The organism is Bacillus velezensis, from assembly GCF_001461825.1.
GTDB lineage: Bacteria > Bacillota > Bacilli > Bacillales > Bacillaceae > Bacillus > Bacillus velezensis.
In genome coordinates this window covers 798,572-853,222 of the sequence record NZ_LLZC01000012.1, presented here as the reverse complement: position 1 = coordinate 853,222, position 54,651 = coordinate 798,572, and the positions used below count along the sequence as shown (strand labels likewise).

Below are 54,651 nucleotides of genomic sequence, written 5' to 3'. Positions count from 1 at the left end.
CATCTAAAATCGGCGGAATATAGTTCCACGCCCCGCTCGCATTGTGATCATAAATCCAAATTTTCGTGTCAATTACGTGTTTTTTCATTTCTTTTTTTAAGGCCAGTGCCAGTTTGCGCTGCTGAGACGGCGACATATACATGCTCGGATAGTCGATTTCCAGCAAAGGTTCATTTTGAAGGGTCATGGCATAAATCGGAATTCCTTGCTTTTCGTACGCCTCAATAAATTTGCGGAAGTAAACGGCCAGTTCGCCGATATATTTATCTTTCAGCTTTCCCCGCTTAAGGTTTTCATTCGTTTTCATCCAAGCCGGCGGGCTCCACGGTGAAGCAATGATTTTCAGTTCCGGATTTATCGCCAGCGCTTCCTTGATGGTTGCTGTAATGTGTAAATCAATATCCTTTTGGATCGAGAAATGACGGAGCTTAGGATCTGTTTGGCCTTCAGGCATATCATCATACGTATAAAATTCCTGTGCCGTAAAATCAGATGTCCCGATTGTTATGCGCATAACGTCCATGCCGATACCATCTTTGGGATCAACCAGTTTTTTCAGCACTTCTTTTCTTTTTGCGGGTGTCATTTTTGATAAATTATGGATTGTGGATTCTTCCAGGGACGATCCTACGCCTAACACACTTTGATAGCGGCGCGACGGATCAATATACACGGCGGCGGTGTCAGAAGCCTTCTTTTTTGTCAATGTAAGCGGTGTTTGTTCGTCTAAGGCGTATTTCACTTCCTGCGGCCCGTCATACCACGTACGGGAAGCCGGATCTTTTTCAGAACTGAACCACACCCTTACTTTGTTTTTGTCTGAAGCCTTCCGATCAGCCGCATACACTTCGGTCATGCTGCTTGATATGAAAAAGAAAAACATAAGAAAAACCAGCGTCATGTGCAGACCTTTTTTAAAAAACATGAGCCACCATCCCTTTCCTTATTTTTATAAGCGATCCTAAATGAAAAGCCGGACAGTCACCTCCTTCCCGCTTGAATGAATGCGCTTTCAAAAATACTGATAAAAAGCCGGCTTCACACAACGGTGAAGCCTTCCCTTTTTACACCTTTAGGATACATATGAGCCGTTTGTTTCAATCACTTTTTTATACCATTCAAATGAGTCTTTCTTAAGCCGCCTCATTGAACCGTTGCCTTCATTATCCCGATCAACATAAATCATGCCGTAGCGTTTTTTCATTTCTCCGGTTGTAAATGACACGATATCAATAATTCCCCATGGTGTATAGCCCATTACATCCACACCATCATATGTGATTGCTTTTTTCAAAGCTTTTATATGTGACGATAAATATTCAATTCTTGCTGCGTCATGAATTGAACCGTCCTCTTCTAATGTGTCGATGGCGCCGAATCCGTTTTCCACGATAAATAATGGAATCTGGTAGCGGTCGTATAAGTGGTTTAATGTGTACCGTAAACCGGTCGGGTCAATCGCCCAGCCCCAATCACTCGCTGTAATATAAGGATTGTCCACGCCGTTTGGCAATCCTCCGTTTACGACATCCCCGGTATTATCGTTTGATACATCACTTTTTACGGTTGTAGACATGTAATAGCTGAATCCGAGATAGTCCACCCGGCCGTTTTTCAAAATCTCTTCATCACCGTCTTCAAAGTGTATCTGATAGCCTTCTCTTTCAAATTCTTTTAACGCATAGCTTGGATAATATCCGCGAACCTGCACGTCCGGGAAGAAAAAACGCTGTCTCATCGTTTCTTCAGCCAGCATCACATCATCGGGGTGAGATGAGTACGGGTAAATCGGAACATGTGATACCATCGCGCCGATCCTGAACTCGGGATTGATTTCTCTTCCCTTCGAAACAGCCAATGCGCTTGCCAGCAGTTCGTGATGGCCGGCCTGATACATGACTTCTTTTGCGTTTTCGTTTTCTTTGACGGCGACGCCTGAGTTCGTCCATAAAAAGATCGGATTATTCACATCCATCTTATTATTGATTTCGTTAAACGTCATCCAATACTTCACCTTATGTTTATAGCGTTCAAAACACACTTCAGCGAATTTCACAAAAAATCCGACTGTTTTTCTGTTTCTGAAACCGCCGTATTCCCTCGCCAAATGCAGCGGCATCTCAAAATGTGACAGCGTGATTACCGGTTCAATCCCATGTTTCAGCAATTCATCAAACACCCGGTCGTAAAAAGCCAATCCTTCCTCATTGGGCTCCGCTTCATCACCTTTAGGAAAAATTCTGCTCCAGCCGATGGACGTTCTTAAACATTTCAGACCCAGCTCGCTGAATAATGCGATGTCCTCTTTATAACGATGATAAAAATCGATCGCTTCATGATTCGGATAAAATTCCCGCTCTTCAATTGTATCTGTTATTTTCCGGGGCACACCATGCGCGCCTGCCGTCATGACGTCCACTACACTCGGCCCCTTGCCGCCTTTATTCCATCCCCCTTCAAATTGGTGGGCGGCGAGAGCGCCTCCCCATAAAAAATCTTTTGGAAATGTCCCCATCGTTTATATCCTCCTTTATTTGACTGCCGCTTGCATGCCGAATAAATGCACTGCAGCCGCTTCAAGCATCCGCTTCGATAGTGTAGAAGAATTCCTGCCTTTATTTTCATATTATACGTTTACATTATAATTGTACCGGTATAATTTATCAATACATAAACAATTATAGTTAATTTACGAAATGGCTTTTAAAAACGATTATGCTATAATTCTGAAAGAAGCGGGACAATAAATGAATGAGGAATGTATATGTTAAAATACCAGCAAATCGCGATAGATATTGAAAAATACATAGAAGAACATCAGCTGCAGCAAGGGGATAAACTGCCTGTGCTGCAAACCTTAATGACCCGGTTTAACGTGAGCAAAAGCACGATCACCAAGTCCTTGGATTTATTAGAAAAAAAGGGGATTGTGTTTCAAGTGAGGGGAAGCGGCATTTTTGTCAGACGGAATAAAAGAAAAGGGTATATCAGTCTGCTTTCTAATCAGGGATTTAAAGAATCACTTGAAGATTTTAATGTCACTTCCAAATTATTAGCGCTGGAAGTGAGAAAACCCACGCCTGAGGCTGCCCAAAATCTGAATATGCCGCCTGACGGCGACGTGTATTATGTTAAGCGAATCAGATATATTGACGGGCTGACATTGTGTATCGAAGAGTCATTTTACAACAAATCGATTATTACGTATTTGAATAAAGAGATCGTGGCAGAATCAATATTTGATTATATTAGAGAAGGTCTCGGGTTAAAGCGCGGTTTTTCAGATTTATATCTGTACGCGGGGATGTTAAATGAGGAAGAAGCGGAGTACTTAGGTCTGTTTACAGGAGCGCCTAAGCTTTGCGTTGAAACGATTTTTCATTTAACCAACGGCCAGCCGTTTGACTACTCAAAAGTCACCTATCACTATGAGCAATCACAGTTTTTCATTCAGGCGAACAGCCACCTTTTTGAACAGGAAACGACATAAGACGGGCTTTTCGCAAACAAAAAACACCCAATGCGCGAGCGACGCATCGGGTGTTTTTTACTATTTCATATTCTTATTTAATGTTTCAACGGCTTTTTTCATTTGTGTATCGTTGTCCGCAAGCTGTTTTTGCAGATCCGTCATCAATTTTGCCGTTGTGTCTCCCGTTACAATGCCTGTTTGTTTCAGTTTCTCTTTTGCTTGGAATTGTTTAACGGCTTGTTCAAATGCTTTATCATACGTGCCGTTTACTTTCACGCTGTACCCCAGCGCTTTCATCATTTTTTGCGCATTGGTGACGGTGGTTCCGGAATCCCCGTATTTGTATGTTTTTTTCGCATCTAAATACGGCAGGTTCGCATATTCAGGAAGCTTAACCTGATATTGCGGTTTGATGCCTTTTTTATGAATCCACTCTCCGTCCGCTGTCAGCCATTTAGCGATTGTCAGTTTAACGGTAGAACCGTCGCTGTAATCTTTTGCCGTCTGTACGGTTCCTTTTCCGAACGTTTTCTCGCCGATCAGCGGAATGCCCGATGATTCATGCAGCGCAGCCGACATGATTTCCGCGGCGCTCGCGGTGCCGTCATTGACGAGGACGACTGTCGGTTTTGTCACTTTTCGCTCTTTCGTCGCTTTCATGACCTCTTTCGTGCCGTCTTTGTATTCGACCTGCATGATATTTTTCCCTTTATCGATAAACATGTTGCTCATTTTGATGGCTTCATCCATCAGTCCGCCCGGGTTGCCCCTTAAATCGAGAATGTATCCTTTCGCTCCTTGTTTTTCGAGGCTGTCAATGGCTGAATTCAGCTCTTTTGCCGTCGATTCGGAGAAGGATGTGATTTGGATTTCGCCGATGTCTCCTTTTTTCATTTCAGAGTACACCGTTTCAACCGGAATGGTGTCACGTTTGATCGACAGGTTCAGATCGCCGACACCCGCTCTGTGCAGCACAAGCTTGACGTTTGTTCCCTTTTTGCCGCGGATTAATGCGACGGCTTCGTTTACATTAAGGCCTTTAACGCTTTTGCCGTTGACCTTCAAGATCTGGTCATTCGGTTTAACCCCCGCTTTTTCCGCGGGTGACCCTTTAATCGGCGATACGATCAGGATGCTGCCGTCCTTTTCTTCCACTTGTGCGCCGATGCCTTCAAACGAAGCGGAAATTGTTTCTTCAAAAGACTTTCCTTCCTGCGGGTCCATATAAGAAGAATATGGATCATTCAGGGAACTGATCATGCCTTTTATCGCTCCGTCTACTAATTTGCTGTCATCTGTTTTTTGGTAGTAATCACTTTTAATCTGCTCGTAGGCTTTATTGAATTTCTCAAATTTGCTGTTCGTCAAAGCAGCCGAGCCTTGTCCGAAAATGGTCGTATTGCCCGTGATAAACAGCGTAAGCGCCGAGGCTGCGACCGCGGTGATCAATATAATAAAAAACAGTTTAAATTGCCGCTTCAAGAAAACACCACCTTTTTATTCTTACATTATTATCATAGACGAACGCTCATTCGTCAACTTCAAACGTGAGGCGCCCTTCTTTCCCGTTTACCCAAACCTATGCTTTTCTCTCAACATATGCTGAGGAAAAAAGGAGGATTCGGCCTTTGAGCAAATATTTAGATATGCTGTCCTTATTCGGAGTCGGAGGGGCTCACCCCGGCGGACTCGCTTTTTCCAAAACCGTTCTCACAAAAGCGGCTCCTCCTCCTGGCGAACCGATTCTTGACGCCGGCTGCGGAACGGGACAGACGGCCGCTTATCTCGGCCACCTGCTGTATCCCGTCACCTGTGTTGATAAGGACCCCCTTATGCTTGAAAAAGCAGCAAAACGATTTGCCGCTGAAGGCTTAACCATTCCGGGCTATTTGGCGGAGCTTGAGCGGCTTCCGTTTGCTGAAAATCAATTTTCCGCCGTTCTTTCCGAATCAGTTCTCACCTTTTCAAATCTTGATGCATCGCTGTCTGAAATCCTGCGGGTCCTTAAACCCGGGGGTATGCTGATCGGCATTGAAGCTGCTTTACAAAAGCCCATGCCGGAAAACGCCATCACGCAGATAAAAGACTTCTACGGTTTTACCGTATTGCAGGATGAAACGGCATGGAAACAGAGATTGCTTCAGCAAGGCTTTCAGAAAGCGGATTTCATTCCCGCTGTCTATGAAAACAATGCGCAGGAGCCGACTACAGAAATGGATTTATCGCCAGTTATTCAGCCGGTTCACTACGATACGCTGACGGCTCATTACGAGCTTATGCAGACGTACCGTGAATATATGGGACACTGCGCTTTTGTCGCTTACAAGTAAAACGGCGATTGTCCTCCTATTTTCGTCCAACCTTTTTACCGCACTCTATCATAAGCTGACATAGAAAGATAGGTTGGATAGGAGGAGAAAAGATGCAAAACTATTATCATCTTTGCCGGCAGCACCAGGGAAAAGTAGCAAGAATTACAGAACGAAACGGCAGAGTCCACGTCGGAAGAATCGTACGGGTGACTAATAGCAAAGTGTATATCGCCCCTGTCGGCGGCCGTCACAGAGGATACGGGTTCGGCTATTGGGGAGGCTGGGGAGGCTGGGGAGCAGCCTACGGTATCGGCCTTGGTTTAATTACCGGATTTGCGCTTGGAGGTTTACTCTTCTGGTAATAAAGAAAGCCCGCTTTCTATTTTTCAAGCGGGCTTCTTCTCATTACACTTTCTTTACTTCATTAAAATATTCTTCAAGCGTTAATTGATGGTCATGGATGGCTTTTGCCGCTTTTTTGCCTACATAGCGTAAATGCCATGGTTCATACTCATACTTTGTGACATTTTCTTTGCCTTTAGGATAGCGGATGATAAAGCCGTATTCATACGCATGGTCTTTCACCCATTTGCCGTCCGCCGTGTTTCCGAACGCTTCATTCAGCTCATATCCGTTGCTTTTGCTGGAAATGTCCATGGCAAGCCCCGTCTGGTGTTCGCTTTGCCCCGGATATGCGACGGCTTCTTTGGCCTTTTTTTCACCTTTCAGACTGACTTCATTATCGAAAATAACTTTCTGTCTGTCATAAGAGCGGTATCCTGAAACGGCAACCAGGTCATAACCTTCTTTTTTCCCGGCGCTGAATAGTTCCGCCAAAGCATCGGCGGCAGGTTTGCGGATATATCGTTTCTCGATTTTCTCAGTAAAAGAAAATTCGACTTTCGGGATCACGAGATCATTCGGTTTATAATCTCCCGGCAGCGTGTATGTCTTATTCACGAGCGCAAGTGTATTTGTCGGGTTTTGAATGGTCTCAAGCCCGTTCACTTCTTTAATATCATTAAAATATTTGCTCTCCAATACAAAATCGCTGTTTTCTGTCTTCGTTGTTTTTTTGCTTGATGTGTCATCTGATTGTTTTGTTTCAGCTGCTGTTTTTGTGTCCTTGTGGCTGTCGCCGCCTGAAATGCTGCAGCCGGTTCCCACGATTGCGGTTACGCTGAGAGCGGCAGCGAGCGAGAACCATTTAGTGGATTTCTTCATTTTACACTTACCTTTCTTTTTTTGAATCAGGGCGATGCATAAAGAAGAGGGCTGCTTTAATCAGCATAACCCTCATCTCAAGTTTACGATACAGTATGCAGCGCCAGTTTAATCATATCATGAAAAGTCGTTTGACGCTCTTCTGCCGTTGTTTCTTCTCCCGTTAATACGTGATCGCTTACAGTCAGGATAGACAGCGCTTTTTTGCCGTATTTAGCGGCAAGCGTATATAAAGCAGTCGTTTCCATCTCTACGCCGAGCACGCCGTATCTGGCAAGCTTTTCGATTTGGGAGTCTTCATTGTAAAACTGATCGGCGGTGAATACGCTCCCGACCGCTACGGGAAGATTGTTTTTTTGCGCTTCCTGGTACGCTTTATGAAGCAGTTCGAAGTCTGCGCAAGGAGCATAATCTACACTGCCGAAGGCGACACGGTTCATCTGTGAATCCGTTGAAGACGTCATAGCCAAAATCACGTCACGGACCTTCACGTCATTACGGATGGCTCCGCATGAGCCGACTCTGATTAAGTTTTGAACATCATAGCTTTGAATCAGTTCATTCACATAAATAGAGATAGACGGAACACCCATGCCTGTGCCTTGGACTGATACTTTTTTGCCGTTATATGTACCCGTAAATCCGTACATTCCTCTGACTTCATTATAGCATTCCACATTTTCAAGATAAGTTTCCGCAATAAATTTCGCTCGGAGCGGATCTCCCGGCAAAAGCACTGTATCCGCAATTTGGCCTTTTTCTGCGTTTATATGTACACTCATTTCCTTTTCCTCCTGCCTATTCAAACTCCCACCCATTGTACACTGAATAACGGTAAGAGACAATCATCAGCATGATCAGGGCGATCTTGGGCAGAATATGCGGGATGACAAGCCTAAAGAAAAAGGAGTGAACATAATGGGCAAAAAACAGCGCAACCGGGTGACCGGCCAGAAAAAGAACAATCATGTGCCCGTTTCAGACGTCATTGCAGCTGATGAAGCGCATGGAAAAGAGCATTCCGCCGCTAAACGGAAGCCTTAACACTGTCTTTCCCAGACAATACGGAAGCCGGCTGAAGATTCAGCCGGCCCCGTCTTACCTCGGCTGGACGAGCAGCCGGTTAATTTTGCTCCATCCCGCAGGGTTAAGCCTGTAATAGGTCTTTCCTTTTCTTCCTTCGTCTATGAGTATGACATCTCCGGTCGCTATGAATCTGGCTTGATAGTCGTTTGGGACCGTATCAGGCACATTAAAAACAGAAAATGCCCTTTCCAGTGCGTCTTGATGATTGTCAGCGGCCAGCTCTGTCCGATAGACGACCCTGTATCCCTTTTTCTCGCCGTAGCGGGGTGTTTGAAAAATCGTCACATCATAGGCGCAAGTCTTTTTTTTAAACACGGGCAGCGATAACAGCATCAAGATCCCTCCCTCTTATTTCTTAATAGTATTAGCGTTTTTTCTCATTTTTCCTGTCTCTATTTTTGTCGAAACGGATGATACTTTTCGTCAAAGAGCGCAAAAAGCGAAACGAGGCAAAGTCCGAGACTGAATCCGGCAAGGACATCCGTCGGAAAATGCGCGCCTAAATAAATTCTGCTGAGTCCGATCAGAATGACGAGAACTCCGGTAAAGACGGTGACGGCCCGTTTTCTTTTCGTAAAAAACGGAACATGCTTAATCAAAAAGTAAGCGATGACGGGATACATCACTGCCGAATTCATGGAGTGGCCGCTCGGAAAACTGTATGAGGTTTCATGGACGAGCGGTTCAAAAGCGGGTCTGGCTCTTTCAATCAATTCTTTTATTTTTATGTTTACAATCCGTTCAATGAGAAAGAGAAGCGGCAAAAAAACAACATCCGGCGTTTTTTTGTACATATACAGAGCCGCGCCTGTCAAAAGAAGAAGCGGTAAAAGCACCGCGGTCGTGCCGAGCTCCGTTATCCATAACATCAATTCATTCAGCCAGGCAGCCCTGATCCTGACAGCCGCTTCTATCACACGCTCATCAAAAGCCCGGACGGCTTCTATCCGGATCGCTGCTGCGAGCAGAATAAACAATGCGAAAAGACTTGCTGGCTTGTACAACGTTTTCCCCCCATGTTTCATTCTCCCGAGCCGATTGAAAAAACCGAAGCTTTTTCACTTCGGTTCCGCAGTTTCAGTCTTCATCAAGCTCTTCGTCTATCATACATTTTTCTAATAAATAATCAAAGGTGATGTCGGCTATTTCGAAGATTTCCTCTTCACTCGGTATGTACCCGCGCATAGCAAGCTGACTGTAAAAATAATCAGCTATTTCTTCTGTGTCAATCACAAGATCTATTTCTTTCATGCAAACACCGCCTCCTTTTTTATGTTTTATGAAAAAACCGTTCAAATTATACCCGAAAGTTCTAAACGTTTTGTCCGCTCATATACTTTTAAAAAACAAGCCCCGGAGGGAGAAAAGATGATGACGAAAATGATGGCTTTTTTGGACGGAGATGGATTTGATATCGTATTGGAAAAAGTACTGAAAGGAATGTCGTTTGTAATCTTTGCCGGCTGTCTGCCCTGGTTTTTATATGTCACCGTCCGTTTTTTTGCCGGCTAGCTGAAATGCTCCCGCAGGCTTTCCAGCACAAAATTCATCATATCTTTATATTCTTCGTCACCGAACAAATGATAAAGAATCTTATAATCGTTATAAATATCAAGCAGCTCATCTACAATCGATACCGCCAGCACATGCAGGGTATCGGGATCATCAGCATCGCCTTCAAACTGAAGAAGAGCAGACGCGACGGTATCCTCGCCGATCTCATGAGATGCTTCCCCAACATAGTGGACAAACAGCAGCTGATGCACAAACTGATCCATTTCATATTTTCTCAGAACCAGCGTGAGATCCTCTTCCTCCGTTTCAAGCCACTCTCCGTCTTTCAGCCGAGTCAGCTCATAAATAATATCCTCCCAGCCATCCTCTAAATATCTCCATATTTCAGTTCTGTGGCCGATGACACGGAATAATTCCTTTCCGTAGTCCTTTACATATACGACGTCGCCGATCAGAAATTCATATTCAATATCCAATTTCTCCATATCGACGATCACGCCCTCATAATCTTTATAAAGCTGGATGGACGATTCAAAATAAAGCACTTCATTATGATTGACTTCGTAAAGATAATGTTTATCAATTTGATGAACCTTCGTAATGGTGCCGACGGTTCCGTACATCACGACGACCACGATGTCTCCCACTTGAAATTTCGGTTTATCTGGCTTCATGCTGTCTCCCCCTTGCCGCGGACTGTCATACGCTATCGTATGCCGGCCGCCATAATTTCGCATGGGCATGAAAACCACAGGAAATATCTATTTCTGCACCTGTTCAAAATGTCAAAAACCGCAACATGCTTGTGCGTTTTTTCACTTATCGTAAACAGAAGCGTCCGATGACATTCCGCTCTCGATCGAATGAGCAGTAACAATGCTGAGACAAAAAGCTTCTATTTTTTATGAGTTTTTGTTTTTTTCTCTATGACGCAAAGGAAAATACCCGGCCCGAAGGCATGTTGACACACCGCCGTGATGTTCAAGATTCGTAGGAGTATGGAACTCCCATTCCGGCTGCATATTTGCAATGGCTTGTGTATCATGAAGAACCAAACTCATTTCGGCTTTCAATGAAGGCACAACTTCAATCCGCTTCAACCTTGTCACATAAAATCCCTTTTCCGTCCAAACGTCAGTGGCTCATCAGTCTTACCTAATCACTTCATTTAAATGTTTGATTATTTCTCCGTGAAAAGAGGCTCCTTACACGGGACCCCACCGGCAGCAGGCCTGATCCGGTGAACTCTGCAGCTATACATTCTACTGCCTTAAGATACGTGCCGTCAGGAAGATTTGTTTACGTGCTGATCAAAACGGACGGCGTTGCGGGATTTGATCATACGGCACCTCATAAGCGAGTGATTTCAACAGAAAAAAACCGCACAATGTGCGGTTTTTCGTCAGGCGTGATGCACCTCGGTCTCATATTTTTCCCAAGCTTCATCAAATGTCGCCATCGTTTCTAAATAGTCGGCGCTCAGTTCTAAATAAGAACTGAGCTCGTGATAATCGCTTGACGTTTTCGGAAAGCCGTGATCTTCGTATGCCTGATTCGCAAACCGGCTGATTGCGTCCTGCGGTTTGGGATGCCTGTATTTCATCAAATAGTGATAAAAGGATTTCATGGGTTTCCCCTCCTGATGACTGTCTTTTGTTGTACTATTATACAATTCAAGTGTGAAATTACAACAAAAGAAGACTAGGAGAAGTCAAAATAATTCCGTTTCAAGATCCGTTCTGTCTCCATCAGCTCTTGATATGTGAGTGTTTCCGGTAATTTTTTTGCATTGACTAAAAAGAGCTGATTTTCGATTTCTGCTATGACCGCTTCCTCCTGATAAGTCATACCGCAGGAGGAACAGGCGAATGCAGGTGTTTCTGTAATTTCTATGGCCCTCGTACCGTCAGGAAGCTCCCAGTACACAGCCGCCTGACAAGCTGACGCCTTCTGATTGCCGCACCACTCGCATGGCTTCACGGCGATTCACCTCCGACTTCCGATCCTGCTTTTTGCTCTTTCTTTTGCTGTGCAATAAATTTCTTTTCTTTCAATTCATCTCTCTTTTCCCTGCGGTCTTTCAGCGTTTCATGATCAGGGTTTGATGTAAACGTTTTCCTCCTGTCGATCCTCGATACATTTTCCGGTGTGAACGAAACCTCTTTGTCCGCGAAAATGGCGCTCAGTCCGACCGGCTCTTGTTTAGCCATCGTTCCCGGAAAAACAGATTCAAAATAGTCGTCGGCTTGATTCGGGATATAGTTTTCCGGCTCGGGATAAGATGTAATCACCCCTTCGAAGTTTCTGATCACAACTTTCTCCGGACTTTGGGAGAGCAAGTAGTTCGGCTGCAGGGCGATTTTACCGCCTCCGCCCGGGGCGTCGACGACAAAGGTCGGCACGGCAAAGCCCGTTGTGTGGCCCCTCAGTCCTTCAATGATTTCCAGCCCTTTCGACACAGGCGCTCTGAAATGGCCGATTCCCTCTGACAAATCACATTGATAAATATAATACGGACGCACGCGGATTTTCACTAAATCATGCATGAGTTTTTTCATAATCGGCACCGAATCGTTAATGCCTGCTAAAATAACGGCCTGGTTACCGACCGGAACACCTGCGTTAACGAGCTTTTCACACGCCGCAACCGATTCTTCCGTCAGTTCGATGCTCGTATTAAAATGAGTGTTCAGCCAGACCGGATGATATTTTTTCAAAATCTGACAAAGGTTATCTGTTATCCGCTGCGGAAATACGACGGGTGCTCTCGTTCCGATCCGGATAATTTCAAGGTGGGGAATGTCACGCAGGTTTTTCAAAATATATTCCAGAATCTGATCGTTGATTAAAAGCCCGTCTCCGCCGGAAATCAGGCAGTCACGGATTTCCGGCGTTTCCCGGATGTAAGCGATTGCCGCATCAAGCTGTTTTTTCGGCACCCCCATTCCGATCTGTCCGGAAAAACGCCTTCTGGTGCAGTATCGGCAATACATCGAGCATTGATTTGTCACCAGAAAAAGAACGCGGTCGGGATAGCGGTGCGTAAGACCGGGAACCGGTGAATCTTCATCTTCAAACAGCGGATCTTCAAGGTCATATTTCGTTTTGTGCATTTCTTCTGACAGCGGCACGGACTGCATGCGGATCGGACATCTCGGGTTATCGGGATCCATTAAAGAAGCATAATAAGGCGTAATGTTCAGGGGAATAGTTTTTACAGATATCCTGACGCCTTCTTCTTCCTCTTCGGTCAAATGAATGACTTTTTTCAGGTCATCGACGGTTCTTACAGTATGGGTGAGCTGCCACAGCCAATCATTCCACTTTTCTTCCGGCACATCTTTCCACAATTCAATCTCCTTCCAATGACGCTTTGGCTGAAACCATTTGTTTGTCAAACGAATTCCTCCTTATGAATGGCCAAACGTAAAGTCTTGCACCATATATTCATATTTTCGAGCCCTTCTGAAATGCGGCAGTTGTTCACAAGCCTGCCTCTGTAGCCGTATCCCGCATGGTACAAAACGGCATTCATCCCGTAAGACGCTGCACGGGCCAAGGAAAAAAGATGAATGATTCCCCGGCCAGCGAGTTCCTGCTCCAACGCTTTAAACAAGTGTGCTGTTACGGAGTTCCCCCTGTAATCTGACAGAACCGCGCAATCGGTCATTTCAGCGTGCCCCAATACCGGATTGATATCTGCGCTTGCCGCCCCAATGAGACGATCCTGATCAAATGCGGCATAATAGATGGTGTTTTCTCTCATTGTTTTTTTAATATAAAGGGGATTAAAGACAGGAGTCGGATAGGTAAGAAAAACATGTTTATATAAGTGCGATAAGCGGTCTGCATCATCTTCGTCCGCTTTTCTGAACATCAGCGCGCTTTCAGTCTGAGTCAGTCCCCGCTGCGGTGTCTCATATAAACGGTCAACAGTCGAATCTTCTGATACATATGAATCTGACCGTCTCCGTTCCTCTGATAAATAGCGCACCATCACAACAGCCTCATGCCCGTTGTAATACCCGTCTATGACACCCTCAACAATAAAAAGATGCTTGACAAATTCCGGCTCATCGCCGCGCTTAGCAAAGAAAATTACCTTTTGGGCTCCTTCTTGCTTTGCTTCTGCCAAAACGGCCGGAATAAGCGCCGTAATCTGCCCGTCATAACGAATGACTCTGAGCCGCTCATTGAAACGGTCTGCATCAATCTCAGCCGCCCCCTTTTCAGCCCTCAGTTCCTTTATCAGCTCCGTCACCCCCATCTGCCACCCCGCACCATTCCATCATAAAAAGAGAAATGATTTTGACGGCATCGATTAACGCCCGGATTTCAATGTATTCATTCGCCTGATGCGCCGCCTTGACTTCTCCCGGACCGAAGACGATGACCGGCGTCTGTCCCGCGTGCTGCAAAAGCCCTCCGTCCGTTCCCCACGGGGACGCTTCACGAACCGGTTTTGCCCCTTTCATTTTCTCAAAAGAAGATTCCAGAGCGGAAATCAGCGGATGCTCATCCGGGAGATCATTCGGAAGCCACTGAGCCCCAAACCATTCTATTTCCGCCGGGTGGTGTTTAAACCATTCATCCCGGTACTCCAAATCTTTCAGCCAGCTTGCCAGTTCTTCTTTTACTGCTTCCGGCGTTTCATCCGGCGCTATTCCGCACCTGCCTTCTATCACCACACGGTCAGCTACCGATGATGGCCACGTTCCCCCTTGGACGGTGCCGATATTAATGGGAACCGGAATCGGAACGTCCCGATAAAGCGGGTCTGTGATACGGGCGTTGCGGACGTGTTCAAGCTCTTTAAGGGCTGTGATGACATGCAGGCTTTTTTCAATGGCACTCACCCCTTCATAGCGGGTGCCGCCGTGTGCGGACAATCCTCTTACCGTAATGCGGAACCACATAGACCCTTGCTGCTTAACAAACAGCTTTAAATTAGTCGGTTCGGGAATAAGCGCCCCGTCAGCCTTGTAGCCCCTCATAACAGCCGACAGCGTTCCCGCACCGCCGCACTCTTCATCTACGACACTTTGAAACAGGATATCTCCTTTTAACGTAATCCCGCAGGCTTCAAGCGCTTCTAACGCAAACAAGAGGGCTGTATTGCCGCCTTTCATATCCGTTGAACCGCGGCCGTAAACTTTGCCGTCCTTTTCAACAGCGGTAAACGGTTCATACGTCCATGCGGCGGGATTTCCTTCCGGGACAACATCAATATGTCCGTTCAGTATCAGTGATCTTCCGCCCCCGGCCCCTTTCTTTACGGCTGTGATATTCGGGCTTTCATGGAAATCTTCGCGTTCTGATACAAAATAAGGATGCTCTTTCAAATGTTTGACACTCGGCTCCCATACATCAATATCCATGTCAAACTGTCTCAGTTTTTCTAAAACGACTGCCTGTGCGTTAAATTCATGGCCGAACGTGCTTTTTTCCCCGATCAGCCGTTTCAGCAAGCTTACCGCTTTTGCTGTGTTTTCTTCCGCCCACTCAGTGACTTTCTTTTCTAATTGATCCATGGACAGACCCCCTTTTAAGAAAACATTCTCCCAATCTGATTTCGGCATCCGTTGTTTGAATGACATCGTCTATGGTCGTGCCATTCAGCAGTTCCTCAAGAACAAAAGCCCCATCATCTATGCTGATGACGGCTTTCTCTGTAATGATGAGATCTGCACAGCCCGCTGCTGTAAGCGGCAATGAACAGCTTTCGACCAGCTTCGGCCGGCCTTTCTGATCGGTGTGGCTCATGACGACAACCACTTTTTTCGCGCCTTGGGCAAGCTCCATCGCCCCGCCCATTCCGGGCACTTTTTTCCCCGGCACGAGCCAATTGGCGAGATCACCTGTCCTGCTGACTTGGAGCGCGCCTAAAATGGTAATATCTATCAGCCCTTTTCTGATCATGGCAAAAGACAGAGCTGAATCAAAATAGGAAGCACCCTTAACTGTACTGACAGGAAATCCGGCCGCATTGCATAAAAGCTCATCCTCCTCTCCGCGCTCCGGACTTCCGCCGATCCCCAGGACGCCGTTTTCCGCCTGCAGCATTACCTCCATGCCGTCCGGCAGAAAATTCGGCACTAAAGAAGGAATGCCGATCCCCAAGTTGACGATCATTCCTGAGGTAACTTCACTGGCGGCCCGCCTCGCGATACTCTCTCTTTCCTCTATTCCCAAGCCCATCTCCACTTCACTCCTTCACTTTGCACGACACCCTCCACGAAAACACCCGGCGTTACAATATGCTCGCTGTCAAGTTCGCCGGCAGGCACAATCTCTGCCGCCTCAGCAAATGTTCTTTCGGCCGCCGCAGCCATCAGAGGGTTCATGTTGCGCGCCGTTTTGTCAAACGTCAGATTCCCAAATTCATCAGCAGTATGTGCCGACACAAAAGCAAAATCAGCCGTCAGCGCTTTTTCAACTAAATAGGACTTTCCATCAATCGTTACGGTTTCTTTGTTTTCACAAACGGTTGCGTTATCAATGCCGATATCAGTTAAAATACCGCCTAGCCCCGCTCCGCCTGCGCGAATCCGTTCAGCAAGCGTCCCTTGCGGCGAAAATTCCACCTCAAGCGCTCCGTCAGTCATTTGCCTGCCCGCGACAGGATTTGAGCCGATATGGGAAGCGATCAGCCTTTTTACCCGTTTATGAACGATAAGCGGGCCGATGCCGATTTCCGGAAATCCGGCATCATTGCAGATGACGGTCAGCTCTTTAACGCCGCTTTCCAAAATCGCTTCGATTAATGACGGAGGTGAACCCACTCCCCCAAAACCGCCGAACATAATGACAGATTCGTCCTTGACATCGGCAATTGCTTCATGAATATCGATTTTTTTATGAAAAATAGACATATCAGCTCAATCCTTCTTCATCATTTTTTCAACTTCTTCTGCGGCCTGGGAAAATAGATCTGACAGCTCATCCAGCTCAGCATATGAAATCGTGAACGGCGGGGCGATGATGACGGCGTCTCCTTCTCCGCTGTCAATACCGGGCTTTGCAGGGTAAATAAGCAGGCCCCGTTTTTTTGCCGCTTTAATGATTTTTTCGGTGAAGGCCTGTTTTTTCGAAAAAACGTCCTTCGTCGTTTTATTCTTAACGAATTCAACCCCGATCAGGAGGCCTTTACCGCGGACATCCCCAATCACCCCGCTGCGCTCTTTGATTTCTTCTAATTTCCGCTTCAGCATTTCGCCTTTTTCCTCTGACTGCCGAAGCAGCTCGTGTTTCTTAACATAGCGAAGCACTTCAAGCGCCGCTCTTGCACAGTATGGGTTGGCACTGTACGTATGTCCGCTCATAATGACCCCGGAGCCCCGCTTGATCGTTTCAATGATGTCATCAGACGCAACAGCTGCCGCTATCGGAGCGTAACCGGCGCCTAACCCTTTTCCGAGCACCGCGATATCAGGTGCGATCCCCCAATGCTCAGAAGCAAGCATCCGCCCTGTTCTCCCGAGCCCCGTCATGACTTCATCCGCGATAAACAAAATACCGTGCCGGCGGCAGACATCCTCAAGCGCTTCATAATAACCTGCCGGCGGAGTGATGGCCGCCCCCGCTGCTCCGACAATCGGTTCTGCGACAAATCCCGCGATAAATGAGGAACCGACCCGCTGAACAGCCGTTTCCAGTTCAGCTGCCGCAGCCTTCACAAATTCCTCTCCCTGCAGCTCAGAACGATACATATTAGGTGCTGAAACGGCCGGAAACCGTTCAAGCAGTTGGGTGAAGCGGTATCTCCGTTCGTAGAATCCCGATAATGAAAGCGCTCCCAAAGTAATACCGTGGTAACTGCCCCATCTTGATAGAAAGACGGATTTTTGGTATTGCCCTTTTTCCTGCCAATATTGAACGGCTATTTTCATCGCTGTTTCGACTGCCTCTGAGCCGCTGTTTACAAAAAATGACCAATTCAGCCCGCCCGGCAGATGATCGGCCAGAAATAAAGCCAGTTCTTCTGCCGGAGTACTGGTGAATTGCGAGCGATACACAAACGAAACGGAGTCAAGCTGCTCTTTTAAAGCTTGTATAATATCCTCCGTGCCGTGGCCGATATTGCAAGTGACCGCCCCCGATGCTCCGTCAAGATACTTGTTCCCCTCCTGATCATACACATATGATCCCTTTCCATGACTGACTGACGGATAATTCCCGTCAAGCTCCGGTTTGATTAAATAGCTACCCATATCTTTCCACCTCGAAAACCCATTTGCTTCATTGTATGAACAGATGAATAACCGCATTCTTATCCTTCAGAAAGTTTTTTGCAGAAAATACCTTTCTGTAAAACAGGCTGCCGGAGATGTCCCGACAGCCTGAAGAGCGTTCTGGAAATTCTATTCCTATTGTTGATTTTATTCTTTGCTCAGCTCATCATCACATCATTTTTGATCTGAATCAGTATAAGCAGAAGGCGGAAAATTCCCGTCTTCTTTACTGTATGGGAATCAATATTTCACACAAATGATGATTCACCTTTTGTAAAGTATACCTTTCGATAATAGGCTGTTCTCTGATTGATAAATTATTTTTTTCGATCTCAGAAAAAACAGTGTTCCAAAATCCACTGACTGCCTCTTTTGTATGATCAAGCAAGAAAACAGCGTACTTCCCTCCGGAAAATGTACCGATCCGGGCTGGTTCAGGCACATGGTCTTGATTGATAACAAGACAAACATCATAGCGGCATTTCTCTTTAGGAGTACGATTCGGATGATCTTGCGGAATTCCTAAAATGACAGAATGATCAAGCAGACCATTCAATTGCGCCCAGTTTTTAAATGACTCCATCAGTTCTTTGTTTTGCTTTCCGCCATACTTTCCGACGTTTCGGAAATAAGCAATTCTTGATTCAGGTAATTCTTCAATCGTTATGTCCACATTTTCGCCCCCTTCTCCAGAAAGGTAATATGTATTAAAATGTTTTTCAAGCTGATTTTTCAGCATGGAAATAACAAAAAGCCTGCAGAAAGTGATGTTCTCTGCAGGCTGATTTTCATTATAGGATTTTTTTCAGTCTAACAAATAAAAGCCGCACCGACGATGATTAATAAAATAAACAATACCACAATCAGCACAAAAGTGCTGGTTCCGCCTCCGCAGCCGCCGTGCCCGTAACCATAGCCAAAACTGCCGCAGCCGTAGCCATATCCGTATCCGTACATACGCAAATCATCCTTTCTTCTTACGATATACGGCATTGTATGCGGGCCAACTCCCAATTGGTTTATGCGAATGCCCAACTATGTAAGAAAATAATGAAAAATTGTATGCACGCGCCGAAATCTTTTGAAGCCGAGTTTTTCATAAAAGCGGTTTACACCGTCCATCCCGGACGTCACAAGGTATACGGTTTCCATGCCGTTCAGCTTTGCCGCCGCCATCAGCTCATTCATCAATATCGATCCGTAGCCTTTTCGTTGGAATTGATCCAGAATTGCGACTTCTTCTATTTTTGCGGTTTTATCTGCTTTGTTGATGAAAAGCTCTCCGCAGCCGATCGGAATCGTTTGCGAGGCGTCGCTGTAGCACACGACAAGCATAACCGTTCCGTCCTTATACAAAGGATATTTCCGCTCAAGCTTTTGTTCGGCCGCCGCCTCGCCAATGTAAAGGGCATCATAGATGTTCATAATAGACGACCCGTCGGCGAGGCTTTTTTCCGTCCCCCAAGCAGTGAGCGGGTGTCCGGCCTGCAGGTCCCCATTTTCCAGTTTCCTTGCAAAAAACAGCTCATCTTCCACTACGCAGCCCTGTTTTACCAGAGTTTGTTTCAGAAGAAGCGGAAACGTGTGCTCCGGAGCCGCTTTCACATGAATATAATTGGCTTGAAGCATGCCCGGAACGGACGAAAAAAACGGCAGGAGTTTGTCTAACGGAAATGTATGGTGCAGCTGAATAAAGTTATGCGAAAAAATCTGCGGCAAAAAAGGGTCCGTATATACACTGAAATGCTCGAACCTCTGAATGCCGGAAGTAAGCTCTATATACTGCTTCTCGGTTTTATTAAATTGATCGGTCATAAAAGCTCTCCTTTTCCTTACACATCCAACTGCATCTCTCAACCTTTTGTTATATTGAGATTTCTCATAATTTCATCGTACACCGGATAGAACGGCATTCCAATTGGTAATTGTTTAATTTGCTGAAAGGAAATGGGTATCGCCTTCTGATTCGCAAAAAAGCGTTTCGCTACGTCATGACTGATCGGATGGAGAACCCCTCTCAAATAAACATAAAATTCCCGTTCAATGCGAAACAGCATTCTCCCGGGCAGATGTTGAATACAGCCCGATGCCCCCCGGCTGATCGGCGGACCGTCCGGAAGCGCTTGTATTTCGTCCCGTTCTAAAGCCGGGATGTCATGCCGTTTAAATCGGTAAAAGCGAAATGCGCTATGATCAACCAGCCTTTTCTCCCCGTCTTCTATAAAATAAACATGAAACTGATCCCTGACGAGCTGAAAATTCGGAATACTGACGGAGTTCTCTTCCTCATATTGAAATAAAAACGGATCCGGAATGACGACGGTTCGCCCTTCATATAACGTATGCCAGCGCTCGTTTACAGGCTTCCTTTTATTTCGGTCAAGCTGATATACTTTCTGATCCGTCCCCTTTACAAAGGACCCGTCGATCAGGACAGACGGAAGCGATTGATACGTGTTCTGAAATGAGTGGGGTGTTTTATAGGTCGTATCCAACACTTCTTTTATCGGCAGAAATGATGTAAATGTGTTGAGCCTGCTCCAAAAAACAGAGTCTCCGTGATTCCAATGCATAACATCTTCGTCCCAAAAGCTGCCAAACTTCTCTTTCACACGCTCAAGCAATGATCTCCGGTGCATCACCGAACAGTGATCAACGAGAAAAGCGGCCTGATCAAGCACCTCTTCAGCAAAACGATAGAAGTGGAATTGTTCTGTTCCGCGCCCGTTTACATGTATCACCTTCTGGCTGGAATAGACGGCATCAAACCCGCTGCATTGATTAAGCGCTTCCGCCATGCGGCTGAGCCTATCCGGATGAAATACGGTGTCGTCTGTCAAATAAGTGATGTATTCGCCTTTAGCCCGTGAAAGCGCATCATTAATCAAAACGGCATACCGGGTCGACTTCAGCCGTTCGGCAGGATTGATAAAACTGTTGTCATAATATATGCGAGGATCTTTTATATACGTACTGATGGCAGCCGAAGTTTCTTCATTTGAATGATCATCCATCACAAACAGCTCCCAATTGCTGTAGGTCTGATGCAAAACACTTTCAATCGCCTGTTTCACAAGATCCGGTTTGTTGTAACTCGTTAAGATAATTGAGATCTTCTTTTCCATCCCATCACCCCTTCTGTAAAACGTAAAAAACGGCTCCGAAAGAGACAGAGCCTGATATCCGTTATTAAAAAGCACCCCAGCTGACGATGCTTGAAATCGCGACGTTTGATCTCGTATTATTGAGCGGATTTTGAAAAACGGCCAAATCTGACAGCACTTCTTTGACAATTACGTTTTGCAGTGTGCTGCCGTTAATCAGATTGACGCGTGATACAGGAACCCCAAGCTCTTTTGCCATTACAAGCTGACGCCGCAAATCTGAATGATCTCCGGACGGCTGACGGGATAACAAAAGAAGAAGAAGCAGTACGAGCTGAAATTCCTCCTCAAAACCCCCGTGTTTTACAGTTTCTTCTGAATCCAAAGTATTCCTCTCCTTCATTTTTTAATCTATACAACGTATGTCATACTCTTACAATCCGCATAGGCAAACAAAGCCTGATTCGAAAATTCAGCTGTTTGATTAAATATTGAAAAAAACACAAGCAAAACGGCATTCGACTTATACCAATCTCTTCAATCAGGAATATGAATAAACGTGAGGTTGAAATTGTTAAAGGAGGTGTATGTTCGCATGAGCGAGGATCGTTTGGAGCTTAAAAAGGAGTTATTGAAAACTCTTTTAGCCCCTGTATTTGACAACAGCGCTTTATCTGGCGGCACAGATGGAGGAGATAATGTGGAAAACAAAGTAAAAGATTTATTGGAATCGGCAATTGATGCAAAAGTAGATGAAGCAGCGGCGAAAGACAGTCTCAGCGCACAATCTGTATTGGGAAGCGGTATTTCATTAGCGGCGAGATGGATTTTTGCAAGAATTCAGCCCGGCACTGTCATCAGCATTGTGATGGATTCAGGAGACATGATCGGCCCGGTTCAATTTGTTGCCTTTGACGAAATTCACGGAATCGTTTTTGTTACGCAGGAAAATTCCGTTACACCGGCAGGCTCTGCTACAACATTGCTTGACGTCGACAAAGTTGAAAGTGTCACGTTCACTTCGTAACAGCATATGAACGTTTTATATATCCGTTCAGGATATAAAGGCATATACACGTATTTTGACCGCTGGATCGAGGAAGGCTTTTTACAGTCTTCCGTCCGCTTTTTTTCTGTTTCTGAGTTTGAGGAGGATACCATCCGCAGTATACGGGCATTCAAACCAGACATCAGTCTGATGATGACGGGAGACCGTATTCCGTCTGAATGGCTTCAATGGCTGAAGACAGAACAGATTCCCGTTTATCTATGGATGACGGAGGATCCTTTTTATTTCGATGTGAGCATGACAATCGCCCCTTTCGCCGATGCCGTTTTGACGATAGAACAAAACGCGCTTGATGCTTACCGGCAAATGGGCTTACAGCACGTATATTATGTCCCGATCCCCGTTAATCAGCGGTTTTTTAAGAAACAACCTGCTGAAGCCTCTCTTCACACAAATCTGCTTCTGATCGGATACCCTTACCCGAACCGCGTTGAACTGGTGAAAGCAGCGGCGAAGCTTCCGTATACGCTTCGTATTATCGGGAAGGGATGGCGCAGACATCTGCCTAAAAAAATCGCCAGGCAGCAAAATGTGCTCGTAATGGATGAATGGATTGAACCCGAACATGCCGCATTATATTACAACAGCGCAGACGTGGTCTTAAACCCTCACCGTTCTTATCGGTTTGCGCTCAATCAGAACGGACGCGGCATCGAAAATATCAGTTTAAATACGAGGAGCTTAGACATTGCGGCTTGTCAGGCCTTTCAGCTGACAGACCTTTCTTCCGCGCCCCCGTTTTCATCCTTTGTTTCTTACAGCGGGCTTGCGGATTTTGCGGATAAGATCCATTTTTATATGACAAACCCGGGTGAACGTAAACAAATCGCGGCGCTTAATTACCAAGAGACAGTACCGGCGTACACGTATGACCGGCTGCCGGCTGTGCTTGCGGCTATCCGTTCCAGGACTTTCTCATGAAACGCTCTTCACATCAAAAAAAGCAGCTTTGATAAGCTGCTTTTTTCATGTTTATTTTCCGCTTCTGTCAGTCAGTTTTCTCGGGTCAACCTGTTTATTGACCTGCGGGTGAAAGCCGATTTTATCGGCGATTCTTTCCCAAGGCACCATTTTAAAATTTTGATTCACTTTTTGGCCGTGATCTATATTTTCTCCATCCTGTGCGACAAAAAGGCCGAACGGATATTCAGGCCCCAGCCCGAAACCCAGAACGTCAATTCCGTCTGTATCGCTTGTGCCGTCTGTTTCAGGCCCGTCTGTTATCTGAAAGTCCGCAACATATTTGTTCTGTCCCTGTCTTTCATAAATCGCGTAGCTGCTGTTACCCTGGCTTGATGCAAGCAGATAACCTTTCCCGTCAGCAGCGTAGTAAATCGTCAGTCCTTCAATATCAGGGGTTAAATGCCTGCCGTCGGCACGATCGATAACCGTTCCGTTACTGCCGCCGTCCGGCTCAGCGCTGAACTTCCAGATGGCCTCATCTTCTTCTGCGATATAAAGACTGCCGTATTCATCGTCTGCTGCCATCCCTTCTGTCTGAGAATTCATTTTAAACGCCCTTACCTTTTTGCCGGATATGTATCCATTTTTATCCGCATTTAATTCGTATTGTTCAAATTCGCCTTCTTTCCCTGTCACCATCGCGTAATATTTTCCTGTTTTTTGACTGTGGTACAAGCTGAAACCGTATACTTCATCAATTGCTGATGCAATCGGGCGGTCTGGATCTGTAATGCTTTGTAATGTGCCGTTTTTCCCGTCAATGGCGTAAATCTCAATGGTATTCTTTCCTTCAGACCGATTGGATGCCGCCGCAATATCGACTTTTTTTCCGTTCAACGGAAAATCATAGCGGATATCAACATTGTTCAGCTTCCCGGTATGATAGGAATGAAGCGTCTTTCCCTCTAGGCTGTACACGACTAAGCCTGATTTTTTATTGGTTGTGATCAATTTGCTGTTCTGAGGATTCTTGGGGTCCAGCCAAATCGCAGGATCATCAGCTGCATCACCGGCTGTATCAACCGGCTCCGTTTCCGCCGCCGCATTCACGGTAAAGTGATAAGGATCAGACAGCTTATGCTTGGCCTGGGAAGAAACCGCACCGCATGTGAGCATCAATCCGGCTGCCGCGGTTAACAAAAGTGTTTTTGAATGATTCATTTTCCTTCCTCCTTTTAATGAACGTTCACTTTAATTGTAAAATACATACAGGAAGTTCAGTGTTAAGTTTTTGTGAAGATTGTCCGCATGTGAGAATTTACGGAGAGAAAAAATTGACGTGAGCAAATATTTAAAATGAATATTTAGTACAATGTTTTATTTGTGATTTCTATTCTATTAATCGGATAAAGCGATATGAAAGCGCATCAGATTAATGTTTTTCTCTAATTTTTGATTTATTGGTTTCTTTCATTAACTCGCTGAAATTGTTCAACATATGATGCATGGTAGAGAAACGAGAGTTGGAGGATAAGCCATGCCTAAACAGCAAGCAGTAGAGCTACAACCGTTTTTTCACGATAAAACTGTTCTCGTCACAGGCGGGACAGGATCAATCGGAAGCCAAATAGTAAAACGCCTTTTGCTCTTAACCCCTAAAGAAGTCATTGTGTTCAGCAAAGATGACAGTAAACAATATGTAATGAAACAAAAATACGCGGATGAACAAAGACTGTCGTTTGTGCTCGGCGATGTTCGTGACTACAGAAGAGTCAACCAAGTGATGAAAGGTGTTGATATTGTCTTTCACACAGCTGCGCTGAAGCAGGTTCCGACATGTGAGGATAATCCCTTTGAAGCCATTCAAACCAACCTTATCGGCGGACAAAATGTCGCAGAAGCCGCTTTGCTGCAGGAAGTGACGCATGTGATTAATATCAGTACCGATAAAGCCGTTTCCCCGGTAAACACAATGGGAGCTACGAAATTGTTGTCCGAGAAGCTGTTTCATCAGGCAAATCATCATGTTCAAAACCGCGGTACGGTGTTTTGTTCGGTCCGCTTCGGCAATGTGCTCGGTTCACGCGGTTCCGTTATTCCTATTTTATTTGAGCAGTTGATGGCAGGCGGCCCGCTCACCATTACGGATAAAAACATGACGAGGTTTTTTATGTCGATTGATGACGCTGCAACGCTCACCCTGCAATCTGCGGCGATCACAAAGGGCGGAGAAACGTTTATTTTTAAAATGGAGTCCCTGAGGCTCGAAGAACTGCTTCACGGGTTTGAAGAATATGCGTTCCGGCACGGATTGCCGCGCCCCGCCGCTGTTGAAGTGGGAAAACGCCCCGGTGAGAAGCTTCATGAAGAACTGACCTCTCCTCATGAGACGGAATCTTTATATGAATGGGGCAATCTTTACGCAATATTGCCGGAACCCGCCAAACATCCGGAATTTCGGAAGGTCAATCTCCCCAGATATCAATCCGATCAGGCGCCGCTCATCACAAAAGACACAATCGTAAAGATTATTGAACGATTACATGAAGAAAAAAAAACATAGAAAAAAGGCCTGTCTGATAGGCAGGCCTCATTGCTGAGCTCTATTTTTCAAATAAATGCAGACAGGCTTCATAGCCCTCTTCCTTCAGCTTGTCTTTCGGAATAAACCGGAGTGCCGCAGAGTTAATGCAATAACGGAGACCGCTTGGCCCCGGACCGTCATTAAATACGTGGCCTAAGTGGGAATCAGCTGTTTTGCTTCTCACTTCCGTCCGGATCATCCCGTGGCTTGTGTCCAGTTTTTCGTCAACCTCTTCTTCCTCAATCGGTTTTGTAAAACTGGGCCAGCCGCAATGAGAATCGAATTTATCCAGAGAAGTAAACAAGGGCTTTCCCGATACGATATCAACATACAGCCCCTCTTCTTTGTGATCCCAGAATTCATTTTGAAACGGCGGCTCCGTTCCGTTATTTTGTGTGACTTCATATTGCATGCGGTTTAATGATTTGATTTTTTCTTCTTTATTAAAAGCCATCTATCTGTCCCTCCAATGCTCATCCAGAAAGCCTTGACGTCCGGAACCTACACGGTAGCGCCCGTAATGATCAGGATTTTTCTTATAAAAGTGCTGATGATAGCCTTCCGCTTCATAAAAAGGCTCAGCCTTTAAAATGTCTGTCACGATCGGCTTTTTAAATATGCCGCTTTCTTCAAGCTGTTTTTTTGAGGCTTCAGCGATTTGTTTTTGTTCATCGTTATGGTAATATATCGCCGCCCGATATGAACTTCCGCGGTCTGCAAACTGGCCGCCTGCATCAGTCGGGTCGATCTGCTGCCAAAACAGCTCGACAAGCTTTTCATACGGATAAATGTCAGGTTGGAATGTGATTTGAACGGCTTCTCTGTGTCCGGTCGTTTCACTGCACACTTCTTCGTAAGTCGGATTCTCAGTATGGCCTCCTGTATAGCCGGACACCACCTTTTCAATTCCGGGCTGTTCGTCAAACGGCTTCACCATGCACCAAAAACAGCCGCCTGCAAATGTGGCGATTTCTTTTTTTTCTGACATACGGGTGCCCTCCTTTGTTCATACGTGGTATTATTATATTATAGCATGTATAAACAGAATAAAAATAATTCTGCTTTCAGGGGAAGCTAAACGAATGCCACGCTGACTACATATTGGAGGTTCATGATTTGAAAGTAAGGACACAAATGATGTATGATATGGAAGCTTTGCTTCGAAAAGTGTTTAAACAAATCAGAAATGAAGTTAATGAAATTCTAGATAAAGAGCTGTCCAGGAACGAATTCACCATTTTGCGGATTCTCAGTGAACAAGGGCCTAAAAAAGTAACGGAATTCGCCCCCATTCTTGAGGTCTCCGCAAGCCACATTACCGCAGTGACCGACGCTTTAGTAGAAAAGGAATGGATCACCCGCATCCGTTCTAAAGAGGACAGGCGAATTATCAGAATCCATATTACGGAATCCGGGGAGAAAATTGTCGATCATTTCAACCAGAAAAAAACAGAATACTTTTTTAAACGGTTTGACTGCTACTCTGATGAAGAGCTTGCAACGTTAATCAAACTGTTCAGCAAGCTGGACAAAAAACGCTGACACGAAAAAACACAAATCCCTGAAAGGATCTGTGTTTTTTTTATGAAGACTTATTGTTTCGGATGATAATAGGAAAATTCAATTTCATCCGTGTCGAGATTGATTTTATCCGCTTTTACATACATGCCGTTGTCTAAAGGCATTTCTGACAGACGGATCTCGATGCTTTTATCCCCGGGATGAACGTGCACAAATGACGGGAGTTCATAAAAGCTGTCCATATAATTCAGCACAAAGCTGATCGGCAGGCTTAATTCGCCTAATGAAAATTTCGTCACTTTCAAAACCACATCTCCGTTCTCCTGTACGGACGGTTCAAAAGTGACGACCGCGTTAATGGAGGTTGAGAATGCTTTGATTTTACCTGCCACGTGCACATCGTTATTGATGTCCACTTTGTAGTCAAGCTGATTCGATGCCTTCTCTTTTAAGTACGCATTCACAAACCTGGCAAGAGATTCTTTCGAGCTCGTAATACGAAAGCCGTACTCACTTTTTGTCTGATCTTGTATTTTCGCCTGCTCTCCCGGCATAACCAATAATGTCACAATTACCGCGGCGGTAATCACATTGAGTGCGAGAAGAACAAAAAACAGCGATTTCCACTTTTTCATCATTTCACCCTATTCTGCTGGTAACCCTTGTTTTTCAATGATGCCGTACAATCGATCGGCGATGAGTGCATACCCTTTTGCGTTCGGATGAAAATCATCATCCTTTGAAATCCGTCTGCTGCCGCTTTCTTGACTGAACAAGTCTTCAACATTCACCGCGGCGGCGTGGGGATCTTTTTCCAGCTCTTTTGCGGCGATCTTGTTCCAATCCGTTACAACCCCATTAATTTCTTTTAATTCAGGCAGCGTAAACGTGAATGGGTTATACATGCTGACATACACCAGCTCTGCGTTTTCATTATATTTGCGGATTTTTGAAACGATCGCCTTGAATCGTTTTTCAAAAGGTTTCTCTTCCTTTTGGAACGGCTGAACCGTCAGCTGCATCATATTCTGGCGGAGCACCTTCATTAAGTCATTGCCGCCGATGGTAAAAAAGATATAGTCGGCGCTCTTTAATGATTTCTGAACTTTTTTATTATCAAGCTTTTCCAGCAGGTCCGACGTTTTGTCCCCCTGCACCGCATAATTTTTAATATCTACCGTTTTCACATGTCCCTTTTTCTTAAGAGACTCCGCTGCCCTGCCGACGTATCCTGAACCGTCAGGATCTCCTACTCCTTCAGTCAATGAATCACCGACCGCAGCTATGACAATATGATCTTTCGTTTTCGGTTCTTCAGCGTCAGAACCGGTGCGCTGGACAGAACAAGCTGATAAAAGCAAAGCCAGTCCGGCGATCAATGAGAACATTCGCAGCTTCAATCTGGTTGCTCCTTCCCCGTCTACTAGTGGAAAGTGTAACATGTTTTTTCAGATTTGAAAATGTCTAATCTGCCAGTTTACTTGAGCTCCTCAGCCGCTTTGACATCTGACAGGATATCATCATACGGAACTTTCTGCACACCGTCATAATCTTTAAGCACCTTGCCGTCAGGTCCGACTAAATAAAAAGAAGTTTGATGTATGACCTGATCCTCTCCCTCCGGCTTTTTGACGATTGCTTTAAAGCTGTTCAGCGCAAAATCTTCAATGTCCTTTTGGCTGTAACCGGTCAGAAAATCCCAGTTGCGAAGCGAAAGCGGATATTTGGAAGCAAATGCTTTCAGCTGTTTCGGCGTATCCTTTTCAGGATCTACACTGAACGACACAATCCGCACGTCCAGATTCTCAGCCTTCAGTTTTTTTTGCAGTTCGGTCATGTGGGCCGTCATCGGCGGACAGACTGTATTACAGTTTGTAAACATAAAATCGGCAATCCAGACATGCCCCTTCAGGCTTTTCAGTGACACTGTTTTTCCGTCTTGGTTCTGAAATGAAAACGGTTCAATCTGATAGTTCAGCGGGTCTTTTATCGTTTTCCCCCCGCAGGCGCACAAGAGCAGCAAACAAAAGACGGCAGCGAAGATTTTCATTTTTTTCATTTCCATTCCCCCCATGGATAAAACGCTTACAGCATTCATCATAAAAAAATTCCCGCACCCTCCCTTATCAAAAGGAAGGCGCTAAGGAATATGCACCGTTATGCGTTATGTTTTAAAATCTCTTGGTTGAAAACGGCCTCGTAATCTTTCCACTTCATACGGCGCTTGACATATTGTCGGAATGAATACACTGTTCTCACACTTTGTGAAGCAAAAACTTCTCTCAAATAAAGCTCGAGGTGCTGATGAATTTGAAAAAAATAATGTTCACCTTCCGTGACAACCGGTATTTCTGTCACTTTTACCTGAATCCCGTCCTGTCGTTTGAACTCTAGGCTTTTGAGTAACAAGATATCAATCCTTCTTTTTCGATTGTTTTCTTTTTATTATATACAATCTAAGAAAGCGTGTCTGTCATTTTGCGCGGCCGTTCTAAAAAAAGTCAGATTAACAGGTGGAACAGATCCTGATCTTTATTCACCTCTACGTAATGAAATCCTTTTTGATTCATCCGGGCAATGAGCGCGCCGTAATCTTCCCGATGCTTAAGCTCAATGCCGACCAATGCGGGGCCGCTGCTTTTGTTATTTTTTTTCGTATATTCAAACCGGGTGATGTCATCATCAGGCCCGAGCACTTCATCAAGGTATTCGCGAAGCGCTCCCGCCCTTTGCGGGAAATTAACGATAAAATAATGCTGCAGCCCCTCATAAATCATGGAGCGTTCCTTCATCTCCTGCATTCTGCCGATGTCGTTATTCCCTCCGCTGACCACGCAGATGACGTTTTTCCCTTTAATCTCTTCCTTGTACAGATCAAGTGCTGACACGGATAATGCACCCGCCGGCTCCGCTACGATGGCGCATTGATTATATAATTCGAGAATCGTGCTGCACACTTTTCCTTCCGGGACAAGCACAACGTCATCGACAACGGTTTCGAGCGTTTGAAAGGTTTCGGCGCCGATTTTTTTTACGGCCGCCCCATCGACAAATTTATCAATTTTCTCAAGTTCAACCACTTGTCCGGCTTTTTTCGATTCAAAATAGGAGGCTGCGCCCTTCGGCTCTACCGCTATGATTTTTGTATCCGGCGAGATGTTTTTCATGTACGTGCCGAGCCCGGACAGGAGTCCTCCTCCCCCTACGCTTGCAAAAAGAAAATGCGGTTCAACGTCAATGTCATTTAAAATTTCGATGGCAGCCGTTCCCTGTCCGGCCATGACATCGGGATCGTCAAACGGATGGATAAACGTGCGGTTTTCTTTTTCACAGCATTCCGCAGAACTCTTATACGCATCATCGAAAGTGTCACCCGTCAATATGATTTCAACAAATTCTTTTCCGAACAGTTCCACTTGGGATACTTTCTGTCTCGGTGTGGTTGACGGCATAAAAATCTTGCCGTGAATGCCGAGGTGTTTGCATGAAAACGCAACCCCCTGCGCATGGTTTCCCGCACTTGCGCATACAATTCCGTTTTCAGTCTGCTCTTTTGAGAGCTGCCTCATTTTATTATAAGCCCCTCTGAGCTTAAATGACCTGACCACCTGCAGGTCTTCTCTTTTCAAATAGATATTGCAGCCATACCTCTCAGAAAGTCTGTCATTCCTCTGCAAAGGCGTATGTATCACAACGTCCTTTACGTTTTGGTGCGCTTTTAAAATGTCTTTTACCTGGATGAGAGAGTCTTCTTTAAGCAACGGTTTCATTTACAGAGTCCTTTCTTATTTAAATCCCTATTTAATATGCCATTATAACATGAATATTCAAACAATAAGATAATTATTTTAATTTCGTAAATAAAAATAAATAAACCGATACAAGAGAAAAAGATATTTTCGATCGCACAAACGTGTTATACTTAAACCAATTATAACCAAAAGGAGCCAATTCATGAGTGTAATTGAACAAACTGATCCTTTTTATCAACTAGCCGGCGAACATCACACCTTTTCAGAAGCGAAACGATTGGCCTCGCAATTTGCCTTATCTGATTTGCCGGTCTTCATAACAGGTGAAGTCGGAACCGGAAAAAAACAAATGGCCAGAGCGATCCACCATAAATCCCGCAGAAACAGCGAACTATTTATTACCGTTCACTGCAGCCAAAGCGAAGAGCGGCTCGAGTATGAACTGTTCGGCGCTGAAGGCGCATTAAACAGGGCCCGCCGCGGAACATTATTCTTATATGAAATCGGAGACATGCCGCTCTCGGTACAGGCCCGCCTTCTTTCCGAGCTGGACGCCGGGCTTTCCGCCCGCATCATTGCAAGCAGCACGGCGGATCTTGGCGATACCGGCGCGGAAAATACGTTCAGCCAAGATTTATTTTACAGGCTTCACGTGTTATGCCTTCCGCTCCCTGCTTTATCTGAACGAAAAAGCGATATACAGCTTCTTCTGCAGCATATGCTGACAGCCACGGGGCAGCATGTTCATATCGATCCGTCCGTTTATCCGCTGTTTGAGCGGCACACCTTTAACGGCAACATCAGAGAACTTCAAAATGCGGCGTACTATATGGCCGCGGCAGCATCCGGCAGCACGATTTATCCCGATGATGTCCCGCAGTATATCAAAAACAGCCAGAAAGCGAAAACAGCTAAGAAAAAAGAAAAACGGCTGACATTGATGGAGAAAGAAGAGTTTTTGTTTATTTTGGAATCAATTAAAGACTTAAATACAAAGGGCGAACCCGCCAGCAGACGGAGCATATCCGAATTAAGCGAAAACAGCACAATGACATTATCGCCCCAGCAGGTCAGAAACAGGCTTGATTACTTAGAAAAGATGAACTATGTGACAAAAGGCCGAGGACGCGCAGGAACAAAAATTACATTAGAAGGGTTGAGCTTTTTGCAGTCACTGCAAAAACAAATCCTTTAAAAAGGAGGACATTTGATTGTTCACAATAAAAGAAGAAATCGCAAATGCCGTCACACACGGAATCGGTGTATTGCTGTCGATTCCGGCGCTTATTTTTCTCATTATCTTCGCGGTGAAATACGGCTCGCCGACAGACATCGTCAGCTTTTCAATCTTCGGCGCTTCAATGCTGCTGCTGTATCTCAGCTCGACTCTTTTGCACAGCATTCAGCACAAAAAAACGAAAGACATTCTTGAGATTGTGGATCATTCCGCGATATACGTATTAATAGCCGGAACATATACGCCATTTTTATTAGGACCACTTAAAGGGGCGCTCGGTCTGACCCTTTTAATTATTGTTTGGTCGCTTGCCATCGGAGGCATCGTGTTTAAAATCTTTTTCGTAAAGCGGTTTATCATTTTTTCAACGCTTGTCTATTTAATGATGGGCTGGCTGATCATCATCGCCATTAAACCGCTGTACGCTTCGCTGTCAGGCCCCGGTTTCGGCCTTCTTCTTTTCGGCGGCTTATTGTATTCAGCCGGCACAATATTTTATATTTGGAGAAAGGTTCCGTATCATCACGCCATTTGGCACAGTTTTGTTTTAGGCGGCAGCGCCTCGATGTTTTTCTGTATTTTGTTTTATTGCGTCAAAGTTCCCTTTATCTGAAATAAAAAAGCACAGCCTCTCGTATAGAGACTGTGCTTTTTTTATGCACGGAGCCGTTTCTGACCGGCCGGATAATAAGCGGGCTTTATATGTAATTCAATGTCAGCCGGTTTCAGCCGTTTCAGTAATCTGCCCCGCAGGAGCCGGTCTGTTCCCGAAGTGCTGACAGGCACAATCGGGAGATCGAAACGAAGAGCCAGTTCCTCCGGATTGATTTTGCCGTCTTCGGACAGAATCAGACTTTGCCCTTTTTGCAGACGGACTTCCGCCTCCTGAAACACGGCATCCTGGCTGTCTCCGTCACAAATGACACCCATCAGCCGCAGCCAATTTCCGAGAAACGGCATCCGGAAAGCTTTCTCGCCAGCGATAAAACCAGCCGGCTCTTCAAGATGTCCCGCAAGCAGCAGAAGATCAGCCGGGCGCAATCTGGGATGCACATACAATACGGGGCCGTCCGGTATCGGCTGATCATGATGAATGCCGATTGCCGATCCCGACACGTCAATGCAGCCTCTCATAAAGGCTTTCGGCCGCTCATACACCAGCCTCATCTGTTTTTGAAAAGAAAGCCGCGGGTCAAGCTCTTTTTGATTGATATATTCCTGAATATTTTTCATGAACATAAATACAACGTACATCACAAGGCAGCCGTAACGAATCAATTCTTGTCCCCCTGCTTAAACTCAATTCTTTTTCTCGTATACAAGGTACTCATAATCGTAAGGGTTTTTTTCATCTTTTACTCCCTGTTTGCGGGATGTCAATTCCCATTCAGCTTCATTAAATTCCGGAAAAAAACGGTCTCCTTCAAAGACATGGTGAATTTTTGTCATGTAGAGCCTGTCCGCATAAGGAAAGAGCGCACTGTACAGCTGGGCGCCGCCGATCACAAAGCATTCTTCATCGGGCGGGATCAGCTTGAGCACTTCCTCAGCCGAGTCGGCGGTAATACAGCCCGGGAATAAAGATTCGTCCCGTGAGGTTACAACGATGTTACGCCGGTTCGGAAGCGGGCGTCCGATTGATTCAAACGTTTTCCGCCCCATTACAATGGTGTGACCCGTCGTCACTTTTTTGAAATATGCGAGATCATCGGGAAGGTGCCAAGGCAGATCGTTATCTTTTCCGATCAGCCGGTTTTCATCCATCGCAAAAATAAACGAAATCATACGCTGACAGCTCCTTTGATGTGCGGATGCGGGTCATAATCCTCAATGATAAAGTCTTCAAACGTAAAATCAAAAATAGAATCAACATTTCGCGCAAACCGCAGTTTCGGCAGCGGACGGACATCCCTTGTCAGCTGCAAATTCACCTGCTCCACATGGTTTTGGTAAATGTGGACGTCTCCGAATGTATGAACAAACTCACCCGGTTCAAGCCCCGTCACATGCGCGATCATCATTGTTAAAAGCGCATAAGACGCAATATTAAACGGCACACCGAGAAAGACATCCGCTGAGCGCTGATAAAGCTGACACGACAGTTTTCCGTCCGCGACATAAAACTGAAACAGGCAGTGGCAAGGCGGAAGCGCCATATGATCAATTTCGCCGACATTCCAAGCGCTGACGATTAAACGTCTGGAATTCGGGTTTGTCTTGATGTCGTGAATCAGCCGGGAGATTTGATCAATGGTCTCGCCGTCCGCTCCGCGCCATGAACGCCATTGAGAACCGTAAACCGGTCCGAGTTCTCCGTTTTCATCCGCCCATTCGTTCCAGATGCGGACTCCGTTTTCCTGAAGGTAGCGGACATTCGTATCTCCTTTTAAAAACCAAAGCAGCTCATGCGCGATGGATTTAAAATGGAGCTTTTTCGTCGTAAGCATCGGGAAACCTTCCTGAAGGTTAAACCGCATTTGGTAGCCGAACGTGCTGATCGTCCCCGTTCCCGTACGGTCTCCTTTTTTTTCTCCGTTTTCTAACACATGACGGCACAAATCTTTATATTGTTTCATTTTTTTCATCCTTTTAAAGTAGTCTTTTAGTAGTGTAACACAATAAAAAATCATTTCTGCAAAATTTCTCAGAAATGATTTTTTTATTTCTTCTCGCTATTACACGCTCATCCAGTCAGGCGGCGTATTGCGGTCCCAGTAAATGCTGCCGAGCTCATGATGTGATTGAAATCCGTCTTCAGCGGTATGGTAATGAAAATTAAACCAGTAGCCGTCTTGCGGAGGATGGTCCCGGCGGACGTGAAACCTTAAAAGGTCTTCACCCGTCAGCCTGTTATACACATGAAAAATTTTTTCGGTTTTTCCGGCCGACGGTTTACTGGAAATAACCACATCCTGATACGCTTCATCATCTTGAAACTTGGCTAAATGTCCTGTGATCACATCTTCGATTTTCGGCAGAATTTCACTTCTGTAATCATCTTCAATGATCGGAGAGATTTTGCTGCCGAATTTTAAAAATGATTGATTTTCAGCATCACCGAGAAGCTGCTGCTGATACGATTGAAACAGCAATTCAGGCTCCCGCCCTGCCTTCTCTTCTCCCGGCAGGGCATGTTCATCATAAAAAGCGGTGTAATCATTCTGCTCAAGACTGCTCGACTGTCCTGAAGGCTTGTCTGTCATCAAAGCAGCCGGAGGAGACACGAGTCCGAACGTTACAATGGTAAACAGAACCACAAGGGTCTTTTTCATCCACAATTTCATGACAGATTGTTCCCCTCTGTTTTATTGTCCTCTTTTCCTTTATTTTAGCATAGATGAAAGCGCGGCGTCATGTCCGGCAGCGTATTATCATGCAATATGGGAAATTGGTAACTGTGACCGAGCGGATAAACCGCTTACAATAAGAAGGAGAAAAAGGAGGGGATGAGATGATTAACGCTTTATTTGCGACTGTATCACTTCTCACGCTGCTTTATTTTGTCGTTATGGAAATCACTGATTAACGAAAAAGAAGCCCATGATATCATGAGCTTACATGTATGACACCGAAGTGGAAAAGCGCCGTCTTTCTTTTCAGCACCTTGAAGCCGTATCGTTCAAACCGCGGGCTTTTCCAATGGTCTTTAAGCACTACGCATTTTTTCGCCGCCCGGACGGCTTGCGTGATGCACTCTTCGTTAAAACCCTCTTCTGCCAGCGCGCGGAGCGGTGCAATGCCGTCTGACGTTTCAACAGGTTCGTGAAACATCGGGTCAAAATAAATGACATCTACCGATGAATCAGGAAGCTCCCGCAAATAATCGGCGCAGTCGGCATGTTTGACCTGAATGCGTTTCATGGCGGTTTGGAGCGGCTCCATTCCGGTTTCCCACGTTTGAAGTCCTGTTTCAACAAGCAATGAGACAAGCTTGTTTTTCTCCAGGCCGATGACTTGTCCGCTTTTTCCGACTGTCAGGCTTGCCAAAATCGCATCAGATGCCAGGCCGAGCGTACAATCTAAAAAGGAATCCCCCTCGCGTAATCCGGCTGCTTTTAACAACGGCTCGGCTTCCCCTCTCAAAAACCGCTTTGCACGGAACATCGCTGTATTCGGGTGAAAAAAGAACTTCTCCCCTTGCTTCGTGTAAAGTTCGAACCGTTCCTTTCCGATGACTAAAAGATCACCAGCCGCTCGTTCCAGCATTTTTTCAATGGGCTGTTTATTGCGGCTGCAGTAAGTGTCACCCAGCCTGACACTGAGTGACTGCGCTGTGTGTATCGTATATTCGCTTGGTCTGTAACTCGTTGTGATCATTTTTTTCTCCAAAAAGAAAATGCCCGGAAATCGGGCATTTCAGCAGTGCGCATCGAAGGCATCCGTCAGATTTTTCATAATTTCCTCCATGTCATGCCCTTCAATTTCGTGGCGGGGAATAAAATGAACGACCTCTTTCCCTTTTAACAGCGCCATTGATGGCGATGAAGGTTCCTGCCCCGTAAAATATTCACGCATTTTTGCAGTTGCGTCTTTATCTTGACCGGCAAATACGGTAACCGTATGATCAGGCGCTTTTTCATGCTGTAAAACAGCCTGAGTCGCAGCCGGACGGGCAAGACCGGCTGCACAGCCGCACACGGAGTTGACAACGACCAATGTCGTGCCCTCTGCCTGTTCCATAAAACTTTCTACTTCTTCAGCAGTCGTTAATTCCTGAAAACCCGCACCCGTCAGCTCACGGCGCATCGGCACGACCAGCTGGCGCATATATTCTTCATAAGCCATTGACATAAAAAAGCCCCCTCTAAAATCCTTATATGAAGTCAAGGATACTATAGAGGGGGCCGGAATTCAATTGTTCAGGCCTCTGTTTTATATTTTCATGATTCCGCCTGTATTGGCGCTTGTTACGAGTTTGGAATACCGGGCCAGATATCCTGTTTTTACTTTCGGCTCGAAGCCTTTCCATTCGGCCTTGCGTTTTTCCCATTCTTCTTCAGGCACTTGTACGTCCAAAATCCGTTTTTCTATGTCAACGATGACATGGTCGCCGTTTTCTACGAATGCGAGCGGGCCGCCTTCAGCCGCTTCAGGCGATACGTGCCCGATTGAAAGGCCCCGGGACGCTCCTGAAAAACGCCCGTCTGTAATAAGCGCCACTTTCGGGCCAAGCCCCATTCCGACAATCTGAGACGTCGGAGCAAGCATCTCCGGCATGCCCGGGCCGCCCTTTGGCCCTTCATAACGGATAATGACAACATCTCCTTCTTTTACTTTGCGGTTTATAATGCCTTCAAGCGCGGCATCCTGGGAATCAAAGACGACAGCGGGACCTTCATGTCTTGTAATCCCGTCCTGTACACCGCCTGTTTTGATAATGGCGCCGTCCGGAGCCAGATTCCCAAACAGGACGGCCAAACCGCCTTTTTCGGTAAACGGATTGTCAAGCGGATGAATCACGTCATAATCCTTTACTTCATGACCCGCAATTGTTTCTCCGAGTGTGCGGCCTGTTACAGTCAGCGCGTCAAGATGAAGCGCCCCTTCTTTTTTCGCCAATTCATTAAGGGCCGCCGAGACTCCGCCCGCTTCGTGCAGATCTTCAATGAAGACGTCCGAGGCCGGCGCCAATTTCGATAAGTGAGGCACTCGTTCAGCCACTTCGTTAATGCGTTCTAAAGAGTACTCAACCCCAGCTTCATTGGCAAGCGCAAGCGTATGAAGCACCGTGTTGGTTGAGCCGCCGAGAGCCATGTCTAACGCAAACGCGTTGTCAATCGCTTTTTCGGTGACGATATCGCGCGGCTTAATGTCTTTTTTGATGGTCTCCATCAATTGGGCCGCTGATTTTCTCACAAACTCTCTTCTCTCCGGTGAAGTTGCTAGAATTGTTCCGTTGCCCGGAAGCGCCAGACCGAGCGCTTCAGACAGACAGTTCATGGAGTTTGCCGTAAACATGCCCGAACAAGATCCGCACGTCGGGCAGCCGAACTGTTCCAGCTCCTGCAGGTCGCTTTCACCGATTTTCCCGGCTTGATATGCGCCGACGCCTTCAAATACTGAAGAAAGCGAAATTTTGCGGCCGTCGCTTGTACGGCCGGCTGCCATCGGCCCCCCGCTGACAAAAATGGTCGGAATATTAATCCGCATAGCCGCCATCAGCATTCCCGGCGTAATTTTGTCGCAGTTCGGAATGCAGACCATTCCGTCAAACCAGTGCGCCGAGACGACCGTTTCAACTGAATCGGCAATGATTTCGCGGCTCGGCAGCGAATATCTCATGCCGATATGCCCCATCGCGATTCCGTCATCTACTCCGATCGTGTTAAATTCAAAAGGCACACCGCCCGCTTCCCTGATTGCTTCTTTTACGATTTTTCCAAATTCCTGCAGGTGAACATGCCCGGGAACGATATCGATGTATGAATTACAGACCGCGATAAACGGCTTGCCGAAGTCTTCTTCTTTTACGCCGGCAGCGCGAAGAAGGCTGCGGTGCGGCGCTCTGTCAATTCCCTGTGTGATCATGTTGCTGCGTAATTCTGCCATGGTGATCCCCCTACTGTTTTTAGACTGTGCATTATTTTTAAAATTTTCAGTTTATTCTAGGGCGCGTTCTGCAAATTTTACAGTATCTTTGCCCTGTCTCGCTTTTCTATTCTTTCTGTATTTCGATAAAAACCCTCCAACAATTAATATTGTACTTACTATATAGAGTTTTGAATCATTTTTCAACAATATTCTAAATAATTTTTATAAAAAGTGAATTCAAATAAAAAAGGTGCATGGCGCACCTTTTTGTTATAACTGTTCTTTTTTTCTGCTTTCAGTCATCTGTTTCCAGACTGAACCTTTCGCCTCTTCTCCGTGCTCAATCCGTTCAATCGCCATTTTGACTTGCAGGCTGACTTCGAATTCCGGATCGTCTTCCGCCGCTTTTAATGCTTCCAGCGCGCTTTCATCGCCGACTTCATATAAAAACATGGCCGCGCGCCAGCGCACAAGCTTGCTTGAGTCACTGAGCGATTTCATCATGGCCGGGATGGCGCTCGCATCGCCGAGATCCGACAGACAGTCACCCGCCGTCCTTCTGACCGTCACCGTTTTGTCTTCAAGCGCTTTGTATAACAGCGAAAGCACAGACGGCTTTTCGATCATTCCCAAATAAACGACGGCTTGTCTTCTGATCGAAGTCTTCGGATCATGCAGCGCCTTTTCCAATACTGGTAAATCGTCTTCATCCGGATCCATTTGCTCAAGATGGGCATAGCGCTGTTTCCAGTCTTCATCATCGAGCATCTCCAATGTCACTTTATAAGCTTTCCGCTGCACTGCCGGTTTGGCCTCACCCTTTTGCTGTGCGGCTGCTTCTGTCAGACGTTTGAGCCGTTCATCACTGTAGGCGGCCTGAAGCTCTTCTGTGACATCGTGTCCGATTTCGGTAAAATCTCCGAAGCGCACGCCTTGTTCTTTCCAAGCCCGCTCAAATACGACATTTGAAGCTTCGGAACGCAGCTTTAAAATGGCTTCTTGGAAACGTTCCGGAAGGCCGAAGCGTTCTTCACGTTCGCCGTCCGTCAATTTGACCTGCATCGGGATTCCGCTGAACATTTGTACGAAAACCTTCACTTCACCGAACGATTCCTGTTCAGAACGGCTCTCAGACTGCTCCGTATGTTCCATTCCGAAAGCGGAACGGACCTGAGGCAGAATTTCCTTCCAGTCAAAACGGGCGTTTCTCTCCACAGCCAGGAAATCGGCAACGTGATAAACGCCCTTTACTCCTTCAATGTTTAAAATATCACGTACGACGGCCGGAGCATCATCTGCCTGATCGGGCTTGTAATTGTTGCTTTTCCCTGCCGGAAGCTCTTCAGTCAAAATCACTTTCATCGTGTTCGGACTCGGCGTCGGTTCTATTGATTTAATCTTCATATTGGTCCTCCTATGCGCAATCTGACACTTATTCTAACATAGTCGGCACAAGCGTTCTATTGCGCCGCTTAGCTTTTGCAAATGCCGGCCTCTTTTTGGATACGGGCGGCGAACTGTAAAAGAAATTGATGCCGCTCCTCTGCTAAACCGGCCCCCGTTTTTGTATTCATTAAGCCTTTAAGCTTGATTAATTTATCCTCTATATGGGCCAGCACACTTGTTTGAGTTCCGTACATCGGATGACCCTTCGCCCCGGCAAACATAAAAGCCCTGCCGATGCCCGCTGCGCCGATCGCATCAAGCATGTCTGCATCCTGAACAACTTTCCCCTCCAATGAAAGCGGCCGCTTTTTCAGCAGTTCCCTGTGTCTGAATGACATTCTCGTGATAATATCCGTAATCTCCTGAATGGGGCCATCCGCGATGTTGAAAGCAGCCAGCCGTTCTGTCACTTCGCCTGCCGTCAGCCTTTCGCTTTTTTCGAGCTTGGCGTCAATCAGATCATGAACCAGCGCGGCCGTCTCAGTGATAAATAAGTCGGCGCCTTCTTCTTTTGCCATATAAACAGAAAGTGTTGCGACCCGGGAAATATGAAGCCAGTCATGGCCCGTTCGTTCATTGATAAGCTTTTCTCTGACCCAATTCCTGACGCTTTCCAGCTGCTCTTTTTCGTTCACCGTATCACCTCTTATCGGGCCAAAAGCTTCTGCACCGTATCTTCAAGCTCTTTTGGGTTGACGTTCGGTGAAAAACGCCCGGTGACTTCACCGTTTCGGTCCACGATAAACTTAGTGAAATTCCATTTGACCGCTTTTGTGCCGAGCATCCCCTTCGCCTGTTCCGTCAGATATGTGAAGAGAGGATGAGCGTCTGCTCCATTGACATCAACTTTCGCAAACATCGGGAATGTGACTCCGTAGTTTTTCACGCAGAACTCTTGAATTTCCGCTTCGTTTCCAGGTTCTTGGTTCATGAATTGGTTGCAGGGAAATCCTAATATTTCAAGACCTTCCTCCCGATATGTATCATAGAGCTCCTGAAGCTGCTTGAGCTGGGATGTGAACCCGCATTTGCTTGCTGTATTCACAATGATCATCACCTTGCCTCTGTAAGCCGATAGCGTCATGTCTTCTCCTGTTATGGTCCGTACGTTTATATCGTAAATTGTCATCTGCGGCCCTCCTTTTTACATTCTCCATTTATTTTACCTGTTTTACACTGCAAAACAAACGGTAACCGCTTTTTCCTTCCACTTAACGGAAAACGGTTTTTTCGAGGAACCAAACGGCTCTTTACCCGTCATAATAAAGAGCCGCTCTGAATTTATGCCCATTTGCCGCTTTTATCCCTGTCATTATGCGTTAAATACGGTTTATTACGCCGGGATGGATTGAAAAATGGCTTAAAAATTTCTATAATGAAGAAAATTAACGGGGAATAACGGAGGTGGCATGTTGCCTATTAATATACCAAATCACCTGCCCGCTAAGCAGGTGCTTGAAAGTGAACACATCTTTGTAATGGATGAAAGCCGGGCTTTTCATCAGGATATCCGGCCGCAGAAGATCGTGATTTTAAATCTGATGCCGAAAAAAATCCAAACGGAAACCCAGCTCCTCAGGATGCTTGGGAATTCACCTTTACAAGTTCACTTTACGTTCTTAATTCCGAGCACACATACTCCAAAAAATACGGCAAGGCAGCATCTGGATGAATTTTATACGGATTTTTCCAACATCCGCCACAAACGGTTTGACGGAATGATTATTACCGGGGCTCCGATTGAGCACCTGCCGTTTGAAGATGTTTCTTACTGGGAAGAATTGAAGGAAATCATGGAATGGAGCAAAACGAACGTCACTTCAACACTCCATATCTGCTGGGGCGCTCAAGCCGGTTTATACTATCATTACGGCATTGAGAAAGTGGAGCTGCCGAAAAAAATCTTCGGTGTGTTTGAGCATACCGTTCTTAAAAAACATGAGAGATTGGTAAGAGGATTTGACGAGCTATACTATGTGCCCCACTCACGGCATACAGATATTAATACGGAGCAGCTGCAATCGGCTTCGGATCTGGATGTGCTCAGCGTTTCAGAGGAAGCGGGGGTCTGTTTAATCGTTTCAAAAGACGAAAAACAGATTTTCTTAACGGGTCATCCGGAATATGATACAGATACGCTACTTCAGGAGTATGAGAGAGACATAGAGAGAAATCTTTCAAACGTAGAAGCTCCTAAGCACTATTTTGCGCCCGGCGGGAAAGAACCTGTTAACCGCTGGAAAGCTCATGCAACGTTATTGTTTATGAATTGGCTGAATTATTACGTATATCAGGAAACCCCGTATGAATGGGATTAATTTTTGTTTTGAGTGATACGGTGACAAAAATATGATAAAATACTCTTGATTCAGTATGCGTATAACAAAACTTTAAAATAATGGAACATATCAATTAAATTTAGTTTAAATATGTTGCCGCGCTTATTATAAAATGATGCACTTGTGTTATGTTTATCTATAGACAATAACTCCTTACGATGCATGAAGCTTGCTTGTTGTTGATTACATTGAGGTGAATTTACTTGAATACCAATAAAAAAGTATTAATTTTGACTGCAAATTACGGAAACGGGCATGTTCAAGTGGCCAAAACGCTCTACGAACAATGTCTGCGTCTCGGCTTAGATGTGACGGTTTCCAATTTGTATCAAGAGTCAAATCCGATTGTTTCAGAGGTTACTCAATACCTTTATTTAAAAAGCTTCTCAATCGGAAAACAGTTTTATCGTTTGTTTTATTACGGAGTTGACAAAATCTATAATAAACGCAAATTCAATATTTATTTTAAAATGGGAAATAAACGTTTAGGCCAGCTCGTCGAAGAGCATAAGCCGGACATTATTATCAATACATTTCCGATGATTGTCGTACCGGAATACAGACGGAGAACCGGAAAAGTGATCCCGACGTTCAACGTTATGACCGATTTCTGCCTTCACAAAATCTGGGTTCATGAAAATGTTGATAAATATTATGTCGCCACAGATTACGTGAAGGAAAAACTGATTGAAATCGGCACTCACCCGAACAACGTAAAGATCACGGGCATTCCCATCAGGCCTCAATTCGAGGAATCGATGCCGAAAGAGCCGATTTATAAAAAATACAATCTCTCTCCCGACAAAAAAGTTCTTCTTATTATGGCGGGAGCGCATGGTGTGCTGAAAAACGTAAAAGAACTGTGCGAAAATCTCGTTCATGACGATCAGGTGCAGGTTGTGGTGGTATGCGGCAAAAACAGCTCGCTGAAAGAATCCCTCAGCAGCTTGGAAGGTGACAATGCCGACCGGCTGAAAGTGCTGGGCTATGTAGAAAGAATTGACGAGCTGTTCCGTATTACGGACTGCATGATCACGAAACCGGGCGGCATCACACTGACGGAAGCGACGGCGATCGGAGTACCCGTTATTTTGTACAAACCGGTTCCCGGACAGGAAAAAGAAAACGCCATTTTCTTTGAAGATCGCGGTGCGGCTGTCGTGGTCAACCGCCACGAAGAAATTTTAGAGTCTGTCACCTCCCTTCTTGCGGATGAGGAGAAGCTGAACCGGATGAAGGACAATATTAAAAGCCTTCACCTCCCCAACTCTTCTGAAGTCATTTTGCAGGACATTATAAAAGAATCTGAAATGATGGCCGGGAAGGCGGATATGGCATTATCGTAAAAGAAAAGCACACGAACGGTTCGTGTGCTTTTTGTTTTTTCCGGTTAAGCTTTGTTACTGGAAAAATAAAGATAAAAAATAGGGAGCTGCCGCTTGACGCCCGCTCCCATATGGTGTATAGTTGAACCATCATTTAACAACGTTTACATACGTACGGTTGGATGATGACAAAATTTTTTTTAGCACGAAGGTGCTACAGTACTAGGAGGAATTAAGCAATATGCAAAACGGTAAAGTAAAATGGTTCAACAACGAAAAAGGATTCGGCTTCATCGAAGTTGAAGGCGGAGACGACGTATTTGTTCACTTCACTGCTATCGAAGGAGAAGGATACAAATCATTAGAAGAAGGACAAGAAGTTTCTTTTGAAATTGTCGAAGGTAATCGTGGACCTCAAGCTTCTAATGTTGTAAAACTCTAAACTCAATACATGTTGATCAGATGACAAATAGAGGAGAGGCGTATGCCTCTCCTATTTGATTGCCGTCTGAATCTCGATGGCGACAAGATTCTGCTTGCAGCGCTGCTCGATTTCTTCAATTTGTTTCTCCATTGACGGCATTCCTTTTTTTGCCATTTCCGCTAAACTTCCCAAATCACCGTATATTTCTTTAAATGTCTGCTGAAGGATTGTTTTTAAATCTTTATCATTCACGGCTGGTTTTTCCCTTCTCTCCCAAGATACCCTGAATAATAGTAAATTAGCCCTAATTAATCAGGTTCAATAGTTATATCGGCTTATTTTCTATATTTTTTTCTATTTTCCGTACATATTTCAAAAAAAAATCTCCAAACTATTTGCGGAGGTGTTTTTTAATGGACTCTGAATTTTTTCCAAACGGACTGACGGATAAACGCCAGCTTGAATTAGCGGTGGAAACGGCCCAGAAAACAACGGGAGCGGCTACCCGGGGCCAAAATTCAACTTTGGTGGAATCTGCGCACCAGGCGATTCAGGATGCCAGAACGATGTCACAATCCAGTGAACTGCAGGCTCTCGACCAGGATTTTCTGCAAAAGCAGCGAATGCTTCTCGACGATTGCCAGCATCAGCTCGATGAATTCGAAAAATAAAACCGCAGAAGCTGCGGTTTTATTTTTTATTGATTTGTCAGCACCTTGCCGTAGGCTTTCAGCTTCTCCCCCACCGTGCATTGGTTGATGCAAAAAGAATGAGCGTGCGTTTTTCCAAACTCTTTGCGGAAATGCTTTTTTACGAAACAGTCTTTGCAATATTCATCCTGAAGCTCTGTCAATTCTTTATAAATGCTTTTTTTATCCAATATCAGTCATCTCCGTTACCTTCTAATGTTATGCGGCTTTCAATCTGCCGGTCCGAGAGAATTTTTCTGGCAAGGTCATCCGCTTCTTGATTTTCCTTTCTGTTTACGGCTTCATATGTCGGTGTCAGCTTTAAGGATTCGAGCAGCGCTTCAATTTTATCCAGCCATTCGTTTTGCGTTTCATCATAACACGGCCAGCTGCCGTCAAGCTGATGTAAAACGACGAGGGAATCCCCTCTTATCGTGATTGAATTTCTGCTTGCGCCAAGTTCCTGCACTTCCTTAAGCGCTTCGTACAAAGCGGCATATTCCGCCTCATTGTTCGTCTGAAGCGTTAAGCTTTTGTTTTTCCGTATGCGGTGCCGCTTGCCGCCGAGAGAATAATACACGACAATTCCGAGTCCGGCGCGTCCGCTTGTTTTGTCAAAGCCGCCGTCGAAATACACTGTAATGTCGTCAGGTTCGTGCGCAAGCTCTTCAGTAAGCTTTTCTAATTCTTTAAGCGTCCAGCTCGCGCCTTTTTCATCCTCAAAATAAATGTCTTTTATATAAGGAAAGCGGCTGACTTCTCTTGCAAGCATGCGCGCTTTCGGAACGGTCAGCCAATCTTCGGAAAAAAACGCGACGGGGCCTGTTCCTTTTGCTTCTATTTCGATATACGGCTTAAGATTCATTGAAATCACCTTACCATTCATTAGTTGACGGGCGTGTGCTATAATCAAACCATTCTCAAATTGAAAGGAAGTCAGCAGGTTTTGTTTAACGATGTGTTATGGATCTTATTTGCGGTCATTCATTTTATCATTGTTCTTCTGTTTTATAAAGGATTTGGCAAAACGGGCCTATTCGTATGGATCGGTTTCGCCACGGTGTGCGCCAACTTGCAGGTTGTCAAAACAGTCGAGCTGTTCGGGCTTACGGCGACACTGGGAAATATCATGTACGGCACCGTTTTCTTCGCAACGGATGTGCTGAATGAAAAATACGGTCCCAGGGAAGCGCGCAAAGCCGTCTGGCTCGGGTTTTCCACTCTGCTCGCTTTGACATGCGCCATGCAGGGGGCTCTTTTATATAAACCGGCTGCGTCAGATATCGCACAGCCGGCCCTTGAGACGATTTTCGGTTTTCTGCCGCGTGTTGCGCTCGGAAGCCTCTTGGCTTTTATTTTCAGCCAAACGATAGATGTTTATGTATATTCAGCCATTCGGAGAATCTTTCCTTCAGACAGGCTTCTCTGGCTCAGAAACAGCGGAAGCACGGCGCTCAGCCAGCTGCTGGATACATTTATCTTCACTGCCGTGGCCTTTATCGGCGTTTATTCCGCGGGAGTATGGTTCAGCATCTTCATTTCAACTTACCTGATTAAATTTGCGGTGTCACTCATTTCTGTCCCTTATGCGTATGCGGCAAAACGAATGACGCCGAATGGAGAGTGACGGATGATGCCCGCTGAAATTTATGTAGACGGTGCAAGCGCCGGAAACCCGGGCCCGTCCGGTATCGGTATTTTTATTAAACATGACGGGAAAACAGAATCTTTCTCAATTCCGATCGGCGACCATTCAAATCAGGAAGCTGAATTTCTCGCTTTAATTGAAGGAATGAAGCTGTGTGCCGCCCGCGGATTTGAGTCCGTGTCATTCCGGACGGATTCGGATATCGTGGAGCGGGCCGCAGATCTTGAAGCGGTTAAAAACAAGGCTTTCCAGCCGTTTGTGGACGAAATCATCCGCTTAAAGGCCGGATTTCCATTGTTTTTCATTAAGTGGATTCCCGGCAGACAAAACCAAACAGCCGATCAGCTCGCAAAAAAAGCGATTCGGCTGAATAAATAACCGGAATGAAATTGCGTCTCACTGTTCATCCTACAAATGAGGTGAACAGCTATGAGAAAAGAAAATAAAGGCCGGCTGACCGGGGGCGTGAATCCTCAGGGAAATATGGAAGGAAACGCGCATAAAGACCCGAAATCAGCCCTTGAAAACAACGCAAAAAAAAGCAATACAAAACGCTAGAGGGATCAGCTGATCTCTCTGGCGTTCAGCTTTTCGAGCATTCTTTCAATTCCTTTTATCTGATGGCGTCTGAGCATTAATGCCGCTTCTTCCATCTTCAATGAAAAAAGTGCTTCTTCAAGCGTACAGACTAACGGCACCTCGCAATGTATTTCAGCAAGCTGCCTTGACAGCTCCAATTCTTTCAAGCTTTGCTGAATTTTCGTTTGCTGGCCCTTCGGCAAGAGAGCGAGGCTTTCTAATAACCGGTCTATGTTTTGATATTCACGGATCAGCTTGTACGCCGTTTTTTCCCCGATCCCTTTAACGCCGGGATAGTTATCGCTCGTGTCTCCCATCAGCGCCTTAATGTCAATCAGCGCTTTTGGCGGAACTCCCGTTTCTTCTCTGAATATCTCATCTGTATATACCTTATAATTGCCGATACCCTTTTGCAGCAGCGCTACTTGAACTTGATGATTCAGCAATTGAAGCAGATCTTTATCACCCGTTACAATCGTAATTTCCGCTTCCCCGGAAAATAGGGCAGAAAGCGTACCGATACAGTCATCCGCTTCATAGCCTTTTATGCCGATGTTTAAAAAACCGAGCTCTCGCGCTGCTTCTTTCGCTAGGTCAAATTGCGGAATCAGCTCTAGCGGCGGTTCGCTTCTGTTGGCCTTATAATCTTGAAACAAATCATTGCGGTACGTTTTGCTTCCCATATCCCAGCAGCAGACGACATGTGTGGGCTGAAACGTATCAACCGCCGTAATAAGATGCTTTAAAAAACCGTTGACGCCGTTTGTGGGAATTCCGTTTTCATTTATCATAAAATTGCGATGAACGGCCGTCGCGAAAAACGAGCGGAACAAAAGCGCCATGCCGTCAACGAGCAGTAATTTATTATTCATATATCGAAACTCCTTTTTATTCAATGTTCCTATTTTACCAAAGAAGGCGGTAAAAAAACAGCATCCCCCCATTTGGAAGATGCTGCCGTCACGTTACTCACCGTGTCTTTTATTGCTTGCTATCAGCTTTTCAGCTTCACGGCCGGCATAAGAATCAAATTTCTGTCCGAAGCCGTTTTTCTTTTTGGCATTGTTATTCTGCTGAGCATTTCTGTTTCCCAGTTTTGTTCTGCCCATGGTCATATCCCCCTTTAGAGAAGATACGAATAGTATGTACAGCAAGCGCTGATGACACACGCGGCAGGTTCATCCATTACTGTCTGCTGACGAATTCTTTCACCATCTCTTCACTTACGAATCGTCTTTGCGGCACGATGCCCTTTTTCGCCAGCTGGTTCATTTTTGCGGTGATGCCATTGATGGCATCTGTCGTGAACGGTTTATTCTGTCTGCATTTTACAATGGCTTCTTCAATGGCCTGTTCACGCTCATAATCAAGCTGTACAAATGTTTTGACGTGCTGATGCTGTTTTGCGGAATGTGCTGAAATTGCTTTATGGACTTCTGACATAAAAGGTTTCATCTCGCTTTTTTCATTTTAGTCTACCACGACTGATATCTGCCCGCCAACCGGATTTTTAAATTTTCAGCATTTCATCTTTCTTTTTCCATGCTTTTTCGGCTTCGTAAAGGTGTTCAATTTCCCTTGCACTCGTATTTTCCGCAAGACCTTGTAAATAAGTGTCCCGCTGCTCGCGGATCTGGGACAGGCTTTTATCCGCCATTTCTTCTTGCAGACGGCGCACCTGCTCAGCATATCGCTCTGAAAGGCTTTCTTTCTCCTGCTCAAGCCACTTTTCTGTCACTTTTTGCAGGCTGAGCCTGAGCCCTTCTACAAACGCTGCTTTTCCGTTCTGTTCAAAAAACTGCTTCGGTGATTTAACTTCCTTTACGTGATGTGAGAATGCCGAGACGTCAATGACCGGAGCGACCTCTTTCAGCTGAACGGCAAATTCGTTTTCACCGCTGACATAAATGGAGAAATCTCCGTCTTCCATAAGCTTCTTCTGACAGTTTTCCATCCATTCCTCAGTCATATGGCGCTCAATAAAACCGGTCATCCGGATATCGAGCGTTTTCAGCTCTTGAATATATTCAAAACGGAATTCCTTGAGCGCTTCATTCAGCGCCGCTGATATATTTTGTTTCCAATCACCGTTTTGAAGACCCGGATGGAAGGCGGTTTTCAGCATATCATTCGCATAAAACGTCAGGCGATGTTTAATGTGATAGAGCTGTTCTTCCGTATCTTTCATCACTTTTCGAATGATGACCTCAGACGTACGGCGCTTTGAAATGTCACCGAGAGCTTTTTCATAGGAAGACTCCAGACGCTGTTTCTTTTTCTCTTTTTCTTCTGCCGACTGGTGAAGAGATTCGTGAAGCTGTTCCACCATACCGCACAATTTGTCCGCCTCTGTTTTCAGCTGGGCGCAGCTGGCCCTCATTACATCTTCCTCAATAAAGTGCTCAAGCCCGGTTCTTACATCAGAGAACCTGTTATAAAAAGCTTCTTTTTTACCCGCAAGCTCTTCTTTACTTGAGACATGATATAATTTCGGCCGGTTAATTCCCTCTTTTGAGAGTTCTGAGCGGACATAGTCTTTGACGGTTTCCAGCTCGCTTTCGGTTTTGGCCAGATCGGCGGCGTTAATGACAAAAAACATTTTATCCATGCCGAATGCTTCTTTGACGAGGCCGAGTTTCTTCAGAAAAGACCTGTCTCCTTTTGAAAAAGAATGCTGATAGTACGTCATATAAAAGAACGCGTCAGCATCTTTTATATATTGAAAGGCAAGTTCCGTATGGCGCTTATTGATACTGCTTGCTCCCGGCGTATCAACAATGGTGATGCCTTTTTGCGTGAGAGGCGAATCATAATAGACGGTGACTTCTTTTACGCAGCAGGCCGTTTTTTCTTCGGCTGCGTACGGTTTTACATCTTCAACCGGCACCGTCAGTGTCAGCCTTTGACGGATCTGTTCTTCATACGTATCAAACGCCTGCAGCATCGTCTGAATCACAGGAATAAGTTCACCCGGAACTTTTCCCTTTTTAATGGCATAATTCCATCTCTCTTTCAGTGAACGCCCCTTTACGTCAGCGTCTTTCAGCTCAGTCAGCTGAAGCATTTCAGCGTCCAGCTCCTCCTCCGTTTTAAAAACGATCTCCGCAGATTTATGCGGTTTGCCGTCTTGCGGTTTCGTTATTTTGTTGATCGTAGCCGTTGTGGGCGTCGGAGATGACGGAAGCACGTATTCACCGACAAGCGCATTTGCAAATGATGATTTACCGGAACTGAATCCGCCGAATAACGCCAAGGTAAACTGGCGGTTTTCAAGCCGCTCAATCCTGCTTCGAAAGGCTTCTGCCTGTTTTCCTAATATGCTTGAGGATTCAAGAATCCCGGCAAGCTCATAGAACCGATCAGTCTGCTCTTTTATAGGAAGTTCCTTCATCGCATTTTTTTCGGGCTTGCTTACTTCATGCCGTACAGCCTCTTTTGGTTTCTCTTTTTGGACGGGCGCTTTTGCAAGGCGTTTTTTTCGCGTATACCAGTCGCCGTTTCCCGTATCACAGGTCAATTCTTCTTCCCACAAAGCGCGGACTCGGGCTGCTTTTTCCAAGGCATTGCGTTCTTCTTTTGCCGATTGCGCGAGCTCATCCCTTATTTTCTTTTCTTTTTCGAGCCGGTTTTTCAAGTTCTCAATGAGCGGTCCGTTTTTTGTCTGAACATAAGCGGTCAGCTCCTCAATGAGTTCCGCTGTCTGTCTTTTGGCTTCCCTTCTGATCATTTCAGCGAGGTCTTTCGTATAAGTTAATACGTATTCAGATGAAAAGGCCGCTCCCTGCTTAAGGGCCTGAGCGGTGATATCATCAGAAAGCGGTGTACGGTACGCCTGGATTTTCCTGATCAGTTCGTCCGAATCCGCTTCATACCGCTTGGCCGCTTTCGTAAATGTGTCGATAATATGCCAATCCGCTTCCCCTTCCGTTCTTTTTTTAATATCGGCAAAAAATTCAGCACGCCTTCTTTCTTTTTCCGAAGCCGTTTTCGCTTTTGAAAAGAATAACCCAGTTTTAAATGAGGGCTGCTGTGATTCAATATAAGCAGATGCAAGCTCCCTCATCTCAAAGGGTGTCAGATTAGCGTTTTGCAATATGTTCTGCACGTCTTTTCTGATGTCTTTCTCTGCTGTTTCAGCCTGTTGAACGGCTTTTTTAAGCTCATCTTCAACAGAACGGACAAGTGCTTCTTGTTTGTCAAACTGCTCTCCGCTGCCGTTTTTATCTTCTTTTACGAGCATCTCTGTATGCTCTGTGACTAAGTGTGCGACTTTTCTCTCCGTTAAGGACCATAAATTTGTTTTTGCCTGCTGTTTCAGCTTCTGCAGATGTTTTTTCAGCTGTTCCATGCCGTTTAAAGGATGGTCAGGCTCAGTGACAGACGTAAAGAAAAGCGATTCTTTCGGTATTCCCGCGTCTTCAAGCATATCTTCCACCTGCCTGCGGTACGCTTCAAACTTCGTTTCAGTTTCATCATGCCTGTCAATTTGGTTGACGATCAGAAACAAATTCGGAATACGGTCTTTGATGGAACTGAGAAACATCATATTTTCTTCTGAATGAACGTGATTATAATGAACGACGTAAAATAAAGCGTCAGCCTGATGGAGAACCGAAGACGCAGATAAAAAATGCGCTTCGTCCGTCGAATCAATTCCCGGTGTGTCGATGTAGGCCGCATAAGGCTCTGACTCCTTAAAGCCGGCATAGACTTCCACCGTCTCAATTTGCTCACCATCTTTACAGAATTGCTGCACTTGTTCTTTATCGTAACTTCCTTTGATCTCTGCATAAGCACCGTCCGTCGTATGAAGCACGACTTTATCTTCACCGTGCCGGATGACAACGAGGTTGGCGCTTGTAGGAATCGGGCTTGTCGGCAGTATGTCTTCACCGAGCAATGTGTTTAATAAAGAGGACTTTCCGGCCGAATAATGCCCGGTAAACGCGATATAAACCTCTTCATCAGCCGCTTTTTTCATAATGGCCGCGAGCTGATCGGCCCGTTTTTCATCCTGATGATCCAAAAATTGTGCGTATAAGGCACCCGTTCTGCTGAAAATCTCCCTGTTATGGCGTTCTTCTTCTGTCATGTGTCTTTACCCCTTTGTGTCTGTCGCATCAAATGACGTTTTCATTTTTAGAAAGCTCTGAAAAAAACCTCTCCCCCATTTTACACAAGAATGGCACACTTTTCTTCAGGAAACGCAAAAAAGCCGCCGATATCGGCAGCTGATAAAGAAAAAACACCCGCGGCAGGAAAAACCGCAGATGTTTAAGAAGACATCGATTTATTCGAAACTTTTTTCAATACGAAACCAATTAAAACACTGTATGTACAAACGGCTGCAAATAAAAATAACATTGTCATTTTCGGCACCACCTTGAATGAGAATCATTTTCATATTTATATCTTATCATGAGTGAGAATGATTTTCAATCTCTATTTTGCGGTGTTTTCTTCTAGCGCTTTCTCTTCGGCGCGAATCCTCACAGTGAGCATGCAGGCATTGAGAATCGAAAAGAGAAACAGTGTCCAATACGCTCCGTATAACAGCGGCAGAAAAATAAATTCTAAGATGACGACCGCGTAGTTCGGGTGTTTCATCCACCTGTACGGCCCCTTTCTGACAAGCTCCGCATCCGGCACGACAAGGATTTTAGTATTCCAATACCGTCCTAATGATAATAGCGCCCAATACCTGATCCCCTGTACAAATAAAATGATACATATAATGGCGGCCCACCTTGGAGAAAGCGTTTTTTGAAACGCCGCCACCTCAGCTGTAAGAGAGACAAAAAAGAGCACATGCATCAGGACGAGAAAGGGATAATGTCCTTCTCCGTATTCGACTGCGCCTTGCTTTTTCACCTTTTGCTCATTGCGCCGGGCCACGATCATCTCCGCAATCCGCTGGGCCGCAAGCAGCATGATAAACAGCAAAAACATTAAGAAGCCCCCTTTTCCCAGCTGAACAGCAAAAGCTCAGACGAAAATCCCGGCCCGAGAGCGCCGATCAGCCCTTTTTCGTTTTCTTTCTGCCGTCCGTGGAGCAACTGTTCTTTTATCACATGAAAAATAGTTGCGGAAGACATGTTCCCGTGTTTTTGCAGCACCTTCCGAGATGCCGCAAGCTGACCGGTGTCCATTGAAAGACTCGTTAAATAGGCGTCAATGACCTTTTTCCCGCCTGGATGGGCAAGAAAGGTTTTAATGTCGTGAGGACTGACACCATATTCAAATAAAAATTCATCAACATTGTCCTTCAGCCACTGTGAAACCAGGGTGGGAATATCTCTTGAAAAAATGACTTGAAAACCGCTGTCGGTGAATTCCCAGCCCATCACATCTTCCGCATCCGGCATCATCACCGATTGAGTGGCGAATATCCGCGGAAGAAGCGGCTGTTTGACGTCGTTTCGGTTCGCCTTTTCTCCTCCGATTAGTACTGCGGCAATTCCGTCCGCAAACAGGGAAGTTCCGATTAAGTTGCTTTTTGACTTGTCGTTCGGCTGAAACGTTAAGCTGCAGAGTTCAGCCGCGATGACAAGCGCGTATGCTTCAGGATACGCGCGGCAGTATTCGTACGCCCTGGACAGGCCGGCCGCTCCGCCCGCGCATCCTAAACCCCAGATCGGTATCCGTTTTGTTTTCGCAGAAAACGGAAGCTGATTCATCACTTTCGCTTCAATGCTGGGTGTCGAAAGCCCGGTGCTGGAAATAAAAAAGATCGCATCCACTTTTTCATACGGAAAGGGATTTGTTAAACAATCCGGGTTTGTTAAACAATCAAGTGCCGCATCCGCACTGTGCTTGACGGTTTCTTCCGTATACAGCCGGTTTTTTTCTGAAAAACCCCGTGCCGTTTTATACCATTCAATCGGCCGGACAAACTGCCTTGATTCAATTTCGCCGTTTTGAAAGGCTTTTAACAGCCGGTCAATATCCTTAAATGAATCGGCAAACATCCCTCTCGCAAAATCCGCCGCCGTTTCTTGCGAGACATGATACTTCGGAATGCTCGTTCCGACAGATAACACATATGCCATGCCCATCACCTCTTTACATAAAGGTTTCCGCTTTTTTCCTGAATGTATGCATAAGTTTGAATCGAGAATTTCACTGACATGCCATTTTAATAGGAAATTGGCCCTTTTGAATAAGAAACCGTTCGACTATACTTGATCCATTCATAAAAAAAAGGTTGTGATAGGAATGCTGAAGCCTGTCATTCTTAAAGGGTCACTCGTTCAGTTAGAGCCGCTGGCGATTGATCACACTCAGGCACTTTGTGACGCTGCTTCAGAAAATAGGACGACTTACGCTTACACCCATGTTCCTGACGGAATCGAAGAAACAAAGCGTTATATTGAGCGCGCGCTTTCCGATTATGAAAAAAGACTTGCATTGCCTTTTGCAGTACGGAGTCTTGAAACAGACCGAATCGTCGGGAGCACGAGGTTTATGGATGCGGAAGTGTTTACGCGGCCGACAGATGCATCTCCGGAAGTGTGTGAGATCGGCAGCACTTGGTATGCCTCTGCCGTGCAGCGGACCGGTGTCAATACGGAATGTAAACTTCTGATGCTGACCCATGCGTTTGACGTGTGGCAAGCTGTCAGGGTGACGCTGAAAACCGACGTTCGCAACCAGCGCTCAC

General features: G+C 45.6%; 69 protein-coding genes and 1 pseudogene (2 of these 70 only partly in view). 20 read left to right on the top strand and 50 right to left on the bottom strand.

Annotated elements, in window-relative coordinates:
* Positions 1-925, bottom strand: partial view of a glycoside hydrolase family 30 protein gene (locus tag AR442_RS08370; protein ID WP_053284881.1) — the 5' portion only. Its footprint begins 551 nt before the window's first position; only the first 925 of its 1,476 coding nucleotides appear in the window; it begins with the start codon at positions 923-925; its stop codon lies beyond the left edge, outside the window.
* Between the two features lie 147 nt (positions 926-1,072).
* Complete coding sequence (gene bglA / locus AR442_RS08365; protein WP_053284882.1) at positions 1,073-2,515, bottom strand: 6-phospho-beta-glucosidase BglA; 1,443 nt, start codon at positions 2,513-2,515, stop codon at positions 1,073-1,075.
* Between the two features lie 249 nt (positions 2,516-2,764).
* On the opposite strand from bglA, the gene AR442_RS08360 reads away from it, so the two are divergent.
* Positions 2,765-3,490 carry a GntR family transcriptional regulator gene (locus AR442_RS08360; RefSeq protein ID WP_014418133.1) on the top strand — a complete coding sequence of 242 codons (726 nt, stop codon included), beginning with the start codon at positions 2,765-2,767 and terminating at the stop codon, positions 3,488-3,490.
* A 60-nt stretch (positions 3,491-3,550) separates the two neighbouring features.
* Here the strand turns inward: AR442_RS08360 and ctpA are convergent, their stop codons facing one another.
* Positions 3,551-4,954 carry a carboxy-terminal processing protease CtpA gene (gene ctpA / locus AR442_RS08355; RefSeq protein WP_014418134.1) on the bottom strand — a complete coding sequence of 468 codons (1,404 nt, stop codon included), beginning with the start codon at positions 4,952-4,954 and terminating at the stop codon, positions 3,551-3,553.
* 146 nt (positions 4,955-5,100) lie between these two features.
* On the opposite strand from ctpA, the gene AR442_RS08350 reads away from it, so the two are divergent.
* Complete coding sequence (locus tag AR442_RS08350; protein ID WP_053284883.1) at positions 5,101-5,802, top strand: class I SAM-dependent methyltransferase; 702 nt, start codon at positions 5,101-5,103, stop codon at positions 5,800-5,802.
* A 92-nt stretch (positions 5,803-5,894) separates the two neighbouring features.
* On the top strand, positions 5,895-6,146 hold the full coding sequence (locus AR442_RS08345; RefSeq protein WP_007612011.1) for a hypothetical protein: 252 nt from the start codon (positions 5,895-5,897) through the stop codon (positions 6,144-6,146).
* 43 nt (positions 6,147-6,189) lie between these two features.
* Here the strand turns inward: AR442_RS08345 and AR442_RS08340 are convergent, their stop codons facing one another.
* Together AR442_RS08340 and deoD are read right to left on the bottom strand one after the other, a co-directional pair.
* Entirely contained in the window at positions 6,190-7,008 is an 819-nt protein-coding gene (locus AR442_RS08340) for a M15 family metallopeptidase (RefSeq protein WP_003153703.1), read from the bottom strand.
* An 83-nt stretch (positions 7,009-7,091) separates the two neighbouring features.
* Positions 7,092-7,790: a purine-nucleoside phosphorylase gene (deoD, locus tag AR442_RS08335; RefSeq protein WP_003153702.1), complete on the bottom strand. Its 699-nt coding sequence runs from the start codon at positions 7,788-7,790 to the stop codon at positions 7,092-7,094.
* 136 nt (positions 7,791-7,926) lie between these two features.
* On the opposite strand from deoD, the gene AR442_RS20300 reads away from it, so the two are divergent.
* On the top strand, positions 7,927-8,052 hold the full coding sequence (locus tag AR442_RS20300; protein WP_003153701.1) for a hypothetical protein: 126 nt from the start codon (positions 7,927-7,929) through the stop codon (positions 8,050-8,052).
* A 54-nt stretch (positions 8,053-8,106) separates the two neighbouring features.
* Here AR442_RS20300 and AR442_RS08330 read toward each other — a convergent pair whose 3' ends face one another.
* From AR442_RS08330 to AR442_RS19920, 3 genes are all read right to left on the bottom strand, one after another.
* Positions 8,107-8,427: a YodL domain-containing protein gene (locus tag AR442_RS08330; protein WP_003153700.1), complete on the bottom strand. Its 321-nt coding sequence runs from the start codon at positions 8,425-8,427 to the stop codon at positions 8,107-8,109.
* Between the two features lie 59 nt (positions 8,428-8,486).
* Complete coding sequence (locus AR442_RS08325) at positions 8,487-9,098, bottom strand: phosphatase PAP2 family protein (protein WP_017417984.1); 612 nt, start codon at positions 9,096-9,098, stop codon at positions 8,487-8,489.
* Between the two features lie 73 nt (positions 9,099-9,171).
* Positions 9,172-9,345, bottom strand: coding sequence for a YozD family protein (locus AR442_RS19920; RefSeq protein WP_003153696.1), 174 nt, complete (start codon positions 9,343-9,345; stop codon positions 9,172-9,174).
* A gap of 117 nt (positions 9,346-9,462) precedes the next feature.
* Here AR442_RS19920 and AR442_RS20625 point away from each other — a divergent pair, with 117 nt between their 5' ends.
* Positions 9,463-9,606, top strand: coding sequence for a hypothetical protein (locus tag AR442_RS20625; protein ID WP_014418137.1), 144 nt, complete (start codon positions 9,463-9,465; stop codon positions 9,604-9,606).
* On the opposite strand, the gene AR442_RS08320 is transcribed toward AR442_RS20625, so the two are convergent.
* The 14 genes from AR442_RS08320 to cgeC form a co-directional block, all read right to left on the bottom strand.
* Positions 9,603-10,283 (bottom strand): hypothetical protein, encoded by a 681-nt coding sequence (locus AR442_RS08320; RefSeq protein WP_014418138.1) that lies wholly within the window; start codon positions 10,281-10,283, stop codon positions 9,603-9,605. The genes AR442_RS20625 and AR442_RS08320 overlap by 4 nt on opposite strands.
* Positions 10,284-11,011: 728 nt before the next feature.
* Positions 11,012-11,236 (bottom strand): YozE family protein, encoded by a 225-nt coding sequence (locus tag AR442_RS08310; protein ID WP_003153684.1) that lies wholly within the window; start codon positions 11,234-11,236, stop codon positions 11,012-11,014.
* Between the two features lie 74 nt (positions 11,237-11,310).
* Entirely contained in the window at positions 11,311-11,589 is a 279-nt protein-coding gene (locus AR442_RS08305; protein WP_012117773.1) for a YokU family protein, read from the bottom strand.
* Positions 11,586-13,007: a lysine 2,3-aminomutase gene (gene kamA / locus AR442_RS08300; RefSeq protein WP_014418139.1), complete on the bottom strand. Its 1,422-nt coding sequence runs from the start codon at positions 13,005-13,007 to the stop codon at positions 11,586-11,588. The genes AR442_RS08305 and kamA overlap by 4 nt, the downstream gene beginning before the upstream one ends.
* The gene (gene ablB, locus AR442_RS08295) at positions 13,004-13,876 is read right to left on the bottom strand and encodes a putative beta-lysine N-acetyltransferase (RefSeq protein ID WP_014418140.1); all 873 of its coding nucleotides are present in this window, start codon (positions 13,874-13,876) and stop codon (positions 13,004-13,006) included. Before ablB ends, kamA begins: the two co-directional genes overlap by 4 nt.
* Complete coding sequence (locus tag AR442_RS08290; RefSeq protein WP_014418141.1) at positions 13,839-15,140, bottom strand: peptidase; 1,302 nt, start codon at positions 15,138-15,140, stop codon at positions 13,839-13,841. Before AR442_RS08290 ends, ablB begins: the two co-directional genes overlap by 38 nt.
* Positions 15,112-15,807 carry a 3-oxoacid CoA-transferase subunit B gene (locus AR442_RS08285; RefSeq protein ID WP_014418142.1) on the bottom strand — a complete coding sequence of 232 codons (696 nt, stop codon included), beginning with the start codon at positions 15,805-15,807 and terminating at the stop codon, positions 15,112-15,114. The genes AR442_RS08290 and AR442_RS08285 overlap by 29 nt, the downstream gene beginning before the upstream one ends.
* Complete coding sequence (locus AR442_RS08280; protein ID WP_012117777.1) at positions 15,792-16,481, bottom strand: CoA transferase subunit A; 690 nt, start codon at positions 16,479-16,481, stop codon at positions 15,792-15,794. The genes AR442_RS08285 and AR442_RS08280 overlap by 16 nt, the downstream gene beginning before the upstream one ends.
* Positions 16,482-16,487: 6 nt before the next feature.
* Entirely contained in the window at positions 16,488-17,819 is a 1,332-nt protein-coding gene (locus AR442_RS08275; RefSeq protein ID WP_014418143.1) for an aspartate aminotransferase family protein, read from the bottom strand.
* 247 nt (positions 17,820-18,066) lie between these two features.
* Positions 18,067-18,513, bottom strand: coding sequence for an AraC family transcriptional regulator (locus AR442_RS08270; protein ID WP_032863669.1), 447 nt, complete (start codon positions 18,511-18,513; stop codon positions 18,067-18,069).
* A gap of 137 nt (positions 18,514-18,650) precedes the next feature.
* Positions 18,651-18,797: a YjcZ family sporulation protein gene (locus AR442_RS08265; RefSeq protein WP_014418145.1), complete on the bottom strand. Its 147-nt coding sequence runs from the start codon at positions 18,795-18,797 to the stop codon at positions 18,651-18,653.
* A 78-nt stretch (positions 18,798-18,875) separates the two neighbouring features.
* Positions 18,876-19,655 (bottom strand): GNAT family N-acetyltransferase, encoded by a 780-nt coding sequence (locus AR442_RS08260; protein WP_014418146.1) that lies wholly within the window; start codon positions 19,653-19,655, stop codon positions 18,876-18,878.
* Positions 19,656-19,693: 38 nt separating this feature from the next.
* On the bottom strand, positions 19,694-20,965 hold the full coding sequence (locus tag AR442_RS08255; protein WP_014418147.1) for a glycosyltransferase family 2 protein: 1,272 nt from the start codon (positions 20,963-20,965) through the stop codon (positions 19,694-19,696).
* A gap of 64 nt (positions 20,966-21,029) precedes the next feature.
* The gene (gene cgeC / locus AR442_RS08250; protein WP_007407929.1) at positions 21,030-21,329 is read right to left on the bottom strand and encodes a spore maturation protein CgeC; all 300 of its coding nucleotides are present in this window, start codon (positions 21,327-21,329) and stop codon (positions 21,030-21,032) included.
* A 210-nt stretch (positions 21,330-21,539) separates the two neighbouring features.
* Between cgeC and AR442_RS08245 the strand changes: the two genes are divergently transcribed.
* Both AR442_RS08245 and AR442_RS08240 read left to right on the top strand, forming a co-directional pair.
* Positions 21,540-21,971 carry a hypothetical protein gene (locus AR442_RS08245; RefSeq protein ID WP_014418148.1) on the top strand — a complete coding sequence of 144 codons (432 nt, stop codon included), beginning with the start codon at positions 21,540-21,542 and terminating at the stop codon, positions 21,969-21,971.
* A gap of 6 nt (positions 21,972-21,977) precedes the next feature.
* The gene (locus AR442_RS08240) at positions 21,978-22,934 is read left to right on the top strand and encodes a CgeB family protein (protein WP_014418149.1); all 957 of its coding nucleotides are present in this window, start codon (positions 21,978-21,980) and stop codon (positions 22,932-22,934) included.
* 51 nt (positions 22,935-22,985) lie between these two features.
* Here AR442_RS08240 and phyC read toward each other — a convergent pair whose 3' ends face one another.
* Positions 22,986-24,137, bottom strand: a complete 1,152-nt coding sequence (gene phyC / locus AR442_RS08235) for a 3-phytase (protein ID WP_014418150.1) — start codon at positions 24,135-24,137, stop codon at positions 22,986-22,988.
* Between the two features lie 316 nt (positions 24,138-24,453).
* On the opposite strand from phyC, the gene AR442_RS08230 reads away from it, so the two are divergent.
* Positions 24,454-25,479, top strand: coding sequence for an SDR family NAD(P)-dependent oxidoreductase (locus AR442_RS08230; RefSeq protein WP_014418151.1), 1,026 nt, complete (start codon positions 24,454-24,456; stop codon positions 25,477-25,479).
* A 40-nt stretch (positions 25,480-25,519) separates the two neighbouring features.
* On the opposite strand, the gene msrB is transcribed toward AR442_RS08230, so the two are convergent.
* Positions 25,520-25,954, bottom strand: coding sequence for a peptide-methionine (R)-S-oxide reductase MsrB (gene msrB, locus AR442_RS08225; RefSeq protein ID WP_007409536.1), 435 nt, complete (start codon positions 25,952-25,954; stop codon positions 25,520-25,522).
* A complete protein-coding gene (msrA, locus tag AR442_RS08220; protein WP_003153641.1) occupies positions 25,955-26,488 on the bottom strand; it encodes a peptide-methionine (S)-S-oxide reductase MsrA in 534 nt (177 codons plus the stop codon).
* Positions 26,489-26,616: 128 nt separating this feature from the next.
* On the opposite strand from msrA, the gene AR442_RS08215 reads away from it, so the two are divergent.
* Positions 26,617-27,042 carry a MarR family transcriptional regulator gene (locus tag AR442_RS08215; RefSeq protein WP_025649777.1) on the top strand — a complete coding sequence of 142 codons (426 nt, stop codon included), beginning with the start codon at positions 26,617-26,619 and terminating at the stop codon, positions 27,040-27,042.
* A gap of 50 nt (positions 27,043-27,092) precedes the next feature.
* Here the strand turns inward: AR442_RS08215 and AR442_RS08210 are convergent, their stop codons facing one another.
* From AR442_RS08210 to ilvA, 5 genes are all read right to left on the bottom strand, one after another.
* Entirely contained in the window at positions 27,093-27,656 is a 564-nt protein-coding gene (locus tag AR442_RS08210; protein WP_053284967.1) for a YpmS family protein, read from the bottom strand.
* A 9-nt stretch (positions 27,657-27,665) separates the two neighbouring features.
* Positions 27,666-28,421: an SGNH/GDSL hydrolase family protein gene (locus AR442_RS08205; RefSeq protein ID WP_053284884.1), complete on the bottom strand. Its 756-nt coding sequence runs from the start codon at positions 28,419-28,421 to the stop codon at positions 27,666-27,668.
* 77 nt (positions 28,422-28,498) lie between these two features.
* Positions 28,499-29,080 (bottom strand): SCO family protein, encoded by a 582-nt coding sequence (locus tag AR442_RS08200; protein ID WP_032863668.1) that lies wholly within the window; start codon positions 29,078-29,080, stop codon positions 28,499-28,501.
* A gap of 98 nt (positions 29,081-29,178) precedes the next feature.
* Entirely contained in the window at positions 29,179-29,430 is a 252-nt protein-coding gene (locus AR442_RS08195; protein ID WP_007409532.1) for a DUF2535 family protein, read from the bottom strand.
* A gap of 92 nt (positions 29,431-29,522) precedes the next feature.
* The gene (gene ilvA, locus AR442_RS08190; RefSeq protein ID WP_014418155.1) at positions 29,523-30,791 is read right to left on the bottom strand and encodes a threonine ammonia-lyase IlvA; all 1,269 of its coding nucleotides are present in this window, start codon (positions 30,789-30,791) and stop codon (positions 29,523-29,525) included.
* Positions 30,792-30,975: 184 nt separating this feature from the next.
* Between ilvA and AR442_RS08185 the strand changes: the two genes are divergently transcribed.
* A complete protein-coding gene (locus AR442_RS08185) occupies positions 30,976-31,968 on the top strand; it encodes a sigma-54-dependent transcriptional regulator (RefSeq protein ID WP_014418156.1) in 993 nt (330 codons plus the stop codon).
* Between the two features lie 16 nt (positions 31,969-31,984).
* Positions 31,985-32,623 carry a PAQR family membrane homeostasis protein TrhA gene (trhA, locus tag AR442_RS08180; RefSeq protein WP_003153625.1) on the top strand — a complete coding sequence of 213 codons (639 nt, stop codon included), beginning with the start codon at positions 31,985-31,987 and terminating at the stop codon, positions 32,621-32,623.
* Positions 32,624-32,664: 41 nt separating this feature from the next.
* On the opposite strand, the gene AR442_RS08175 is transcribed toward trhA, so the two are convergent.
* From AR442_RS08175 to AR442_RS08130, 10 genes are all read right to left on the bottom strand, one after another.
* Positions 32,665-33,288 carry a lysophospholipid acyltransferase family protein gene (locus AR442_RS08175; RefSeq protein WP_014418157.1) on the bottom strand — a complete coding sequence of 208 codons (624 nt, stop codon included), beginning with the start codon at positions 33,286-33,288 and terminating at the stop codon, positions 32,665-32,667.
* Positions 33,289-33,309: 21 nt separating this feature from the next.
* Positions 33,310-33,795 (bottom strand): dihydrofolate reductase, encoded by a 486-nt coding sequence (locus AR442_RS08170; protein ID WP_014418158.1) that lies wholly within the window; start codon positions 33,793-33,795, stop codon positions 33,310-33,312.
* Positions 33,792-34,586 carry a thymidylate synthase gene (locus tag AR442_RS08165; protein ID WP_003153622.1) on the bottom strand — a complete coding sequence of 265 codons (795 nt, stop codon included), beginning with the start codon at positions 34,584-34,586 and terminating at the stop codon, positions 33,792-33,794. Before AR442_RS08165 ends, AR442_RS08170 begins: the two co-directional genes overlap by 4 nt.
* A gap of 99 nt (positions 34,587-34,685) precedes the next feature.
* Positions 34,686-35,294, bottom strand: coding sequence for a YpjP family protein (locus tag AR442_RS08160; protein ID WP_014418159.1), 609 nt, complete (start codon positions 35,292-35,294; stop codon positions 34,686-34,688).
* 262 nt (positions 35,295-35,556) lie between these two features.
* Positions 35,557-36,327: a class I SAM-dependent methyltransferase gene (locus AR442_RS08155; protein WP_014418160.1), complete on the bottom strand. Its 771-nt coding sequence runs from the start codon at positions 36,325-36,327 to the stop codon at positions 35,557-35,559.
* 39 nt (positions 36,328-36,366) lie between these two features.
* A complete protein-coding gene (locus tag AR442_RS08150) occupies positions 36,367-36,801 on the bottom strand; it encodes a BrxA/BrxB family bacilliredoxin (RefSeq protein WP_003153619.1) in 435 nt (144 codons plus the stop codon).
* A gap of 81 nt (positions 36,802-36,882) precedes the next feature.
* Positions 36,883-38,559, bottom strand: coding sequence for a dihydroxy-acid dehydratase (ilvD, locus tag AR442_RS08145; RefSeq protein ID WP_007409524.1), 1,677 nt, complete (start codon positions 38,557-38,559; stop codon positions 36,883-36,885).
* 252 nt (positions 38,560-38,811) lie between these two features.
* The gene (locus AR442_RS08140) at positions 38,812-39,945 is read right to left on the bottom strand and encodes a conserved virulence factor C family protein (protein WP_014418161.1); all 1,134 of its coding nucleotides are present in this window, start codon (positions 39,943-39,945) and stop codon (positions 38,812-38,814) included.
* Between the two features lie 68 nt (positions 39,946-40,013).
* The gene (locus AR442_RS08135) at positions 40,014-40,622 is read right to left on the bottom strand and encodes an HD domain-containing protein (RefSeq protein ID WP_014418162.1); all 609 of its coding nucleotides are present in this window, start codon (positions 40,620-40,622) and stop codon (positions 40,014-40,016) included.
* 11 nt (positions 40,623-40,633) lie between these two features.
* On the bottom strand, positions 40,634-41,116 hold the full coding sequence (locus tag AR442_RS08130; protein WP_014418163.1) for a glutathione peroxidase: 483 nt from the start codon (positions 41,114-41,116) through the stop codon (positions 40,634-40,636).
* Between the two features lie 283 nt (positions 41,117-41,399).
* On the opposite strand from AR442_RS08130, the gene metA reads away from it, so the two are divergent.
* From metA to cspD, 4 genes and pseudogenes are all read left to right on the top strand, one after another.
* Positions 41,400-42,305: a homoserine O-acetyltransferase MetA gene (gene metA, locus AR442_RS08125; protein ID WP_014418164.1), complete on the top strand. Its 906-nt coding sequence runs from the start codon at positions 41,400-41,402 to the stop codon at positions 42,303-42,305.
* 224 nt (positions 42,306-42,529) lie between these two features.
* Positions 42,530-43,672, top strand: a complete 1,143-nt coding sequence (locus tag AR442_RS08120; protein ID WP_007409520.1) for a diglucosyl diacylglycerol synthase — start codon at positions 42,530-42,532, stop codon at positions 43,670-43,672.
* 93 nt (positions 43,673-43,765) lie between these two features.
* Positions 43,766-43,877: pseudogene (locus AR442_RS20470) on the top strand (hypothetical protein); the annotation flags it as partial.
* Positions 43,878-43,892: 15 nt separating this feature from the next.
* The gene (gene cspD, locus AR442_RS08115; protein WP_003153604.1) at positions 43,893-44,093 is read left to right on the top strand and encodes a cold-shock protein CspD; all 201 of its coding nucleotides are present in this window, start codon (positions 43,893-43,895) and stop codon (positions 44,091-44,093) included.
* A gap of 51 nt (positions 44,094-44,144) precedes the next feature.
* Here the strand turns inward: cspD and AR442_RS08110 are convergent, their stop codons facing one another.
* Complete coding sequence (locus AR442_RS08110) at positions 44,145-44,327, bottom strand: hypothetical protein (RefSeq protein WP_012117812.1); 183 nt, start codon at positions 44,325-44,327, stop codon at positions 44,145-44,147.
* Between the two features lie 161 nt (positions 44,328-44,488).
* Between AR442_RS08110 and AR442_RS08105 the strand changes: the two genes are divergently transcribed.
* Positions 44,489-44,746, top strand: a complete 258-nt coding sequence (locus AR442_RS08105) for a DUF2564 family protein (RefSeq protein ID WP_014418165.1) — start codon at positions 44,489-44,491, stop codon at positions 44,744-44,746.
* Positions 44,747-44,772: 26 nt separating this feature from the next.
* Here AR442_RS08105 and AR442_RS08100 read toward each other — a convergent pair whose 3' ends face one another.
* A complete protein-coding gene (locus AR442_RS08100; RefSeq protein WP_003153581.1) occupies positions 44,773-44,955 on the bottom strand; it encodes a zinc-finger domain-containing protein in 183 nt (60 codons plus the stop codon).
* Between the two features lie 2 nt (positions 44,956-44,957).
* A complete protein-coding gene (locus AR442_RS08095) occupies positions 44,958-45,629 on the bottom strand; it encodes a ribonuclease H family protein (RefSeq protein WP_014418166.1) in 672 nt (223 codons plus the stop codon).
* 81 nt (positions 45,630-45,710) lie between these two features.
* Between AR442_RS08095 and AR442_RS08090 the strand changes: the two genes are divergently transcribed.
* Genes AR442_RS08090 through sspL form a run of 3 tightly spaced genes read left to right on the top strand, consistent with a single transcriptional unit; the run spans position 45,711 to position 46,970 of the window.
* The gene (locus AR442_RS08090) at positions 45,711-46,391 is read left to right on the top strand and encodes a queuosine precursor transporter (RefSeq protein ID WP_012117815.1); all 681 of its coding nucleotides are present in this window, start codon (positions 45,711-45,713) and stop codon (positions 46,389-46,391) included.
* A 6-nt stretch (positions 46,392-46,397) separates the two neighbouring features.
* A complete protein-coding gene (locus AR442_RS08085) occupies positions 46,398-46,790 on the top strand; it encodes a reverse transcriptase-like protein (RefSeq protein WP_025649782.1) in 393 nt (130 codons plus the stop codon).
* Positions 46,791-46,841: 51 nt separating this feature from the next.
* On the top strand, positions 46,842-46,970 hold the full coding sequence (sspL, locus tag AR442_RS08080) for a small, acid-soluble spore protein L (protein ID WP_003153575.1): 129 nt from the start codon (positions 46,842-46,844) through the stop codon (positions 46,968-46,970).
* 5 nt (positions 46,971-46,975) lie between these two features.
* On the opposite strand, the gene AR442_RS08075 is transcribed toward sspL, so the two are convergent.
* From AR442_RS08075 to AR442_RS08055, 7 genes are all read right to left on the bottom strand, one after another.
* Positions 46,976-47,863, bottom strand: coding sequence for a 5'-3' exonuclease (locus tag AR442_RS08075; protein WP_014418167.1), 888 nt, complete (start codon positions 47,861-47,863; stop codon positions 46,976-46,978).
* A 93-nt stretch (positions 47,864-47,956) separates the two neighbouring features.
* The gene (locus AR442_RS20295) at positions 47,957-48,100 is read right to left on the bottom strand and encodes a hypothetical protein (RefSeq protein WP_014418168.1); all 144 of its coding nucleotides are present in this window, start codon (positions 48,098-48,100) and stop codon (positions 47,957-47,959) included.
* 76 nt (positions 48,101-48,176) lie between these two features.
* Positions 48,177-48,434, bottom strand: a complete 258-nt coding sequence (locus tag AR442_RS08070) for a YpbS family protein (protein ID WP_012117818.1) — start codon at positions 48,432-48,434, stop codon at positions 48,177-48,179.
* Between the two features lie 67 nt (positions 48,435-48,501).
* Positions 48,502-52,083, bottom strand: a complete 3,582-nt coding sequence (dynA, locus tag AR442_RS08065; protein ID WP_014418170.1) for a dynamin GTPase — start codon at positions 52,081-52,083, stop codon at positions 48,502-48,504.
* 182 nt (positions 52,084-52,265) lie between these two features.
* Entirely contained in the window at positions 52,266-52,361 is a 96-nt protein-coding gene (gene fbpC, locus AR442_RS20290) for a Fur-regulated basic protein FbpC (protein ID WP_025284905.1), read from the bottom strand.
* A 72-nt stretch (positions 52,362-52,433) separates the two neighbouring features.
* Positions 52,434-52,940 carry an isoprenylcysteine carboxyl methyltransferase family protein gene (locus AR442_RS08060; RefSeq protein ID WP_014418171.1) on the bottom strand — a complete coding sequence of 169 codons (507 nt, stop codon included), beginning with the start codon at positions 52,938-52,940 and terminating at the stop codon, positions 52,434-52,436.
* Positions 52,940-54,040 (bottom strand): type III polyketide synthase, encoded by a 1,101-nt coding sequence (locus tag AR442_RS08055; RefSeq protein WP_014418172.1) that lies wholly within the window; start codon positions 54,038-54,040, stop codon positions 52,940-52,942. Before AR442_RS08055 ends, AR442_RS08060 begins: the two co-directional genes overlap by 1 nt.
* Positions 54,041-54,206: 166 nt before the next feature.
* Here AR442_RS08055 and AR442_RS08050 point away from each other — a divergent pair, with 166 nt between their 5' ends.
* Positions 54,207-54,651, top strand: partial view of a GNAT family N-acetyltransferase gene (locus AR442_RS08050; protein ID WP_014418173.1) — the 5' portion only. Its footprint extends 164 nt past the window's final position; 445 of the gene's 609 nt are visible here — the first part of the coding sequence; it begins with the start codon at positions 54,207-54,209; the stop codon falls past the right edge of the window.

What these genes read in the sequence shown, in the direction of transcription:
- bglA (WP_053284882.1), bottom strand. Translation starts at nt 2,515, where the DNA reads ATGGGGACATTTCCAAAAGATTTTTTATGGGGAGGCGCTCTCGCCGCC.
- AR442_RS08360 (WP_014418133.1), top strand. Translation starts at nt 2,765, where the DNA reads ATGTTAAAATACCAGCAAATCGCGATAGATATTGAAAAATACATAGAA.
- AR442_RS08345 (WP_007612011.1), top strand. Translation starts at nt 5,895, where the DNA reads ATGCAAAACTATTATCATCTTTGCCGGCAGCACCAGGGAAAAGTAGCA.
- AR442_RS08340 (WP_003153703.1), bottom strand. Translation starts at nt 7,008, where the DNA reads ATGAAGAAATCCACTAAATGGTTCTCGCTCGCTGCCGCTCTCAGCGTA.
- deoD (WP_003153702.1), bottom strand. Translation starts at nt 7,790, where the DNA reads ATGAGTGTACATATAAACGCAGAAAAAGGCCAAATTGCGGATACAGTG.
- AR442_RS20300 (WP_003153701.1), top strand. Translation starts at nt 7,927, where the DNA reads ATGGGCAAAAAACAGCGCAACCGGGTGACCGGCCAGAAAAAGAACAAT.
- AR442_RS08330 (WP_003153700.1), bottom strand. Translation starts at nt 8,427, where the DNA reads ATGCTGTTATCGCTGCCCGTGTTTAAAAAAAAGACTTGCGCCTATGAT.
- AR442_RS19920 (WP_003153696.1), bottom strand. Translation starts at nt 9,345, where the DNA reads ATGAAAGAAATAGATCTTGTGATTGACACAGAAGAAATAGCTGATTAT.
- AR442_RS20625 (WP_014418137.1), top strand. Translation starts at nt 9,463, where the DNA reads ATGATGACGAAAATGATGGCTTTTTTGGACGGAGATGGATTTGATATC.
- AR442_RS08320 (WP_014418138.1), bottom strand. Translation starts at nt 10,283, where the DNA reads ATGAAGCCAGATAAACCGAAATTTCAAGTGGGAGACATCGTGGTCGTC.
- AR442_RS08310 (WP_003153684.1), bottom strand. Translation starts at nt 11,236, where the DNA reads ATGAAATCCTTTTATCACTATTTGATGAAATACAGGCATCCCAAACCG.
- ablB (WP_014418140.1), bottom strand. Translation starts at nt 13,876, where the DNA reads ATGGGGGTGACGGAGCTGATAAAGGAACTGAGGGCTGAAAAGGGGGCG.
- AR442_RS08290 (WP_014418141.1), bottom strand. Translation starts at nt 15,140, where the DNA reads ATGGATCAATTAGAAAAGAAAGTCACTGAGTGGGCGGAAGAAAACACA.
- AR442_RS08285 (WP_014418142.1), bottom strand. Translation starts at nt 15,807, where the DNA reads ATGGGCTTGGGAATAGAGGAAAGAGAGAGTATCGCGAGGCGGGCCGCC.
- AR442_RS08280 (WP_012117777.1), bottom strand. Translation starts at nt 16,481, where the DNA reads ATGTCTATTTTTCATAAAAAAATCGATATTCATGAAGCAATTGCCGAT.
- AR442_RS08275 (WP_014418143.1), bottom strand. Translation starts at nt 17,819, where the DNA reads ATGGGTAGCTATTTAATCAAACCGGAGCTTGACGGGAATTATCCGTCA.
- AR442_RS08265 (WP_014418145.1), bottom strand. Translation starts at nt 18,797, where the DNA reads ATGTACGGATACGGATATGGCTACGGCTGCGGCAGTTTTGGCTATGGT.
- AR442_RS08260 (WP_014418146.1), bottom strand. Translation starts at nt 19,655, where the DNA reads ATGACCGATCAATTTAATAAAACCGAGAAGCAGTATATAGAGCTTACT.
- AR442_RS08255 (WP_014418147.1), bottom strand. Translation starts at nt 20,965, where the DNA reads ATGGAAAAGAAGATCTCAATTATCTTAACGAGTTACAACAAACCGGAT.
- AR442_RS08245 (WP_014418148.1), top strand. Translation starts at nt 21,540, where the DNA reads ATGAGCGAGGATCGTTTGGAGCTTAAAAAGGAGTTATTGAAAACTCTT.
- AR442_RS08240 (WP_014418149.1), top strand. Translation starts at nt 21,978, where the DNA reads ATGAACGTTTTATATATCCGTTCAGGATATAAAGGCATATACACGTAT.
- phyC (WP_014418150.1), bottom strand. Translation starts at nt 24,137, where the DNA reads ATGAATCATTCAAAAACACTTTTGTTAACCGCGGCAGCCGGATTGATG.
- AR442_RS08230 (WP_014418151.1), top strand. Translation starts at nt 24,454, where the DNA reads ATGCCTAAACAGCAAGCAGTAGAGCTACAACCGTTTTTTCACGATAAA.
- msrB (WP_007409536.1), bottom strand. Translation starts at nt 25,954, where the DNA reads ATGGCTTTTAATAAAGAAGAAAAAATCAAATCATTAAACCGCATGCAA.
- msrA (WP_003153641.1), bottom strand. Translation starts at nt 26,488, where the DNA reads ATGTCAGAAAAAAAAGAAATCGCCACATTTGCAGGCGGCTGTTTTTGG.
- AR442_RS08210 (WP_053284967.1), bottom strand. Translation starts at nt 27,656, where the DNA reads ATGAAAAAGTGGAAATCGCTGTTTTTTGTTCTTCTCGCACTCAATGTG.
- AR442_RS08200 (WP_032863668.1), bottom strand. Translation starts at nt 29,080, where the DNA reads ATGAAAAAAATGAAAATCTTCGCTGCCGTCTTTTGTTTGCTGCTCTTG.
- ilvA (WP_014418155.1), bottom strand. Translation starts at nt 30,791, where the DNA reads ATGAAACCGTTGCTTAAAGAAGACTCTCTCATCCAGGTAAAAGACATT.
- AR442_RS08185 (WP_014418156.1), top strand. Translation starts at nt 30,976, where the DNA reads ATGAGTGTAATTGAACAAACTGATCCTTTTTATCAACTAGCCGGCGAA.
- AR442_RS08170 (WP_014418158.1), bottom strand. Translation starts at nt 33,795, where the DNA reads ATGATTTCGTTTATTTTTGCGATGGATGAAAACCGGCTGATCGGAAAA.
- AR442_RS08165 (WP_003153622.1), bottom strand. Translation starts at nt 34,586, where the DNA reads ATGAAACAATATAAAGATTTGTGCCGTCATGTGTTAGAAAACGGAGAA.
- AR442_RS08160 (WP_014418159.1), bottom strand. Translation starts at nt 35,294, where the DNA reads ATGAAATTGTGGATGAAAAAGACCCTTGTGGTTCTGTTTACCATTGTA.
- AR442_RS08155 (WP_014418160.1), bottom strand. Translation starts at nt 36,327, where the DNA reads ATGATCACAACGAGTTACAGACCAAGCGAATATACGATACACACAGCG.
- AR442_RS08150 (WP_003153619.1), bottom strand. Translation starts at nt 36,801, where the DNA reads ATGTCAATGGCTTATGAAGAATATATGCGCCAGCTGGTCGTGCCGATG.
- ilvD (WP_007409524.1), bottom strand. Translation starts at nt 38,559, where the DNA reads ATGGCAGAATTACGCAGCAACATGATCACACAGGGAATTGACAGAGCG.
- AR442_RS08140 (WP_014418161.1), bottom strand. Translation starts at nt 39,945, where the DNA reads ATGAAGATTAAATCAATAGAACCGACGCCGAGTCCGAACACGATGAAA.
- AR442_RS08130 (WP_014418163.1), bottom strand. Translation starts at nt 41,116, where the DNA reads ATGACAATTTACGATATAAACGTACGGACCATAACAGGAGAAGACATG.
- cspD (WP_003153604.1), top strand. Translation starts at nt 43,893, where the DNA reads ATGCAAAACGGTAAAGTAAAATGGTTCAACAACGAAAAAGGATTCGGC.
- AR442_RS08105 (WP_014418165.1), top strand. Translation starts at nt 44,489, where the DNA reads ATGGACTCTGAATTTTTTCCAAACGGACTGACGGATAAACGCCAGCTT.
- AR442_RS08095 (WP_014418166.1), bottom strand. Translation starts at nt 45,629, where the DNA reads ATGAATCTTAAGCCGTATATCGAAATAGAAGCAAAAGGAACAGGCCCC.
- AR442_RS08085 (WP_025649782.1), top strand. Translation starts at nt 46,398, where the DNA reads ATGCCCGCTGAAATTTATGTAGACGGTGCAAGCGCCGGAAACCCGGGC.
- sspL (WP_003153575.1), top strand. Translation starts at nt 46,842, where the DNA reads ATGAGAAAAGAAAATAAAGGCCGGCTGACCGGGGGCGTGAATCCTCAG.
- AR442_RS08075 (WP_014418167.1), bottom strand. Translation starts at nt 47,863, where the DNA reads ATGAATAATAAATTACTGCTCGTTGACGGCATGGCGCTTTTGTTCCGC.
- AR442_RS20295 (WP_014418168.1), bottom strand. Translation starts at nt 48,100, where the DNA reads ATGGGCAGAACAAAACTGGGAAACAGAAATGCTCAGCAGAATAACAAT.
- AR442_RS08070 (WP_012117818.1), bottom strand. Translation starts at nt 48,434, where the DNA reads ATGTCAGAAGTCCATAAAGCAATTTCAGCACATTCCGCAAAACAGCAT.
- dynA (WP_014418170.1), bottom strand. Translation starts at nt 52,083, where the DNA reads ATGACAGAAGAAGAACGCCATAACAGGGAGATTTTCAGCAGAACGGGT.
- fbpC (WP_025284905.1), bottom strand. Translation starts at nt 52,361, where the DNA reads ATGACAATGTTATTTTTATTTGCAGCCGTTTGTACATACAGTGTTTTA.
- AR442_RS08060 (WP_014418171.1), bottom strand. Translation starts at nt 52,940, where the DNA reads ATGTTTTTGCTGTTTATCATGCTGCTTGCGGCCCAGCGGATTGCGGAG.
- AR442_RS08055 (WP_014418172.1), bottom strand. Translation starts at nt 54,040, where the DNA reads ATGGCATATGTGTTATCTGTCGGAACGAGCATTCCGAAGTATCATGTC.